This window comes from Acidimicrobiales bacterium (assembly GCA_035546775.1).
In the GTDB taxonomy this organism is placed as follows: Bacteria; Actinomycetota; Acidimicrobiia; order Acidimicrobiales; family JACCXE01; genus JACCXE01.
Genome location: DASZWD010000046.1, coordinates 1 through 54,450, shown reverse-complemented (window position 1 = coordinate 54,450; position 54,450 = coordinate 1). Strand labels below are relative to the sequence as shown.

The 54,450-nt window shown below is 68.3% G+C and carries 57 protein-coding genes; 27 read left to right on the top strand and 30 right to left on the bottom strand.

Going from position 1 to position 54,450, the window contains the following annotated elements; genetic code table 11:
* The 5 genes from VHC63_11355 to VHC63_11335 form a co-directional block, all read left to right on the top strand.
* The coding region (locus tag VHC63_11355; GenBank protein ID HVV37191.1) for a GspE/PulE family protein at positions 1-1,447 on the top strand (1,447 nt) is incomplete at its 5' end.
* Positions 1,448-1,496: 49 nt separating this feature from the next.
* On the top strand, positions 1,497-2,705 hold the full coding sequence (locus VHC63_11350) for a type II secretion system F family protein (GenBank protein HVV37190.1): 1,209 nt from the start codon (positions 1,497-1,499) through the stop codon (positions 2,703-2,705).
* Entirely contained in the window at positions 2,702-3,784 is a 1,083-nt protein-coding gene (locus VHC63_11345; GenBank protein HVV37189.1) for a type II secretion system protein, read from the top strand. Before VHC63_11350 ends, VHC63_11345 begins: the two co-directional genes overlap by 4 nt.
* Complete coding sequence (locus tag VHC63_11340; protein HVV37188.1) at positions 3,781-4,953, top strand: prepilin-type N-terminal cleavage/methylation domain-containing protein; 1,173 nt, start codon at positions 3,781-3,783, stop codon at positions 4,951-4,953. The genes VHC63_11345 and VHC63_11340 overlap by 4 nt, the downstream gene beginning before the upstream one ends.
* Positions 4,953-7,511, top strand: a complete 2,559-nt coding sequence (locus VHC63_11335; protein ID HVV37187.1) for a hypothetical protein — start codon at positions 4,953-4,955, stop codon at positions 7,509-7,511. Before VHC63_11340 ends, VHC63_11335 begins: the two co-directional genes overlap by 1 nt.
* Here VHC63_11335 and VHC63_11330 read toward each other — a convergent pair.
* Complete coding sequence (locus VHC63_11330; GenBank protein HVV37186.1) at positions 7,501-7,794, bottom strand: prepilin peptidase; 294 nt, start codon at positions 7,792-7,794, stop codon at positions 7,501-7,503. The genes VHC63_11335 and VHC63_11330 overlap by 11 nt on opposite strands.
* A 35-nt stretch (positions 7,795-7,829) precedes the next feature.
* On the opposite strand from VHC63_11330, the gene VHC63_11325 reads away from it, so the two are divergent.
* On the top strand, positions 7,830-8,945 hold the full coding sequence (locus VHC63_11325) for a type IV pilus twitching motility protein PilT (GenBank protein ID HVV37185.1): 1,116 nt from the start codon (positions 7,830-7,832) through the stop codon (positions 8,943-8,945).
* Positions 8,946-9,006: 61 nt separating this feature from the next.
* Here VHC63_11325 and VHC63_11320 read toward each other — a convergent pair whose 3' ends face one another.
* Together VHC63_11320 and VHC63_11315 are read right to left on the bottom strand one after the other, a co-directional pair.
* Positions 9,007-9,351: a type II secretion system protein gene (locus VHC63_11320; protein HVV37184.1), complete on the bottom strand. Its 345-nt coding sequence runs from the start codon at positions 9,349-9,351 to the stop codon at positions 9,007-9,009.
* 313 nt (positions 9,352-9,664) lie between these two features.
* A complete protein-coding gene (locus VHC63_11315; protein HVV37183.1) occupies positions 9,665-10,759 on the bottom strand; it encodes a hypothetical protein in 1,095 nt (364 codons plus the stop codon).
* A gap of 143 nt (positions 10,760-10,902) precedes the next feature.
* On the opposite strand from VHC63_11315, the gene VHC63_11310 reads away from it, so the two are divergent.
* A complete protein-coding gene (locus VHC63_11310; protein ID HVV37182.1) occupies positions 10,903-12,048 on the top strand; it encodes an HNH endonuclease signature motif containing protein in 1,146 nt (381 codons plus the stop codon).
* On the opposite strand, the gene VHC63_11305 is transcribed toward VHC63_11310, so the two are convergent.
* A complete protein-coding gene (locus VHC63_11305; protein ID HVV37181.1) occupies positions 12,045-12,881 on the bottom strand; it encodes an amidohydrolase family protein in 837 nt (278 codons plus the stop codon). The genes VHC63_11310 and VHC63_11305 overlap by 4 nt on opposite strands.
* 24 nt (positions 12,882-12,905) lie before the next feature.
* Here VHC63_11305 and VHC63_11300 point away from each other — a divergent pair, with 24 nt between their 5' ends.
* Positions 12,906-14,207, top strand: coding sequence for an NAD-binding protein (locus VHC63_11300; protein HVV37180.1), 1,302 nt, complete (start codon positions 12,906-12,908; stop codon positions 14,205-14,207).
* Here VHC63_11300 and VHC63_11295 read toward each other — a convergent pair.
* Together VHC63_11295 and VHC63_11290 are read right to left on the bottom strand one after the other, a co-directional pair.
* Positions 14,191-14,685 carry a hypothetical protein gene (locus VHC63_11295; protein ID HVV37179.1) on the bottom strand — a complete coding sequence of 165 codons (495 nt, stop codon included), beginning with the start codon at positions 14,683-14,685 and terminating at the stop codon, positions 14,191-14,193. The two genes, VHC63_11300 and VHC63_11295, sit on opposite strands and share 17 nt — an antisense overlap.
* Entirely contained in the window at positions 14,682-15,326 is a 645-nt protein-coding gene (locus tag VHC63_11290) for a nitroreductase family protein (protein ID HVV37178.1), read from the bottom strand. Before VHC63_11290 ends, VHC63_11295 begins: the two co-directional genes overlap by 4 nt.
* 106 nt (positions 15,327-15,432) lie before the next feature.
* On the opposite strand from VHC63_11290, the gene VHC63_11285 reads away from it, so the two are divergent.
* Together VHC63_11285 and VHC63_11280 are read left to right on the top strand one after the other, a co-directional pair.
* Positions 15,433-16,392: a GlxA family transcriptional regulator gene (locus tag VHC63_11285; GenBank protein ID HVV37177.1), complete on the top strand. Its 960-nt coding sequence runs from the start codon at positions 15,433-15,435 to the stop codon at positions 16,390-16,392.
* The gene (locus tag VHC63_11280) at positions 16,389-17,039 is read left to right on the top strand and encodes a DJ-1/PfpI family protein (GenBank protein ID HVV37176.1); all 651 of its coding nucleotides are present in this window, start codon (positions 16,389-16,391) and stop codon (positions 17,037-17,039) included. Before VHC63_11285 ends, VHC63_11280 begins: the two co-directional genes overlap by 4 nt.
* Here VHC63_11280 and VHC63_11275 read toward each other — a convergent pair.
* Genes VHC63_11275 through VHC63_11265 form a run of 3 tightly spaced genes read right to left on the bottom strand, consistent with a single transcriptional unit; the run spans position 17,036 to position 19,121 of the window.
* Positions 17,036-17,425 (bottom strand): ATP-binding protein, encoded by a 390-nt coding sequence (locus VHC63_11275; protein ID HVV37175.1) that lies wholly within the window; start codon positions 17,423-17,425, stop codon positions 17,036-17,038. The two genes, VHC63_11280 and VHC63_11275, sit on opposite strands and share 4 nt — an antisense overlap.
* A gap of 38 nt (positions 17,426-17,463) precedes the next feature.
* Positions 17,464-18,363, bottom strand: coding sequence for an LLM class flavin-dependent oxidoreductase (locus VHC63_11270; protein HVV37174.1), 900 nt, complete (start codon positions 18,361-18,363; stop codon positions 17,464-17,466).
* Entirely contained in the window at positions 18,360-19,121 is a 762-nt protein-coding gene (locus VHC63_11265) for a sulfite exporter TauE/SafE family protein (GenBank protein HVV37173.1), read from the bottom strand. The genes VHC63_11270 and VHC63_11265 overlap by 4 nt, the downstream gene beginning before the upstream one ends.
* Before the next feature lie 17 nt (positions 19,122-19,138).
* Between VHC63_11265 and VHC63_11260 the strand changes: the two genes are divergently transcribed.
* On the top strand, positions 19,139-20,356 hold the full coding sequence (locus VHC63_11260; GenBank protein ID HVV37172.1) for a cytochrome P450: 1,218 nt from the start codon (positions 19,139-19,141) through the stop codon (positions 20,354-20,356).
* On the opposite strand, the gene VHC63_11255 is transcribed toward VHC63_11260, so the two are convergent.
* On the bottom strand, positions 20,337-21,629 hold the full coding sequence (locus VHC63_11255) for a cyclopropane-fatty-acyl-phospholipid synthase family protein (GenBank protein ID HVV37171.1): 1,293 nt from the start codon (positions 21,627-21,629) through the stop codon (positions 20,337-20,339). The two genes, VHC63_11260 and VHC63_11255, sit on opposite strands and share 20 nt — an antisense overlap.
* A gap of 48 nt (positions 21,630-21,677) precedes the next feature.
* Here VHC63_11255 and VHC63_11250 point away from each other — a divergent pair, with 48 nt between their 5' ends.
* Positions 21,678-22,493 (top strand): alpha/beta fold hydrolase, encoded by an 816-nt coding sequence (locus VHC63_11250; GenBank protein ID HVV37170.1) that lies wholly within the window; start codon positions 21,678-21,680, stop codon positions 22,491-22,493.
* Here the strand turns inward: VHC63_11250 and VHC63_11245 are convergent, their stop codons facing one another.
* Positions 22,494-22,694: a CsbD family protein gene (locus tag VHC63_11245; protein ID HVV37169.1), complete on the bottom strand. Its 201-nt coding sequence runs from the start codon at positions 22,692-22,694 to the stop codon at positions 22,494-22,496. It abuts the gene before it with no gap.
* A 37-nt stretch (positions 22,695-22,731) separates the two neighbouring features.
* Positions 22,732-23,562, bottom strand: coding sequence for an Ig-like domain-containing protein (locus tag VHC63_11240; protein ID HVV37168.1), 831 nt, complete (start codon positions 23,560-23,562; stop codon positions 22,732-22,734).
* A 61-nt stretch (positions 23,563-23,623) separates the two neighbouring features.
* On the opposite strand from VHC63_11240, the gene VHC63_11235 reads away from it, so the two are divergent.
* Entirely contained in the window at positions 23,624-25,009 is a 1,386-nt protein-coding gene (locus VHC63_11235; protein HVV37167.1) for a hypothetical protein, read from the top strand.
* Positions 25,010-25,022: 13 nt separating this feature from the next.
* On the opposite strand, the gene VHC63_11230 is transcribed toward VHC63_11235, so the two are convergent.
* From VHC63_11230 to VHC63_11200, 7 genes are all read right to left on the bottom strand, one after another.
* Positions 25,023-25,379 carry a hypothetical protein gene (locus VHC63_11230; GenBank protein ID HVV37166.1) on the bottom strand — a complete coding sequence of 119 codons (357 nt, stop codon included), beginning with the start codon at positions 25,377-25,379 and terminating at the stop codon, positions 25,023-25,025.
* 76 nt (positions 25,380-25,455) lie between these two features.
* Complete coding sequence (locus tag VHC63_11225; GenBank protein HVV37165.1) at positions 25,456-26,370, bottom strand: NAD-dependent epimerase/dehydratase family protein; 915 nt, start codon at positions 26,368-26,370, stop codon at positions 25,456-25,458.
* Positions 26,367-27,479, bottom strand: a complete 1,113-nt coding sequence (locus VHC63_11220; GenBank protein ID HVV37164.1) for a glycosyltransferase family 4 protein — start codon at positions 27,477-27,479, stop codon at positions 26,367-26,369. Before VHC63_11220 ends, VHC63_11225 begins: the two co-directional genes overlap by 4 nt.
* On the bottom strand, positions 27,461-28,372 hold the full coding sequence (locus VHC63_11215; GenBank protein HVV37163.1) for a sulfotransferase domain-containing protein: 912 nt from the start codon (positions 28,370-28,372) through the stop codon (positions 27,461-27,463). The genes VHC63_11220 and VHC63_11215 overlap by 19 nt, the downstream gene beginning before the upstream one ends.
* Complete coding sequence (locus VHC63_11210) at positions 28,369-29,499, bottom strand: glycosyltransferase (protein ID HVV37162.1); 1,131 nt, start codon at positions 29,497-29,499, stop codon at positions 28,369-28,371. Before VHC63_11210 ends, VHC63_11215 begins: the two co-directional genes overlap by 4 nt.
* A gap of 10 nt (positions 29,500-29,509) precedes the next feature.
* A complete protein-coding gene (locus VHC63_11205) occupies positions 29,510-30,583 on the bottom strand; it encodes a glycosyltransferase (protein HVV37161.1) in 1,074 nt (357 codons plus the stop codon).
* Positions 30,580-31,515 carry a hypothetical protein gene (locus tag VHC63_11200; protein HVV37160.1) on the bottom strand — a complete coding sequence of 312 codons (936 nt, stop codon included), beginning with the start codon at positions 31,513-31,515 and terminating at the stop codon, positions 30,580-30,582. Before VHC63_11200 ends, VHC63_11205 begins: the two co-directional genes overlap by 4 nt.
* A 106-nt stretch (positions 31,516-31,621) precedes the next feature.
* Between VHC63_11200 and VHC63_11195 the strand changes: the two genes are divergently transcribed.
* The 3 genes from VHC63_11195 to VHC63_11185 all read left to right on the top strand — a co-directional run bounded on the left by VHC63_11195 (position 31,622) and on the right by VHC63_11185 (position 33,890).
* Positions 31,622-32,377 carry a sugar transferase gene (locus tag VHC63_11195; protein HVV37159.1) on the top strand — a complete coding sequence of 252 codons (756 nt, stop codon included), beginning with the start codon at positions 31,622-31,624 and terminating at the stop codon, positions 32,375-32,377.
* 110 nt (positions 32,378-32,487) lie between these two features.
* A complete protein-coding gene (locus VHC63_11190; GenBank protein ID HVV37158.1) occupies positions 32,488-33,180 on the top strand; it encodes a sulfotransferase in 693 nt (230 codons plus the stop codon).
* A complete protein-coding gene (locus VHC63_11185) occupies positions 33,177-33,890 on the top strand; it encodes a methyltransferase domain-containing protein (GenBank protein HVV37157.1) in 714 nt (237 codons plus the stop codon). The genes VHC63_11190 and VHC63_11185 overlap by 4 nt, the downstream gene beginning before the upstream one ends.
* Here VHC63_11185 and VHC63_11180 read toward each other — a convergent pair.
* The gene (locus VHC63_11180) at positions 33,887-35,467 is read right to left on the bottom strand and encodes a hypothetical protein (protein ID HVV37156.1); all 1,581 of its coding nucleotides are present in this window, start codon (positions 35,465-35,467) and stop codon (positions 33,887-33,889) included. The two genes, VHC63_11185 and VHC63_11180, sit on opposite strands and share 4 nt — an antisense overlap.
* Before the next feature lie 112 nt (positions 35,468-35,579).
* Positions 35,580-36,443: a sulfotransferase gene (locus VHC63_11175; GenBank protein ID HVV37155.1), complete on the bottom strand. Its 864-nt coding sequence runs from the start codon at positions 36,441-36,443 to the stop codon at positions 35,580-35,582.
* A gap of 14 nt (positions 36,444-36,457) precedes the next feature.
* Here VHC63_11175 and VHC63_11170 point away from each other — a divergent pair, with 14 nt between their 5' ends.
* The 3 genes from VHC63_11170 to VHC63_11160 are packed head-to-tail and all read left to right on the top strand — an operon-like array spanning position 36,458 to position 39,364.
* Positions 36,458-37,360: a sulfotransferase gene (locus VHC63_11170; GenBank protein HVV37154.1), complete on the top strand. Its 903-nt coding sequence runs from the start codon at positions 36,458-36,460 to the stop codon at positions 37,358-37,360.
* Positions 37,357-38,100: a sulfotransferase gene (locus tag VHC63_11165; GenBank protein ID HVV37153.1), complete on the top strand. Its 744-nt coding sequence runs from the start codon at positions 37,357-37,359 to the stop codon at positions 38,098-38,100. Before VHC63_11170 ends, VHC63_11165 begins: the two co-directional genes overlap by 4 nt.
* 46 nt (positions 38,101-38,146) lie before the next feature.
* Complete coding sequence (locus tag VHC63_11160; GenBank protein ID HVV37152.1) at positions 38,147-39,364, top strand: O-antigen ligase family protein; 1,218 nt, start codon at positions 38,147-38,149, stop codon at positions 39,362-39,364.
* Here the strand turns inward: VHC63_11160 and VHC63_11155 are convergent.
* Positions 39,303-41,156 (bottom strand): polysaccharide biosynthesis tyrosine autokinase, encoded by a 1,854-nt coding sequence (locus tag VHC63_11155; GenBank protein HVV37151.1) that lies wholly within the window; start codon positions 41,154-41,156, stop codon positions 39,303-39,305. The two genes, VHC63_11160 and VHC63_11155, sit on opposite strands and share 62 nt — an antisense overlap.
* Positions 41,157-41,200: 44 nt before the next feature.
* Positions 41,201-42,148, bottom strand: coding sequence for an NAD-dependent epimerase/dehydratase family protein (locus VHC63_11150; protein HVV37150.1), 948 nt, complete (start codon positions 42,146-42,148; stop codon positions 41,201-41,203).
* Positions 42,149-42,220: 72 nt separating this feature from the next.
* On the opposite strand from VHC63_11150, the gene VHC63_11145 reads away from it, so the two are divergent.
* A complete protein-coding gene (locus tag VHC63_11145) occupies positions 42,221-42,553 on the top strand; it encodes an STAS domain-containing protein (protein HVV37149.1) in 333 nt (110 codons plus the stop codon).
* Here the strand turns inward: VHC63_11145 and VHC63_11140 are convergent.
* Positions 42,523-44,052: a SpoIIE family protein phosphatase gene (locus tag VHC63_11140; GenBank protein ID HVV37148.1), complete on the bottom strand. Its 1,530-nt coding sequence runs from the start codon at positions 44,050-44,052 to the stop codon at positions 42,523-42,525. The genes VHC63_11145 and VHC63_11140 overlap by 31 nt on opposite strands.
* 73 nt (positions 44,053-44,125) lie before the next feature.
* Between VHC63_11140 and VHC63_11135 the strand changes: the two genes are divergently transcribed.
* The 3 genes from VHC63_11135 (at position 44,126) to VHC63_11125 (ending at position 45,984) form a co-directional block, all read left to right on the top strand.
* Positions 44,126-44,521 carry a hypothetical protein gene (locus VHC63_11135; GenBank protein HVV37147.1) on the top strand — a complete coding sequence of 132 codons (396 nt, stop codon included), beginning with the start codon at positions 44,126-44,128 and terminating at the stop codon, positions 44,519-44,521.
* Positions 44,518-45,252, top strand: a complete 735-nt coding sequence (locus VHC63_11130; GenBank protein HVV37146.1) for a SigB/SigF/SigG family RNA polymerase sigma factor — start codon at positions 44,518-44,520, stop codon at positions 45,250-45,252. Before VHC63_11135 ends, VHC63_11130 begins: the two co-directional genes overlap by 4 nt.
* Before the next feature lie 201 nt (positions 45,253-45,453).
* The gene (locus VHC63_11125) at positions 45,454-45,984 is read left to right on the top strand and encodes a GAF domain-containing protein (GenBank protein ID HVV37145.1); all 531 of its coding nucleotides are present in this window, start codon (positions 45,454-45,456) and stop codon (positions 45,982-45,984) included.
* Here VHC63_11125 and VHC63_11120 read toward each other — a convergent pair.
* Positions 45,981-46,961, bottom strand: coding sequence for an LLM class F420-dependent oxidoreductase (locus VHC63_11120; protein ID HVV37144.1), 981 nt, complete (start codon positions 46,959-46,961; stop codon positions 45,981-45,983). The two genes, VHC63_11125 and VHC63_11120, sit on opposite strands and share 4 nt — an antisense overlap.
* A gap of 17 nt (positions 46,962-46,978) precedes the next feature.
* Here VHC63_11120 and VHC63_11115 point away from each other — a divergent pair, with 17 nt between their 5' ends.
* On the top strand, positions 46,979-47,797 hold the full coding sequence (locus VHC63_11115; GenBank protein HVV37143.1) for a maleylpyruvate isomerase family mycothiol-dependent enzyme: 819 nt from the start codon (positions 46,979-46,981) through the stop codon (positions 47,795-47,797).
* 104 nt (positions 47,798-47,901) lie between these two features.
* Here VHC63_11115 and VHC63_11110 read toward each other — a convergent pair whose 3' ends face one another.
* The 3 genes from VHC63_11110 to VHC63_11100 form a co-directional block, all read right to left on the bottom strand.
* Entirely contained in the window at positions 47,902-48,870 is a 969-nt protein-coding gene (locus VHC63_11110) for a phosphotransferase family protein (protein ID HVV37142.1), read from the bottom strand.
* Positions 48,863-49,609, bottom strand: a complete 747-nt coding sequence (locus tag VHC63_11105; GenBank protein HVV37141.1) for an SDR family oxidoreductase — start codon at positions 49,607-49,609, stop codon at positions 48,863-48,865. The genes VHC63_11110 and VHC63_11105 overlap by 8 nt, the downstream gene beginning before the upstream one ends.
* A 213-nt stretch (positions 49,610-49,822) precedes the next feature.
* Positions 49,823-49,948: a hypothetical protein gene (locus VHC63_11100; protein ID HVV37140.1), complete on the bottom strand. Its 126-nt coding sequence runs from the start codon at positions 49,946-49,948 to the stop codon at positions 49,823-49,825.
* Between the two features lie 77 nt (positions 49,949-50,025).
* Here VHC63_11100 and VHC63_11095 point away from each other — a divergent pair, with 77 nt between their 5' ends.
* Together VHC63_11095 and VHC63_11090 are read left to right on the top strand one after the other, a co-directional pair.
* The gene (locus VHC63_11095; GenBank protein HVV37139.1) at positions 50,026-50,571 is read left to right on the top strand and encodes a hypothetical protein; all 546 of its coding nucleotides are present in this window, start codon (positions 50,026-50,028) and stop codon (positions 50,569-50,571) included.
* Positions 50,572-50,582: 11 nt separating this feature from the next.
* Positions 50,583-51,497, top strand: a complete 915-nt coding sequence (locus VHC63_11090; GenBank protein HVV37138.1) for an LLM class F420-dependent oxidoreductase — start codon at positions 50,583-50,585, stop codon at positions 51,495-51,497.
* Here the strand turns inward: VHC63_11090 and VHC63_11085 are convergent.
* A complete protein-coding gene (locus VHC63_11085) occupies positions 51,494-52,543 on the bottom strand; it encodes a hypothetical protein (GenBank protein ID HVV37137.1) in 1,050 nt (349 codons plus the stop codon). The two genes, VHC63_11090 and VHC63_11085, sit on opposite strands and share 4 nt — an antisense overlap.
* Positions 52,540-53,313, bottom strand: a complete 774-nt coding sequence (locus VHC63_11080; protein ID HVV37136.1) for a DUF3445 domain-containing protein — start codon at positions 53,311-53,313, stop codon at positions 52,540-52,542. The genes VHC63_11085 and VHC63_11080 overlap by 4 nt, the downstream gene beginning before the upstream one ends.
* A 47-nt stretch (positions 53,314-53,360) precedes the next feature.
* On the opposite strand from VHC63_11080, the gene VHC63_11075 reads away from it, so the two are divergent.
* Positions 53,361-54,449 carry a sigma-70 family RNA polymerase sigma factor gene (locus VHC63_11075; GenBank protein HVV37135.1) on the top strand — a complete coding sequence of 363 codons (1,089 nt, stop codon included), beginning with the start codon at positions 53,361-53,363 and terminating at the stop codon, positions 54,447-54,449.
* Position 54,450 lies beyond the last annotated feature (1 nt).

Here is a 54,450-nt window from a genome sequence, read left to right as displayed (position 1 = left end):
GGAGGCCACCGCGCGCGAGCTGGTCGCGATCCCGCTGCACCGCGCCGAGGACACCACGGTCATCGTGGCCGCCGCCGACCCGTCGCCCGAGACCGCCACCAAGCTGAAGGCGGCGATGAAGACGGCGGTGACGCTCCACATCGCCCCCTCGTCCGACATCGAGCGCGCCATCAACAACGCCTACCGCGCGCTCGACTCCGTCGGCCGTCTCGTCGAAGCGTTCGAGGCGGCTGAGTCCTCACGCCGCTCGACGGTCACCACCGCCGACGTCATGCCGGACGACGCGCCGGTCGTGCGCATCGTCAACATGCTCATCAGCCAGGCGGTACGCGACCGCACCTCCGACATCCACATCGAACCGCAGGACGACACGCTGCGCGTCCGTTACCGCATCGACGGCGCCCTCGCCGACGCGGTGTCGCTGCCCGAAGCACTCGGGCCGGCGATCATCAGCCGCATCAAGATCATGGCCGGGCTCAATATCGTCGAGCGCCGGCGCCCGCAGGACGGTCAGATCAACCAGGAGATCGACGGCCGGATGCTCGACATCCGCGTCAACACGATGCCGACGATCTGGGGCGAAAAAGCCGTCATGCGAATCCTCGACCGCAAGCGCACGCTCCACACGCTCAACGACCTCGGCATGCCGCCCGAGATCCACGCCCGCTACGCCAAGCAGGTGCGATCCCCCGTCGGCATGCTCGTGTGCGCCGGGCCGACCGGTTCGGGCAAGACCACCACGCTGTACGCCACGCTCAACGAGATCAACAGCCCGACGGCAAACATCACGACACTCGAAGATCCCGTCGAGTTCGTCTTCCCGTCGATCAATCAAGTGCAGATCAACGAGCAAGCCGGCATGACCTTCGCCGGTGGCCTGCGCGCCATCCTGCGCCAGGACCCCGACATCATCCTTGTGGGTGAGATTCGCGACGTCGAGACGGCGCGCCTGGGCGTGCAAGCGGCACTCACCGGACACTTCGTGCTTTCCACCATCCACGCCAACGACAGCGCGTCGGCTTTGCACCGCTTCGTCGACATGGGCATCGAGCGGTTCCTGATTGCGTCATCGCTGTCGATGGTCGTGTCTCAGCGTCTATTGCGTCGCACGTGCCCGCACTGCCGTGTCGCGCGGCCGTTGTCGGTCGACGAGGAGGCATTCTTCCTTGAGTACGCGCGTGACTTTGCCGGAAAGACGACGTTCTTCTACGGGGAGGGCTGCAACTTCTGCTCCGGCACCGGCTACCTCGACCGGGTGGGGATCTATGAACTCCTCACGATGACCGATGACATGCGGCGCCTCGTCGTGGAGAACGCACCGCACGAGGAGCTGAAGAAAATGGCGGTTTTCCAAGGAATGAGCACGTTGCTCGACGAAGGTCTAAGGCTCGTCAATCAGGACGTCACCACGGTGGCCGAGGTCATGCGAACGGTCTATACGACCTAAAATTTGCGATAATTCCGTGGGCGGTTAGAGGGGACAGCTGGGGCGGTACATGGCGACGACTTTCAGATATGCCGCGGTGGGAGCCGACGGCAAGGAAGTAACCGGCTCGATCAAGGGCACGTCGGTTCACGGCGTCGCGTCCATGCTCGTGGACAAGGGTCTTGAGATTCGGTCCGTCCGTAAGAAGGCGAACCCCCTCAAGTTCGAAATCACCGCCGTCAAGGCGAACCGCGCCGACGTCATGCACTTCTCGCGGCAGCTCTCGGCGTTCATCAAAGCCGGCGTGCCCGTGGCCGACGCCATCGAAATGCTGCACGCCGAGATGAAGGACAAGGTCCTCAAAGGCGTGCTCATGGACATGGTGGAGTCGCTGCGCCGCGGCGAGAATCTTTCCAACGCGATCGCGCCCCACTCCGAGGCCTTCCCTCCGTTCTACGTGAGCGTGCTCAAGTCCGTCGAGGTCACGGGCCAGCTCGACGTTGTCCTCGACCAGCTATCGCAGTACCTGGAGCGCGACCTCGAAGCGCGCCGCAAGATCAAGGCCGCGCTCGCCTATCCGGTGATGGTGCTGTGCATGTCAGTCGGCGTCGTCGGCATCCTCGCCGGCTTCGTGCTGCCCCGCTTCAAGGGATTCTTCAAGGAATTCGACGCCAAGCTCCCGCTGCCGACCCGCCTGTTGCTTGGCTTCACCGACATCACCACCAACTACTGGTGGGTGTTCGCCGCGTTCGCCGTCGTCGTCACAGCCTTGTTCCTCACGGTCGGGCGCACCTACGGAGGCAAGCGGGCGAAGCACAAGGCGATGCTGCGCATGCCGCTGGTCGGTCCGGTGGTGCAGTACGCCGTCGTCGAACGGTTCTGCCGTGTGCTCTCCTCGATGGTGAATGCCGGCGTACCGCTGCCGGAATCGCTGCGGCTCGCCGCCGAGGGAGCCAACAACGTGCCGTTTACCGAGGCGATCATGCGGGCCCGCCACGAGATGCTCGAAGGCCGCGGCCTCGCCGAACCAATCGGCGAAACCAAGATGTTTCCCGCTGCCGTTACGCAAATGCTGTCGGTGGGCGAGAACACCGGCACACTCGACAGCCAGCTCGAGTCGATGGCGGTGTATTACGAACGCGAGCTGGAGTACAAGCTCAAGAACCTCACCACGATGTTCGAGCCGATGGCGATTCTCTTCGTCGCCGGCATCGTCGGGTTCGTCGCCGTCGCTCTCGTGTCCGCGATGTACGGCGTGTTCAACCAGGTCAAGACGTGACCGCTCGGCGGCGCTCGCGCGACAGCGGCTTCACCCTGATCGAGGTTCTGGTCACAGTTGCCATTGTCGGTATCGCGTTCGTCGTCTTCGTGGCCGGTATGGGGATCGCCATCACGAGTGCCGACCTCCATCGGCAACTGGCGACCGGTCAAGCGAGCATCCGCAACTTCGCCGAAGCCGTAAAGGCGGCACCGTACGTGGATTGCGCGTCTACGACGAGCTACGCCGGCGTTTACAGCCCGACGCCTGCCGACCGCTTGTCCGCCGCCAGCTCGTTTACCAACGCGACGGCACACGTTGCGCCCGACGCTGGTGACACGGCACCGGCCGGCGCACTGTTGACGTTCTTCGCTTTGGCGCGCGGCAGCTCGTTCAGCACGCCGAGCGCGATGGGCGAACGTTGGGACCTGGCATCGGGCGCGGCGAGCGCGACCGACCGCGTCACCGCCGCGCTCGACGATCAGCAGTGGTCCGGCGGCGCCACCGGGACCCGCGCGGCGACGTCGGAAAGCGCCGGCGACTCCGTGGCCCAAACCGTCGTGCTCCCAGCTGCTGGGTCGCTCGTGTTGCGAGGAATGTCGACGGCGACTGTCACGCCGCCGCCGCCGACCACGACCACGAGCGCCAGCACGACCACCACCACCGTTGTTCCGACGATCACCTTGGCGAAGCCGCCGGGCACCGTTGCGGGCGACGAGATGGTCGCGCAGATCGCCGTCCGCGGCGGCAACGCCGCTTCGATCACCGCACCCACTGGGTGGATCCTGGTCAACGCCAAGACGAATGGGGCATCGGTGCTCTCGGCGATCTTCCAGCGCACCGCGGCGTCCTCCGACGCTGCGTCATATACGTGGGCCCTCGACTCGCCCCGCGACGCGGCGGGTGGCATCGTCGCGTACGGCGGCGTCGCCGCCAGTTCGTACACCGCCACGATCTCGTCGGTGTTGTACTGGACGGGTACGTCGTTCGACGCGTCGTGCCCATCGCCCGACACCGGACTCCAACGCGTGTCGCTTCGCATTGCTTCGAGTGACGGCAACGATGTCGAGACTGTCGACTTGGTGAAGCGCCGGCCATGACTGGACGGAACGAGCGCGGCTACACCCTCATCGAGACGTTGGTCGCGATGGTGATCGCGAGCACTCTCCTCGCGGGCATGTTGTCGGCGCTATTCGTCGGGCTGCGCACCATGGACAACACCAACAAGAAGATCGCGGGTTCGAACGACACCGAGCTCGTCGCCGGCTACTTCACGACGGACATCGCCAGCGCCGAGTCGATCTCGACGAGCGGCACGACCAGTCATCGTGCACCGAGCGTCGCTCCGTCGAGCAACAACAACGTGCTCGTGAGTTTCTGGACGCTCAACACCGGAACGTCACTCACCGTCCCCGACAGCATGGCGGAGATCTGGGACGGCGCGTCCACGGGCCCTTTGTCGAGCGGGCGCGTCACCGTCGGAGTCGGTGACGAGCTGCTGACCTCCACCGGCGCGACGGGAGACCGAGTCGCCGACTCCGCGGCGGGGGCCAGCTCGCTTACGCACAGCGTGACGTTGGCGCCGGCCGCGCTGCAGTCGATTGCTCGCCGCGGCTCGGCGAGCGCGAGCACGTCGGGTGCGGCGAGCCTGACGATCGGACGGCCGGCAGCGACGCAAAGCGGCGACGTGCTGCTGGCGCAGGTCGGCGTGCGCGGCGGCTCGACGGTGACGATGTCGACGCCATCGGGTTGGACGCTGCTCGAGCGTCGTTCGGCCGGAAGCGCGATCCAGTCGGCAGTCTTCAGCCACACCGCGGCGAGCGGCGACCCTGCCAGTTGGACGTGGGCGTTCGGCGCCAGCCAGGAGTCCGCCGGCGGCATCGTCGACTATTCGGGTGTCGGCACCGTGAGCCAGCACGCCAGCGGCGTCAATCCGTGCGGCGGCCTCCCGTCAGCGCTGCTCCTCAACTGGACCGACCGCGGCACCCCAAACGTGGCTCACGAAGTCAGTTACTCGATCAGTTCCACCGGCGGCGAGACCGTCTTGCTCCGCCAACACTGCACCGGCACCAACCGGACGCCGACCGACACGCAGAGCCTGGCGCGCGCTCTGGCGGCGACCACGGCGGCCTCGGCCACCTGCGAGCCCGCGGCCTGCGGCCCCACCACCGCGCCCGTCACCGTGACGTTGACGCTCACCGAACCACCCGATCTTCACTCCACCGTTCAGCGGACCTACCAGCTCCGCGGCACCACGAGGACGAACTAATGAACCGCATCAAGCGCAACGAGCGCGGTAGCGCATTACTCATCGCTCTCATCTTTCTTGCCGTCTTCTCCCTCTGGCTCACCGCCACGCTGACCTCGACGCAGAGCAGCCTGCACATCAGCCAGACCAAGCGCGTCGAGCCGGGACACCTCTATGGCGCCGACGGTGCCGTCGAGCAGGCGATCCAGACGGTTCGCTTCGATCCAGCCAAGGGCGTCGAGGGTGACACCACGTGCGGGACCACCGCGTCGCTCAACGGCCGCACCTACTACGTGCAGTGCCAACCGCAGCCGGGCAGCGGCAAGAGCGCCGTCGGCGGGAGCAGCCCACCGCTCGGAATCCTGGCGCTGTCGACCGGCCAGGGCGGCGAGGTCGGTTATCGCCAACGCAAGAACGGCTCGGTACGTGTCGACGGCGGCATGTTCTCGCGGTGGGGTGTCGACTTCCAGAACGGCTCGACGTGCCCGGGTACCAACTGCCAGCAGCTCAACCTGTGCCCCAACAACGAGAAGACAGTGAGCGACGCCATCTTCGTGGGCGGCGGGCAGAACAACAACACGCCCACCAAGACGGTGACATCGTTCTCGGCGAACTGGGTCAACGAGACCGGCACGCCCGCTGACACCGACAACGACGGCTCGAACGAGACCGACGTGGGGGTGCCGATACGCGGCAGCGGCATACCCTCGGGGTCGACCATTTCGAATGTCGTAACCGCAGCGAACGTCACGATTTCGGCCAATACGACGGTCGTCGGGCTCAACCGGTCGGTGGCGTTCCGAGAGAACTATCCGGCCCTCAACAGCCAGTGCCACCCGTCGGCTTCGGCGCACGGCGACGCGCGCGTCGTCGGCATGGACTGCCCGCGGGATCGCATCACCGCCGGGAGCTTCCACTGCAACGTGTCGGCGCTCGACCCGCTGAACCCCAGCGATCCCCTTTACCCGCCCGATGCCACCACGTTCACGCCGCAGTCCGTCTACGGCTCCGGCGCGGGCCAGGCCACCGCGATCACTATCTCGGGGACCATGGAGGGCAACAACCTCGGCTCGAACGCCATTCACGCGGGCGACTGGATCGCCGGCGGCTACCACCTGCAGGGCCAGGCTGGCACGCCCTACACGTTCGCCAACGCCAAGGTGACGATTCCGGTGAGTTGCACGGATGGCGACAGCGTGGTGGGCAACATCGTGGTGCCCCTCGCGGCAGGTCCGTGGACGCCGACGTCGACGGGCTGGTATCCGTGGCTCGCGGGCACGAACCCGTCGAACGAGCCGGTCGTGCCGTACGAGGGGTCGGTGCAGGCGCCCGACCTGTGCAACGGCAACGCGATGTACGACACCAGCACCGGCGCCACCTTCACCGCCGATCTGTCGTCGACGGGTTCGACGAGCGGCGTCTCGATCCAGTTCCACTACCGCGACCCGAATGCCAAGGGGAAGGGCAATCACAACTGCGCCGACTCGCACGACAGCGGCTCGATGCAGGCCGACGTGTGCGGCGCGTCAGTGAGCAGCACCTACGCCTCGAGCCCGACGGCCTGCCCGACCAGCAAGATCGTGACGTTCAGCCCCGGTCGCTACACCGATGCCGCTGGCCTGTCGTCGCTCATCAATTCCTGCGACGGCAAGCTGTTCTACTTCCAGCCCGGCACATACGATTTCGACTTCACCGGTCAGTCGACACCGGTCCTGAAGATGAACAACGGCAACTCGACCGTGGTTGGCGGCAACGCGACGTGGGACTCGCGCGGCGTGTTCACCGCATCGATGAGCAAGGGCTCGACGTCGATCACCACGCCCACTTCGACGTTCAGCGCCGCCGATGTCGGCAAGTACGTCAACAGCAGCGGTACGGCACTCGCGTTCGGCACCAAGATCACCGCGGTGGCGGACTCGACGCACGCGACGCTGTCGGCGGCACCGGACTCCAAGATCACCAACGGCAACTTCACCATCGGCAGCCAGGACTCGATGTGCGACAAGCGTTCGACTGTCGATCATCCCGGCACGGAGTTCATCTTCAGCGGCCCGAGCCAACTCCAGGTCAGTGGGAGCCGCTTCGAGATCTGCTCGCCCGTTTCCGGCAACCGCCAGCAGATCGCCATCTACGGAGTCGAGACACCCAACGGACAGCTCGTGGCGCAGAACGGCTGCGTTTCGGCAACGCCATATCCCGGTAGCGGCTGCGCGTTCATCGACGTCGACGGCGTGATGATCGTCCACGGCACGGTCTACGCCCCCCTGGCCGCCGTCGACATGACGAACAAACAGGTGAACTTCCAAGTGGTCAGCCGCGGGATCATCGCCCGCACGATCGATCTCGAGGTGTTCCCCAACGCTCAGTTCACCGACCCGATCATCTATTCACCCGACTACGGCAACGTCGTAGGCGCAGATCGCGAGATGCTGTTCGTCGCTTGCCCGGACAAGCCGTGTACGTCGGGCGGCGTGCCGGCGCTGCGGTCGATGGTGCGCGTGGTCGATCACGACACCGACAACAACATCAGCCCGGGATACAAGGCAAAGGTCGAGTCCTGGACGATCCTCACACACTGAGCGCGAGCGCGGCGGCGGCCACAAATACGAGCGCCGTCGCGGCCTCGATCAGCGGGTAGCGCGCTGAGATCGGTGCGCGGCACGCCCGGCAGCGTCCGCGTAGAAGCAACCACGACACGACCGGGATGTTGTCGCGCCACGCGATCGCCGTCCCGCATTCGGGGCAACGCGACGGCGGATCGCTGAGCGACTCGTGCCGCGGCAACCGGTAGACCGCGACGTTGAGGAAGGAGCCGAAGGCGAGGCCGAACAGCGCGGCGAACACGAGGACGACGGCGGTCACGGTGTGAGGCTATCGACGCCGCATAACCTCGACGCGTGGCCAAAGCGCAAGTAGAAGCCGTCGCAAGACTTCTCGACGTCATGTGGGAAGAGAAGGGTTCGGACTTGCTCATCACTGCGGCTTCCCCACCGCTGATGCGCGTCGACGGCTCTCTGCGTCCGCTGCCGGGCGAGCCGGTGTACTCCGCGGAGATCACGCAGCAACTCGTGATGGGCATCATGGACATGGAGTTGAAGGCACGGTTCAAGAAGGCCAAGCAGCTGGACTTCTCGTTCAGCTACCGCGATCGCGCGCGCGTGCGCGTGAACGCCTTCCGCCAGAAGGGCACACTGGCGATGGCCCTGCGCGTCATCCCGAACAAGGTGCCGACCTTCGACGAGCTCGGCCTGCCCCCGATTGTCGAAGAGTGGGCGATGCTGCCGCAGGGATTCGTGCTCGTCATCGGCGCCACCGGCTCGGGTAAGTCGACCACCCTCGCTTCCATGATCGGCCACATCAACCGCAACCGGCCGTGCCACATCATCACGATCGAAGACCCGATCGAGTACATCCACACGCACGCGGTGGCGGCAGTGGAGCAACGCGAGATCGGCGAAGACACCGAGAGCTTTCCCCTGGCCTTGCGCGCCGTCCTGCGCGAAGACCCCGACGTCGTGCTTGTCGGCGAAATGCGCGACCTCGAGTCAATCCAGAACGCGCTCACCATCGCTGAGACCGGCCACTTGGTGTTCGCCACGTTGCACGCCAACGACACCGCGCAGGCGGTCGACCGCATCGTCGACGTGTTCCCCGGTGAAGAGCAGCAGCAGATTCGATTGCAGCTCGCCAACACGCTCGTCGGCATGCTGTACCAGACGCTTGTGCCGCGCATCGGCGGCGGGCGCGTGGCCGCCATCGAAATTCTCGTAGGCACGAACGCCGTCAAGAACTTGATCCGTGAAGGCAAAAGCCGCCAGATCCGAAACACGGTTGCCACCGGTCAGCGCGACGGCATGCAGACGCTCGAGGCCCGGCTCGACGAGCTCGTGCGAGACGGTGTGATCACGTTCGACGACGCGGTGGCCCGCAGCATGCACCCGCACGAGATAACGAACCCAAACGCCAAGCCCGCCGGCGAACCCGTGCCAACCAAGCGCGGTCTGCGTCGATAGACGCGAAGAAGGACCCGGCCGAAGCCGGGCCCTTCTTCAGTGAACCTTGGTTAGTGCTGAACTACGCGCACTTCCCGGCCTTCGGGCCAGTCGTTGCAGCGGAGATGGTGTAAGCGGTAGCCGCTGGCGACGTGCCCGTCAGGGTGATGTCGTGATAGTCCGACTCCGCGTCAAGCAGGCCGGCGCTGACGAGATCGGCCTCGCTGCGGTAGCCGCCGTCCTTGGCGAACGACGCCTCTTCGCTGGTGGCCAGCGTGCGCTTGTCGATCTTGCACGCGCTGTCCTGACCCTTGTCGCTCAGGCCGCTCACGGCGAAGACGACGACGGCGGCCAGGATGCCGAGGATAACGATGACGACGAGGAGCTCGATGAGCGTGAAGCCACGCTCATTCCGCATCCGCTTCATGTCCTTGATCAAGGTATTGCCCCTCTGTGTGGTTTGGATTTGGGTTTGTATGGATGTGCAACTAACTCGGGCCGACGCCATTGTCAGTCCAAGTCTCCGACCCGAAAGTTTTCCCTCAGCTTCCCCAAGCAAGGTGTTGCACGAGCGCGGTTAGGCGTGCTTCAAATTCGTGCTGCCCCGCACTTGCGATGGAAGAGTACGGACGGACTAGTCAGTCGTCAACAAAGGCATAGTGAAGGTTTGGTGTCACGGCCGGTCAAAATGCTTGACCAAACCCGAGAAAGTGTCCGGTTACTACAAAGTAATACGCCGATCAGCGGATGACGGAGCCAGTGGACACCGCTTCGAACACCGAACCCGGGATGCGCTTGAGGTCGCCGAGGGCGTCGTCGTTCCAACGGTCGTCGTGTTCGCCTGACACGTACCAGTTCGAGCCGTTGTCGGCGACGATCATTCCGTAGCGCTTCAACGCCGCGCAGATCACTTGGACGTCCGCGCTGTAGGCCGCGCACGAGTACGACGCCTTCATGCGTAACCGCAAACCCATCGGCGGCAGGTTGGCGTCAGTCGACGAGCTGGCGTAGTGCGTCGCGGGGTGAATGAAGCCGCGCTGCGTATGGGCGACGGTGAATCGCAGTGCGTGCTTGATGACGCCGGCGCGCACTTCGTCGTAGCGGACGAGGCCGGCGTAGATGGGAAGTCCGGCGGCGTCGGCGGAGGTCCAGTAGTCGGGACGCAGCGCGTTGGAACGCAGGTCGAACTTGGCGCCCGAGCCGGCGTGCCAGCTGCCGTCGGCGTTCTTGTGCGAGTCCCACATCTCGTAGAGCGCGCAGTGCGCGTCGTCCACGACGATCACGTGGCGGTCGCCGCTCGACGCGTCGCCGCCCTCGACCGGCGCGTTCGGTGGAATGGGGTAGGGACCCGGATCGCTCTCGTCGGCGTAGTCGAAGCTGACGGGGACGAGCGGCTGGCCGGCGCCGACGTGCACGTCGGGGATGCCGATGGGCGCGCCGTTCCACGACGTGCCGAAATCGGGGTGCAGGTTGGTCGACGCTCCGATCGAGGCGATGTAGTTCGCCGAGTTCGGGTCGACGGGGTAGTTCGAGATGTCGGTGTTCCACGCGCTGTCTGCGGGGAAGACGGTGCAGGCGCCGGTCGACGGGCGGGTCGTGGTGGTCGTCGCCGGCTTGCTCGTGGTGGTGGTGGTGCGACGGGTAGTGATCGTCGTCGTCGTCGGCTTGCTCGTGGTGGTGGTGGTGCGACGGGTAGTGGTCGTGGTGCGCTTGCGCACGCGGGCGGCGACCGACGTGAAGGTGCGGGGCTGCTTGTGCGGCTGTACCACGATGAACGTGCCGACGACGGCCAGCGCCACCGCGAGGACGAGCAACCGCCGCTTCACCGTCACCATCGGCCTATCGGCCTAGCACGGTGTCGGCTGAAGGGCCCACGCCGCGTCCAATTTCGGTGTTACACCCCCTCTGTACGATGCCGTGTATCGCAGTTCGTTCGGGGACTGCCTAGGTCGTCCGATTCCTGCTCAAGGAGTCGCGCGTGAACGAGTTTCTCGTTTCCGGGTTGCGCAAGCTGGTGGAGAAGACCGCCGACGAATTCGATCCGGCGCTGCTGTCTCCGCTGGCTGCGACGCGCGCCATCGAGGAGTGGGCGGCGATCGAGAAACTGGCGTGCGCCCAGAAGTTACTCACGGCGGCGCGCGCCGAGGACGTGGGTCTCGATGCCGAGGGAATCGTTGCCGACTCGTCGGGCGTGCCCACGGGAGCGGCGCGCAAGCAGACGAAGGCAGCGCGCCAGGCGAAGGGCAAGACGCGCGACGCCTTCGACCGCGGCAAGCTCTCCCCCACGCAGGCGGGTGCGATCGCCGACGCGGTGGCGGCGAATCCCGACGCCGAGGATTCGTTGCTCGAGCTCGCCGCGCGGGCGTCGACGACCGAGTTGCTGAACGAGTGTGAGCGGGTGAGGCGCGAGGCGAGCGACGATTCGTCGTTGGCGGCGCGCCAGCGCGCCGCGCGATTCATGCGCACGTGGAAAGACCGGCTCGGCATGACCCGCGGCTCGTTCGCGCTCGAGCCGCTTCTCGGCGCCAAGCTCGTCGCCGAACTCGAGGCGCGGGCGCAGCGACTCTTCCGCGAGCAGGCGCGGGGCGGAGGCACACCCGACACGTTGGAGCACCGCCTGGCCGACGCGCTCGCCGGGATGATCGGCGACCTCGGTGGGCGCAGGCGCGGGCCGCGCACGGTGGTGCGGCTCATCGCGACCAAGGAAGCCGTCGAGCGCGGCTATTTGCTGCCGGACGAGAAGTGCGAGACGGCCGAAGGGGACCACGTACCGCTGTCGGTGCTCGACGAGGCGCTCCAGGAGAAGGACACGCTCGTGCAAGAGGTGATCGACGCCTCGAAGATCATCACCTACAAGAAGTACATCCCGAAGCGAATACGCGACGCGCTCGAGAGCATCGGCGTGTGTTGCTCGGTGCCGGGGTGCGGGCGGACGAAACGGCTTCAGATCGATCACACCCACGAGCGGCGTGACGGCGGGCCGACGACGCTGGCGAATCTTGGCTGGCTGTGCCCGTACCACCACCGGCTGAAAACGGCGCGCCTCTACGACCTCTGGCACGACGAGCAGGGATGGCACTGGGAGTCGCGACGCGCTCGCGCGCCCGATGCGGTGGTCGGCTAGTGCCGCGCCAGCACGCGCGCCGCCGAGGCGCCGAGGAACTCCGACATCGCTTCGTCGGAGAGCGGCAGGGCGCGGGCGGCGTCGAGCGCCTTCTTGGTCGGCAGGACGGGGTGGTCGGAGGCAAACCACACGCGGCCACGGCCCCGCGACGAGTTCATGAACGACACCAGCGCCGGGTCCATGTAGGTGGCGAGGTAGGCGCTGGTCATCAGAAAGAGGTTCGGCCACTTGAGCATGTACTGCATCACGAGCGACTCGTACGGATGTCCCATGTGGGCGCCGACGACGGCGAGGTTGGGGAAGTCGATGAGGATGTCCTCGAGCAGTTGCGGGTGCTGGCAGGCCGAGCGCACTTGCGGGCCGGGGACGCCGATGTTGATCGACACCGGCAGGCCGGCCTCTTCGCACGCGGCGTACACGGGGTAGTAGAGGCGGTGATTGAGGTCGTACTGCTCGACGAGCGGGGTCACGCGGATCATGACGACGCGGTCGTGCTGGGCCAGCTCGCGCACGCGCGCGGCGTTGGCGGTGGGCGTGGCGGCTTTGTCGACCGTGGCGCTTACGAGGAAGCGGCCGGGGTGGGCGTCGGCGACGGCGAGGAAGTCCTCGGCGGCGAACATGCCTTTGCGGTGGGCGGCATCGGGGGCGCGCAGGCCGCTGGTGAGCACGCCGGTGTCGACACCTGCGTCGTCCATGGCGGCCACGAGGCCGTCGACCTCGCTGCCCTTGGAGAGATCACCGAAGAGGTTGGCGGCGCCGGCGTTCTCCTTCTGGGCCGCCCATTGCGCGGCGAACCGCGCAGGAAACAGGTTGACCCAGGCGTCCACGATCACGGAGCGCAACCTAGTTTGAGGGTCGTGCGAGCGGTCGTGATCGGGGCGGGCATCGGCGGGTTGACGGCGTCGATCGCGTTGGCTCGGGCGGGGTACGAGGTGGTGGTCGTCGAGCGCGACGACACGCCGATGCCGAGCGACGTCGAGGGGGCGTTCGCGTGGGACCGGCGCGGGGCGCCGCAGGTGCGCCACACCCACGGCTTTCCGGCGCTCATCCGGGCGACGCTGCGCGACCACTTCCCCGACGTACTCACAGCGTTGCTCGACGCGGGGGTGCGCGAGGTGAGCGTGCTGCCAGCGGCCGTCACGCCCGACGTGGCCGACTACGAACGCCACAAGGAAGACCTGCAGGTGCTGGCGACGCGGCGCACGACGCTCGAGTTCGTGCTGCGGCGCTGCGCACTGGGCGAGCGCGGCGTGGAGTTCGTGACGGGCGCAGCCGTCGAGGGCTTGGCGGTGGGCGACGGCGCGGTGCGTGGGATTCGCTTGCACAGCGACGTGATCGAGGGCGACGTTGTCGTGGCGGCGAGCGGGCGGCGGTGCGCCGCGCCGGCGTGGTTCGCCGAGCACGGGCTGCACGTGGAAGAGGAAGAGCATCCGACGGGCACGATCTACCTGTCGCGGTTCTACCGCTCCGACGAAGCGCCGATGGGATACGTCGGGGGGCGGCGGGCCGGGCTCGGCTTCGTCGTCGCCGGGGCCGACAACGGCGCCTACTCGGCCACGCTCGCGGTGCCCGCCGACGATGCGGAGTTGCGGGCGCACCTGCTCGACGAGGACCACTTCGAAGCGGTTCTGCCGCTGTTCAAGGAGATGCGGCCGGTCGTCGAACGGCAGGGCGAGCCACTCACCGGCGTGCAGACGATGGGCGGTCTCATAAACCGCATCCGCCGCTACCCGCGGCTCGACGGCTTCTTCGCCATCGGCGACTCGCACACGTGCACCAACCCGCTGTACGGCCGCGGGTCGTCGCTGGCGGTGTTGCAGGCGGTGCTGGTGCGCGACGCGCTGGAAGGGGGTGAGGACTACGAGGCGGCGAGCCAGCGGCGCGTCGAGCCGTGGTACGAGATGTCGTTGCTCACCGACAAGCCCGAGGCCGCGAACCTGAGCGGGTTCGATTTGCAGTCGATGCGGCGGGCGACGGTGTCGGACGACCCCGAAGTGGCCGTGCAGATGACGCGCATGATGAGCCTGCTCACAACGCCGACGGAGTTGTTCAGCGATCCGGCGTTGGTGGCGCGGCTACAAGCAGCCGGTGAGCCGAAGCCAAAGCCGCCGCCAGCGAAGGTGCTGACACGAGACGACTTCCTCAGGGCAGGCGCGTGACGGTGCCGAGGTGGCCGAGGACGGTGCGGTACGTGTCGTCGTTGTCGCGGGAGATGAAGTCGTGGACGCGCTTTTCGAACAGCCGCCGTAGGAGGGGATTCTTCACTTCGTAGACCTCGACGAAGGTAAGGCGGGTGGTGTTGTCGTCGACGGCCTCGAGGGTGTGCCAGCCCGACGTCCGCGACCACAGCGGCTTGCCGACGGCTTCGTAGCGGGCGTACTCGTTCTTGCGCGCCTCGACCACGACTTCGAACGACTCGGCGACGCCGCCTGAGAGCAACCACTTCGGCACCGGAAAGGTGGCGGTGCGCACGAGACCGGCGCCGTCGTCGTCGCCGTCCTTGAGGATCGTGATGGTGCCGTTGGGGTGTTCGAAGGTGCGCGGCACGGTGGCGCCCTCCGGCGTCTTGGGGTGGAACATGCGCCACACCTTGTAGTGGGGAGCGGTGACCTCGAAGGTCACCTCGTGGCGGATCATTCGCCCCAGGTGTCGAAGTAGGTGATGTCTTCGGCGGGCGGGCGCTTCGCCGGCTTGAAGTCCGTGCCGACGGTGTAGGCGACGGGGAACAGCGCCACCTGGGTCATGTTCTCCGGAATGCCGAGGAGGGCGGCGACGTCGGCCTCCTTGAACAGGTGCAGCGTGGTCCACACCGAGCCGAGGCCGCGCGACCGCAGCGCCAGGAGGAACGACCACGCCGCGGGCATGATCGATCCGTACGCCGACGCGGCGGCGCCGTTCGAACTCAGGTTCACCGGCCCTTCGATGCAGGGGATCACGTGTACGGGCACCCGGGGGAGGATGTCGGTGAGCAGCAGCGCGCTCTCGTACACCCGCCGCGTCTGCTCGTCGTTGTCGGCGTTGCCCGCCGCCATCGACAGGTACACCTTGCCCACGGCGTTGTACGCCTCGGCGATGGCAGCGCGCTTGGCGGGGTCGGTGACGACCATCCAGCGCCAGCCCTGCATGTTGCTGCCCGTGGGCGCCTGCTGCGCCAGCCGGATGCAGTCGAGGATGACGCCGCGCTCGACCGGCCGCTCGAGGTCGAGTCGCTTGCGTACGCTGCGCGTCGTCGAGAGCAGCCGGTCCGTTTCGTTCAGGTCAAAAGGCGCATCGGACACGCCCGGACGCTAGGCGTGCTGACGATCAGGTGACGAACTCCGGGTTGGCTGAAATCGTGGGGTAATTCGCCTTGCCGCCAACCGGGGCAGGGCGCACGATAGGGCCATGGCCCCGAGACGCATCGTCGTCGTCGTGTTCGACGGCATCCAAAGCCTCGACGTCACCGGTCCCGTCGAGGTGTTCTCCACCGCCAACCGGGAGACCGGCGCCGACCACTACCGCTTCGAGGTGGTTTCGTCGTCGGGCCGCGACGTGGTCGCTAGCAGCGGCCTGCGCTTCGGCGTCGACAACACCATCAGCGCGGCGCGCGGCGCGATCGACACCCTGGTCGTCGTAGGCGGCGGCGGCACCACCGACGCGCTGCGCGACACGAAGCTGATCGAGGATGTGCGCCGCTTGGCCCGACGCAGCCGCCGGGTCACGAGCGTGTGCACCGGCGCGTTCCTGCTCGCCGAGGCCGGAGTGCTCGACGGCCGGCGCGCGACCACCCACTGGCAGTCCTGCGACCTGCTGGCGCGGCGCTACCCGCGGGTCACCGTCGACCCCGACCCGATCTTCGTGCGCGACGGCAACGTCGTGACCTCGGCCGGCGTCACCGCCGGGATGGACATGGCACTGGCGCTCGTCGAGGACGACCTTGGCCGCGACGCGTCGCTGGCGGTCGCCCGGCGGCTCGTCGTATTCCTGCGCCGCCCGGGTTCCCAGTCGCAGTTCTCGGCCCAGCTCGCCGGGCAGCTGGCCCAGCGCGACCCGCTGCGCGACGCGCAGCACTTCATCGCCGAGCATCCCGACGCCGACTTGTCGGTGGCGGCGCTGGCGCGCCGGGTCGGCATGAGCGAGCGCAACTTCGCCCGTTGCTTTCGTGACGAGGTCGGCATGACGCCGGCGCGCTATGTGGAGCAGGCGCGCATCGAAACGGCGCGCCGGCTGCTCGAGGAAACGGACGAGGGCGTCGACGCCATCGCCCGCGCCGCCGGTTTCGGCACCGCCGAGACGATGCGGCGCGCCTTCGTGCGGATCGTGCGCACCAACCCCAACGACTACCGAAAGAGGTTCGCCGCATGAGTACGCAGATCGCCATCGTCGCCTTCGAAAACATGGCGGCCCTCGACGCCGTCGGCCCGTTCGAAGTGCTCGCCCACTTGCCGAACGCGTCGACGCACTGGGTCGGCCTGCATACCGGCGTGGTGCGCACCGAGGAGGGCGCGGGCGTCGGCATCAACGTCGACGCCCGGCTCGAAGACGTGCCGCATCCCGACATCGTCGTGGTGCCCGGCGGTCGCGGCGAGCAGCAGTTGCGCGACGACCAACGCTTTCGCCAGTGGTTGCTCAGCGCCCACGAGACCACGACGTGGACGACGTCGGTGTGCACCGGCTCGCTGCTGCTGGGCGCCGCGGGTCTGCTGGCGGGCAAGCGCGCCACGAGCCACTGGCTGGCGCTCGACACGCTCGAGACGTTCGGTGCCGAGCCCACGCTCGAGCGCGTCGTCGTCGACGGCAAGATCATCACCGCCGCCGGCGTGTCGTCGGGCATCGACATGGCACTCACGTTGGCCGCGCTGCTCCAGGGCGACTTCGTGGCCCAGACGATTCAGCTCGGCATCGAATACGACCCGCAGCCGCCCTTCGACGCCGGTTCGCCGACCAAGGCCCCGGCGGCGGCCGTCGACCTGCTGCGCTCGCAGAGCCGCTTCCTGCTGACGGGCGCCTAGCGCGCCAGCGAACAGCGCACCGTCGTGCGGTTCTGTGCGCGCTCGACGGCGAACTCGTCGACCAAGGAGCGCACGATGTTCAGGCCTCGCCCGCGCTCGGCGTCGTCATCGGCTCCCCAAGTCCCGAAGGCGGCGCTGAACCCTGGGCCGCGATCTTCGACCTCGATGATGAGATGGCGATCGCTGTTGCGGATGCGCAGGGTCAATTCGTCGTGCGCGTTCTGCACCGCTTCGATGGCGTTGGTGCACAACTCGGACACGACGAGGAGCAGCGTGTGGCGCAGGCGCTCGTCGGTCGTCCCGGCGAGAAACGCACTGGCCGCACGTCGCAGCGCTCCCACCTGTTGGAAGCGTGCCGGCACCGCGAGTTCGAGCTCCGTGTCCATCATCTCCCGTCATCGCCCGAGGTGTTCCTACCCACATTTCAGGCCTGAAGCGGGAGAACCTCCGCCGCCAGTGCTTCGAGTTCCTCGGTCCACGACGCTGGATCGCCCGCAGGTACGACGACGAGCTTCGAAAAACCACGTTCGACGAAGGCCTCGAGCTGGCGGCGTAAGGCGGCGTGGCCGGCGGGTATCACCGACGTCGGGTCGAGGTCGGGCCGGCGCCGGTTGACCACCGCGGCGAGCAGCGGCGGCACTTCGGCGCCCGGCACGTATATGACGAGGGCGCCGAAGTGCTCGGGATCGATGGCGCGCCCCGCCTTGTCCGCCGCCTCCTCGACGACGGGACGCCCCGCCTGGGCGTCGTCGGGGGTGCAGAAGCTGGGCAGCCAGCCGTCACCGAGCCGGCCGACGCGGCGCAGCTCCGAGGGCGCCTGGCCGCCGAGCCACACGTCGGGCGGTGACTGCACCGGCTTGGGACCGATGGCGAGTCCGGCGTAGTGGAAGTGCTCGCCGTCGTGGTCGACCGCAGCTTCGCTCCAGAAGCGGCGGATCAGCGGCAGCGCTTCGTCGAACCAGCTGGCGCGCTGGTCTCGGGCGATGCCGAAGGCCTGCTGCTCGTTCGGGTCGGCGACGCCGAGGCCGAAGGCCGGCAGCGCCCGACCGTTCGACAGCCGGTCGAGGCTGGCCCACTCCTTGGCCACCAGCGCCGGGTTGCGTCCCGACAGCACCTGCACACTGGTACCCAGCTTGAGCTTCTTGGTGCGGCCGGCGGCGACGGCCAAGCCGATCATCGGGTCGGGCGCGTGACCCGTCGCCCGCTCCGACAGCCACAGCGAGTCGAAGCGCAGCCGCTCGAGGTCGTCGACCATGGCGCCGAAGCGTTCGCCGTCGAGGGCCCCGCTGAGCGAACCCATCCCGATGCCGATGCGGATTTTCATGCGAGCAACAGCTTGACACCCACCCCGAGACCGAGCACCACGATGAAGCCGCGCAGCAAGGGCACGGGGACGCGCTTGCCGACCATGGCGCCGAGGCGCGCCCCGACTACCGAGCCACCGGCGATGAGCGCGACGACGAGCCACGACACGTGACCCGAGAAGAGGAAGATCACCGCCGCGACGCCGTTCACGGTGAGCGCCAGCACGTTCTTCAGCGCGTTGGTGCGCGCCAACTCGTCGGGCAGCAGCACGCCGAGGGTGGCGAGCAGGATGATGCCTTGGGCGGCGCCGAAGTAGCCGCCGTAGATGCCGGCGAGAAAACAGAACACCGCGGCGAGGTTCTCGCTGTGATGCGTCGTGCCGCGGGCGGCGCGCGCCGCGGCCACCCGCGCCGTCACCCACGGTTGGAACAGCATCAGCAGCGCGGCGCCGATGACGAGTATGGGCACGACGTTGTCGAATACCTTCGAGGGCAGGGTGAGCAGCAGCACGGCGCCGGTGATGCTCCCGAGCGCGGAACCGATGCCGACGCGGCGGGTGCGGTGCGCCTGGCCTCGCAGTTCGTCCTTGTAGGCGTAGGCCCCGCTGATCGACCCGGGCACGAGACCGATGTTGTTGGAGACGTTGGCCGTCACCCGCGAGAAGCCGACGCCCAACAGCGTCGGGAACGTGATCAGGCTGCCGGATCCGGCGATGGCGTTGACGGCCCCGGCGCCCATACCGGCGGCGACCACCGCCAGCGCTTCGAGGCCCGTCACGGCGTTAGTTTGACCGGATGGTGACGCGCATCGACGAACTGGAACTTCCTGAAGTCGACTTGATGGGGTCGGTGGGCGAAGAGGCGCAGGCAAAGCTGGCCACGGCGCGCGCCCAGCACTGGCTGGCGAAGAACGTGTTCCTCGACACCTTCGGCTACTCCGTCACCCATTACGAGGACGTCGTCGCGATCCTGCGCGACCGCCGCTGGCACTCGGCCGTCGCCACCATGACCGACGCCATGCCCGAGATGAACCGGCCGCGCGAGCAGTCGATTCTGACGATGGAAGGCCCGAACCACTCGCGCCTGCGCCGCCTCGCCGCGCCGGCCTTCACCCCGAAGTCGGCCGACCGCCTGCGGCCCTTCATGCGCGACGTCATCAACGGGCTCGTCGACAAGGTGGCGGCGGCGGGACGCTGCGAGCTGATCGAGGACGTGTGCGAGCCGTATCCGATCCCGATCATCTGCGAGCTGCTCGGCGCGCCGAAGCAGGACTGGAAGCTGTTCTCCGACTGGGCCACCGACATCTTCCGCATCTTCAACGGCGAGTGGGAGAAGGACGGCCCACTCATCCAGGCCGCCAGCGAAGCGCTCGACTCCTACGTCACCGACCTCATCGCCCAGCGCCGCTCGACGCCAGGCGACGACCTGCTGTCGGACTTCATCGCGGCGGAAGAAGACGGCGATCGCATGTCGACGAGCGAGCTCGTGATGATGACCGATGCCGTGTTGATGGCGGGCACCGACACCACCCGCAACCAGCTGGCGTGCTCGGTGGCGTTGTTCACCCGTCACCCGGACCAGTGGGCGCTGCTGGCCGAGCGGCCCGAGCTCGCCACCGGCGCGGTCGAAGAGACCATGCGCATGCTCGGCGCCGTGCGCGGCACGGCCCGCGTCGCGTCCGAAGACATCGAGTACCGCGGCGTGCTGTTCCCGGCCGGCACGCTCGTCGGCACGAGCCTGGGCAGCGCCAACCACGACGAGGACGTGTTCCCCGACCCGTTCCGCTTCGACATCACGCGGGTCAACGAGAAGCCGCAGATGACCTTCGGCTCGGGCATCCATTTCTGCATGGGCGCCAACCTGGCGCGCGCCGAGTTGCAGGAAGCCCTCACGATCCTGTCGCGGCGCATGCCGAACCTGGCGACCTACGACGAGATCGAATGGAAGGCCGCCAACATCGGCATCTGGGGGCCGGCCAAGCTGCCGCTGACGTTTACGCCTTCGGCCCAGTAGACGACGCGGACCAAACGTCGCGGGTGCGCGGCATGCCGCTGTTGCCGTCAGCATCGGGCACGACGCCGAGCACTTGGTGCAGGCCGAGCCCGCCGTCCTCGAAGCCGACGGCCGAAGCCGCCATGTAGAGCCGCCACACGCGGGCGCGCGTCTCGCCGACGAGTTCGACGGCGCGGCTCCAGCTCGCTTCGAGATTGGCGACCCAGGCGCGCAGCGTGAGGGCGTAGTGCTCTCGCAGCGACTCGACGTCGCGCACTTCGAACCCCGCCGCCTCCATGGCGAGCACGACGCGGCCGACGTCGATCAGCTCGCCGTCGGGGAACACGTAGCGGCCCACGAAACTGTTGCGGCTGATGCGCGAGCCGCCGATCGAGGAGATGGCGTGGTTGAGCAGCCGCCCGTGATCGCCCAGCAGGGCGCGCAGCCCCGCGAAGTAGTCGGCCATGCGCTCGGCTCCGACGTGTTCGAACATGCCCACCGACGAGATGACGTCGAATTCGCCGCGCACGTCGCGGTAGTCCTGGAGGCGGATCTCGATGCTTTCGCTCAGCCCCGCCGCCTCGACGCGGCGCCGGGCGTACGCCGCCTGCTCCTCGCTGATGGTGACGCCGACGACGTGGGCGTCGTAGGTCTGCGCCGCGTGCAGCGCCAGCGAACCCCAGCCGCAGCCGACGTCGAGCATCCGGGCACCGCGACGCTCAGGCAGGCCGAGCTTGCGGCAGATCACGTCGTGCTTGGACGCCTGCGCCTCGACGAGGTTCATGTCGGGTTCGGTCCAGCGGGCGCACGAGTACGTCATCGAAGGGCCGAGCACGAGTTCGTAGAACTCGTTGCCGACGTCGTAGTGGTGGCTGATGGCGGACCGGTCGCGCCGCTTGCTGTGACGCCGGCCCCGCGGGCGCGCCTCTTCGGGCGGGGGCGACGGCGGGAGTCCGAGCGCACCGACGCGCGCCGCGGCAGCGACTCCGGTCGGGATCGTCCCCAGCGTCGACTGGAGGTGCAGACCGGCCGGTTTCAGCACGTCGATAAGGGTGAAGATGTCGCCGTCGACGTCGAGCTCTCCGGCGACGTAAGCGCGGCCCGGGCCAAGCTCGTTCGGCGCCCAGATGATGCGCCGCAGGGCGTTCGGCGTGATCACGCGAATCGTGCCCTTGGCGTCGGTCGAGCCGAGGGCGGAACCGTCCCAGAACTCGAGACGCACCGGCGGGTTCCCGATGAGTTTCCGGATCAGGGGTTGGAGCGACGTTGCGACGCCGCCCGACTGCGGAGCCATATCCCCAGGTTTGTTCCCCCGCCATAGAGTCGTCAACCAAAATGGGGTGTGCTTCCCGACGGCCGGCGCCTCGAGTTACCCAAACGCGGCGCCACCTGGGTGCACGATCTGCCGGGACCCCGCGCCGATGCACCCGCCGTCGTGTTGCTCCACGGCCTCGGCGCCACCGGCTTGCTCAACTGGTTCCCGTCCTTCGACGCACTGGCGCGCACGCACCGGGTGATCGCCGTCGATCACCGCGGCCACGGTCGGGGCATCAAACCGCGGGTCCGCTTCCGGCTCGAAGACTGCGCCGACGACGTCGCGTCGGTGATCCATCAGCTGGGCGTGGGTCCGGCCGTCGTCGCCGGCTACTCGATGGGCGGTCCGATCACGCAGCTGACGTGGAAGCGCCATCCCGACGTGGTGGCCGGCGTGGTGCTGTGCGCCACGAGTTACCGCTTCGGTCCCGCCGACATGCGCTTCGCGCCCATGGGCGACGCGCTCGGTCTGGGACTGCGCTTCACGCCGCGTCTCGTGCGCCAGCAAATGGTGCGCGGCGCCATGAACTTCAATCCACGCAACCGGCCGCGCCCCGACTGGGTCGTCGACGAACTCAACCGGCACGACCCCGCAGCCATCGTGGAGGCGACGATGGCCATCCGCCGGTTCGACTCGACGAATTGGATCGGCGAGATCGACGTGCCGGCGGCATCGGTCATCACGTTGTACGACCGCCTCGTTCCGCCGCGTCGCCAGGCGAAGCTCGCCCAGCTGACGCGGGCGGAAGTGTTCGAGGTGCAGGGCGGTCACGACGTCTGTGTGATGCGCCCCGACCGCTTCGTACCGGCGCTGGTGCGCGCGGTACGCGCGGTCACTGCGTGACTACTTGTCGCGGGACAGCTGGTGGATCTTGTCCTTCAGTGCGTCCACCTTGTCTTCGGCCATGTCCTTGCCCTTGTCGACGAATTCCTTCGCCTTTCCGGCGGCACGGTCGGTCTTGCCTTCGTTCTTCAGACGGTCGTTGTCGGTGAGGTCGCCAGCGGCTTCCTTCACCCGGCCCTTGATTTGGTCGGCGTTTTGCATACCTAGGCAGTACCCGACCTGAGGCGCGAAATTCCGGTTATCGCGGCGTCGTGGTGGTAGTGCCGTAGCGGCCGACGTAGTCCTGACAACCGGCTTTGTCACCGGTCTGGCACGGGTTGGAGCCCGGTGGCGCCGTCGTGGTCGGGTGACTCGGCGGCGCGGTCGTCGGCGGCGGGGCGCTGTTGTTCGAGTCGCCGACCACGACGCGGCCGCCGCTGTTCGTCGGAGTGCCGTTGGCGACCGTCGTCGACGGATGCGTCCCCTTGAGCGTCGTCGGCGTCGTGCCTGACGCGCTGAACTCGGCGGCGGTGACGTCCGCTCCGGTCGCCACCGTCGTGGCCGTTGTCGCCGTCGTCGCCGCCGACTTGGCGAGCTTCTCGCAGCGCGGCTCGACGATGTCGCCGTTGCGGTCGGTGAGGCGCGCCGACTCGAGACCGAGGGGCAAGGCGTTCGCGGTGGTGACGGCCACGGTCACCGTGGCGATGCTTACGTCGCCCGAGGGGTCACGGTCGCGGTACTTAACGATGGCGTCGGTGCCTGACACCGCAGTGGCCGCCGGCGTGTATTCGAGCAAGGGATGGCTACCACCGGAGTCGACATCGGCCTCACCCGACGACACACTCATCACTTCGAATTGCAGACGATCGCCGTCGACGTCGGAGTCGTTGGCCAACACGTCGACCGTCACCGGTTGCCCCGGACGGGTGAAGGCGGCGTCGTTGCGGGCGACGGGCGGGCAGTTGCTCTTGCCGGCGGACAGGAGCCGGCCGCCGTCGCCACGCGACACAAAGGCCATCGCAGCCACTACAACGCCGACGAGGCCGAGCAGCAGCGGCACGTAAACCGCCGGCCGCCGCAGGTTGAACATCCGTGCAACGTTACCGGGGGCCGACGGTTCGCCCGAAAGTAGCCATGCAATACTCGCCGCCATGCGACGGCGCGGCGTCCTTGCGCTGGTGCTCGTGACCATCGCCGTGATCGCCGGTGGTGTCGTCTATGCCACACGCGACGACACGTCGAGCAACAACGGCAGCGCCACGTCGACCACACGCGACAGCACGACGGACTCGACGATTCCCGCCGACCCGGCGGCGCGGCAGGGGACGACCGTCGCTCCGGATCCGCACGCCACGGCGGTACGCGCCGCGGGCGCCAACGACGAGACGAGCGCGTTCGAAGCCGCGATGGACGACGCGCTCCACAGCGCGTATCGCCGACCAGGTGGGCCCGACGGCGACCCGCAGGCCGTCGTGTACGTGCCCCCCGGCGTCCATCGCATTCTGCGCGTCGCGTTCCGCGACAACATCCGGCTCGAGGTCGACGCCGGCGCCGTGCTGCAACAGGCAGGCGGGCGCAACGCGAAGGGCGGCAACTCGAAGTACCTCATCGTGTGGGACGGTGCGAGCGCGCAGCGGCCGTTGCGCAACGTGTCGATCGTCGGTGTCGGCCAACACGACGGCGGCGTCAAACAACAAGCCGAACCCGTCGAGGCCGGATGGTCGATCGCCAACGCCTTCACGATGGACCTCGACCCGCGCGCCACCGACGCTGACGACAAGGTGTCGGGCATCGAGTTGCTCAACGTTGACGGCTTCCTCGTCGAGAATCTCTTCTCGATTCAGAACGCCGACGAATCGACTCCGACCTGGCCGACGAGCGCCAAGGCCGTGCTCGTGCTGCGGCCGCGTGACGACTCACCGGTGGAGGCGCCCTTCGCCCAGCCGCGCAACGGCGCCATCGTGCACCACTACAACGTGAACAGCCCGCGCGGCTACGGACCGAACCAGGTCGGCGGCGCGACGTCCGTGCGCTTTTCGGGCGTGTACTCGCGCGGCGGCACGGCACTGCGCCTGGAGAGTGACGCGACGAAGAACAAGACCTTCGGTGGCGAGATTCGCGACCTCACGGCGGACACCATCGTCGGTGTGGACTGCAACCGCGCCGTGTCGTTCGCGCCGCACGCACAGCGCAACACCGGGGTGCACGTATCGGGTGTACTGGCGCGGGGGTGCAGCCAGGGCGTCATCGAGTCCGACGACGAGAAGCTCGGCGCGGCCAAGCGCGGAGGCTTTTTCGACAGCACGATCAGCGACGTGACAGTGGTGGCAGGCCCGCAGGCGCAGAACCCGGCCAAGCAGGGCGGCGGTTCGAAGGGGGCGTGGGTGGCGGGTCCCTCGCAGCAGGCCTTCGCCCGTGACGAGTCGGCGCAGTGGAGCGTGGCCTACACGCGCGTGCGCTGCACCGGGGCCTTTACGCGCACATCGGACCGCCTCATGCTCGACGGGAGCATGCGCGGTCCGATGTGCGAGTCCTAGGACTCAGAGACGATCAGGCGGTGACGACCGTGGTCTTCGGGTTGACGCCGTAGGTGTCGGTGTTGTTCTCGCAGTCGGCGATGCGAATGCGGTAGTGGTCGCCACCGGAGTCGGGGAAGTTGAACCCCTTCTTCGTGACGTTGTCGGAGCACGCCAGGTCGATCGACTTGACCAGTGCGCCGGTGGCTGGATCGATGACCCGGATGTAGTTGAGGCCGTCGGGATCGGTGGCCGTGCAACGGTTGTTGTCACCGAAGTTGTTGCAGTTGATGGTTGAGTTGCCCGCGGCGGCACTCGCCGAACCGCCGCTCAGTGCGATCGGCGTCGCAATGGCAGCGGCGGCCGCGACCGCCAGGAGGAGTTTCTTCATGGGCCCAGGTCCTTGCGTTGAAGGGTTGATGCTGCGTCGCACTGTACCGACAATCCCCTCCCGCAACCAGAGAAAATCACGCTAAAAGTGACGCAAGACCATCACGCAGTGTGACTTCCGGCGTCCACCCGAGGACTTCTGTGATACGTCGTGTGTCGACGCGCAGCGTGTCGCGATCGAACCTCCGGAATCGCCGTTCGTCCTCGACCACCGAGCGCGTGTCGCCGATGAGTTCCTGCAACAACGCGACGAGCTGACGGATCGTCGTGTTGTGTCCGGTGCCGATGTTGAACACGCTGAAGCGCCCGGTGTCGGTGAAGGTGGCGGTGCGGATCGCCCGCGCCACGTCGGACACGTGCACGAAGTCCCGTTCGGCACCGAGGTAGCCCATGTGTATTTCCGGCGTCGCGTGCGAACGGATGGCGGCGATTGCGTCGGGCACGACATGGGGGTTGGTCTCGCCTGGGCCGTACACGTTGGCAAAGCGCAGACACGTCGCCGAGAGGTGATCCGAAATTGCACTGGCGCACTCGAGGATCTCCTCGGAGAGCCGCTTCGACAGCCCGTAGATGTTGCGCGGACCGAGCACGTCGTCCTCGTGGTGCGTGTCGTCGTTGACCTGGTACACGTCGGCCGTCGAAGACATCACGAGTCGCCGGCACGCGGTGCCACTCAGGACCCGCGACAACCTCTCGGCCGAACCGACATTCGTCTGGAACGTATCGCCCGGGTGCTCGAGGCAGTACGGGATGTACGAGATCGCCGCGAGGTGAATGGCGTAGTCCGGGTCGTAGGCGGTCACGACCGCGTGCAGCGCTGAATCGTCAGGGTCCGCGAGGTCGATGCGGGTGACGGCGACCGCATCGGGCAACGATCCCTCGCGCGCCGTGAAGTAGTTGTCGAGCGCGAGCACGTCGTGGCCTTCACCGACGAGCTGTCGGCATACCTCCGAGCCGATGAAGCCGGCGCCTCCGGCGACAAGAACTCTCATCGTGAGGGCAGCGACGCTGCCATCTCCTCGAAACGGACTACGAGCGCGGACCAGTCGAGGCTGGCGCCGCCGGCGGCAGCGCGCTGCGAATACGCCGGCCAGTCTTCGAGCACGGTGCGCACCGCGTCCGCGATCGCGCTCGGAGTCGGATCGGCTACTTCACCGATGCCGTACTCGCGCACGACCGCCGCGGTGCCGTTGCCCGAGTCGTTCGTGGTGACGACCGGGAGCGAGGAGGCCATGGCTTCGGACACGACGTTCGGAAAGCCTTCGCGCATGCTTGGAAGCACGAGCACCGCCGCGGCCGCGAGCAGCCGCACTTTCTCGGCTTCGTCGACGTAACCCATGACCTGTACCGCAGCACGCGTCGCCGCATCGAGCGACGCGACGGCGCGGTCGACGTCGGTCCGCGCCGGTCCGTCACCCGCGATCGTCAGCGTGCCGGTGAAACCGTTGGCGCGCAGTTTGGCGAACGCTTCCACCAGTAGCGGCACGCGCTTGTGTTCGAAGAGGCGACCGACGTAGAGGACGCCGCCGCGGACGACGTCCGCTCGAAACTGGCGCGTGTCGACGCCCGTCGGGAGCGCGTCGACGGATTGACCCGACGCGGCAGCTATGCCTTCGGCCACCTCACGGCTCACCGCCATGTTGCGCGCCGATCGCCGTGGCAGGCGGCGCTCGAAGGCGCCGTAGAGCCTGCCGCCGCGCACCTCGCACCAGTCGGTGATGGCGCGCTCGCGCACCGAGGCGGGCGCGACGGCAAGATGGCCGAAGGGCCACTGGTTGAACAGGTACACGTCATAGGCGCCTGCCGAGGCGGTGCGCCGCGCCCACCGTGCGTAGCGAGCAATGGCCCACACGCTGCGGGGCATCTTGGGGATGAGTGAACGGCGGTAGCGCGGCGCCGTCGGATAGCGCCGAACCCGTACGCCGTGCTCGACCGACTCGGCCGGCACAGCCACGTCATGGCGGATGCAGAACACGTCGACGGCGTGACCGCGCGCGACGAGCGCCTTGGCCAATTCGCTCATGCGCACTTCCATGCCGCCAACGTGCGGCGGATACAACTCGGTGTACACCGCGACTCGCATCACGCGGCCTCGAGCCACGCCGGAACGTCGGTGTAGCCCGCCGCGACGAGCGTGGTCCGCAGCGCGTGATTCGCCGGCGCGTACAGCGCCGCGAGCCGTGCTCGCGTCGGCTCGTCGATCGCGTCGTCGCGGTCACCGCCGCGGTTCACGCGGGTGTACGCGTCGACCAGGACCTGCTTCGCCCTGGGATATCGCCGCGTCACGGTGTCACTCCAACGGGCGACCGCGTGAGCTACGCGCTGTACCGGCTCAGACCGCACCGTGATCGTGGAGTTGTGGGCGGCGAAGTCGAAGCCTGCGGCGGCACTTCGGTCGAGCTCGAGCCAGTCGAGAAGGTCGCCCACAACCTTGGCCGCGTCAGACGCCAGCCGTTCGAAGAAGACGAAGTACAAGCGGTCGCCGAGGCGGTCGATGAGCGCCGGCAGGTGCTCGGCGTAGAAGCCAGTCGACAGGGTGCGGTAGTACCGATTGGTCGCCGTGAACTCCGTGCCGGCGGCCCGCAATTCTTCGCAGCGGTCGAGGTACTCGGCGGCGCTGAGATCGCGCGGCAAAAGCACCTTGCTCTTCATGTAGGTGAAGTCCGACCAGAACCGCGCCACGGGATCGCGCAAGCTGATGATGTAGCGAGGGTGGTCGAGGATCGCCTCGGTCGCATCGAGCAACCGCTTGCCGCCGTACCAGTAGTTGGGCGTTGCTTCGAGCACGTAGCGCTCGTCCCCACACTGCCGGAAGTAACGCTCGTAGTCACGCCGCGGTGCCAACTCGTGATCGGGATACAGCAGCTTCGAGAAGTATTCGGTCTCCTTGAGAGACGCCCCGCACACTTCGTCGTGTTGCACGAGATACGAGAACAACGACGTGGTACCCGCCTTCGTCACGCCGGCGATGAGCAGGTTGGGAAGGCGCGTCACTTGGCGTAGGAGTCGATGAGGGTGAGCCACTGATCGCCGGCGCCGTCGAATGACCAGTCGCGCGCGATCTTGGCGCGGCCACGCTCCCCCCGCGCCATTCGTTCGTCGGCGGGCAACTCGACGACGGCGTTCATCGCCGCGCTGAGCGCGGCGGCGTCCCTGGGTGGAACCATCACGCCTGTGGCGGGGTCGTCGACGAGTTCCGCGACACCGCCGACACGCGTCGACACCACCGGCAGCGCCGCGGCCATCGCCTCCATCACCACGTTCGGCAGGCCCTCCCATGCCGATGCGAGCACGAACGCGTCGGCGGAGGCCATCAGTAACGGCAGATCCTCACGAATGCCGAGAAAGGTGACCGAGTCGGTTATCCCAAGGCGCGCCGCGTGGTCGACCATGTCGTCGTGCAAGACCCCGTCGCCAGCGATCAGCAGGCGGCTGCGATCGTGCGCGGCGCGGTGCTTGGCGAAGCCGTCGAGCAGGTTGGGGACGTCCTTCTGCGGGACCAGCCGACCCGCCGCGAGCCACACGAACTCGTCACCCGTGACGCCCAAGCCGGCGCGCGTGGCGTCGCGCTGTCGGCGCGCCTCGTCGAACACCGACACGTCGAGGCCATTGGGCACAACGACGAGCCGGTCGCGGGGCGCGACCTTGCGGCGTACCAGACTCTCGGCGGCGAGCGCCGAGTTGGTGGTGGTGATCGTCGCCAGGGGATCGGTGAACCGCATGACGAGCTCGCGCGCGCGACCGCCGAAGAACTCGCTGCGGATCGACGAGATGACCACGGGCACACCGGCGAGCTTGGCGGCCACGCGGGCCACGACATTGGCCTGGTAGAGGAAGCTGACGACGACGTCCGGCTTGTATTCCTTGAGGGCGCGCCGGGCCTGTACGACGAACGCGGCGCTGCGGACGCGCCCGCCACGTAATTCGACGATGGGCACACCGAGTTCGGCCATCTCCTTCTCGTACGCCTCCGTCGGCAGCAGCGAGACCAGCCGCACTTCGTCACCGCGGGCAACCAGGCGCGCCGCGAGGCGCACCAGTTGCGCTTCCGCGCCACCGACCATCAAGTGGTTGGTGAAGAGCGCGACGCGCCGCGGTCTACTCCTCGCGGATAACGGCATCGCGTCCAGGTTAGGTGGCCAGCAACTCCAGGTACCGAGTCGTCACCGTCGCGCGGTCGTAGCGGGCCAGCGCCTCGGAGGCCTCGACCGGCGACTCGGTGACGCACGCGGCGATCGCCTCCGCCAGGGCCGCCGGATCACCGACCGGCACAAGGTGGCCCCAGCGGCCACCGTCGAGGATCTCGCGGGGCCCTGACGGGCAGTCGGTGGCTACGACGTGGGGCGACAACGCCAGCGCCTCGATGAGCACGGTCGGCAAGCCCTCCCACCGCGACGACAGCACGAACACGTCGGCCGCCGCGAACACCGGAAAGGGATTGTCCACGAAACCGGCGAAGCACACGCGGGCGGCAACGCCGAGTTCGGCGGCCAACGCCCCCAGGGCGACCCGGTCTTCACCGTCGCCGAGCAGCACGAGTCGAGCCGTCGGCAGCGCGGCCAGCGCCCGTAGGAGGTTGGGGAAGTCCTTCTGTTCGATCAGCCGCCCGACGCCCAGCAGCTTCGCGCCGTCGCCGTCGGGCCAGACCACGTCGGTCGGCGCCGCCGCCGCGGCGCGCAACCGGGCGACGTCGACGGGGTTGTAGATGACTGCGATCCGATTGCGCGCGAGCCCGATGGTGCGCGCCAAATCGTCAGCCACACCATCGGACACCGCAACGACGCGGTCGGCGAAGCGGAAGCCAACCCGCAACAACGCTGGCATGGCCCGGGCGCGACGGGTGTCCTTGCGCGGCGCCGACGATGAGAGCTGATTGTGCTGCGTCACCATCACGATCGCACCGGTACGCGCGACGCGAGTAGCAGCAATCGTTACGAGGTTGACGTGGTTCAGACACGACACGACGGCGTCGGGCCGCGCCCGGCGCAGGTAGCCGACCAATGGCGCCACGGCGCTGACGGCGCGCCTCGCGCCGAGGTCGACGACGGTCGCTCCGGGGGGAACGAGCCTCCGCAGGGGGCCCTCGCCCCGCACCGCGACCACGTCGACCTCGACCCCTCTTTCGACCATGCCAGCGGCGAGGTCGAGCATGACGCGCTGCGCGCCGGCGCCGTCGAGGTCGGGAACGACGAGCGCGACCTTCACGACGCGTCGCGGCGGTAGCCGTAGCGTCGCAACAACGGACCCGTCAGCAGCGTCACGATGCGGTGCGCGCGCCGCGGCATACGCGTCGTCCACTCCTCATCGGCGCTGACTCGCAGCGGCTGGTCGTCGAAGCGGAGCGGATTGCCGGAAATGTCGTGCACGACGTCGGCGGCGCGCAGCGAGTCGACGGGTACGTCGACACCGGCTTGGAGCCACTGCGTGATCTCGGCGAGCACGCGCTCGGGTTCGGCGACGAAGTCCTCGTAGCGCACGCGGTAGTAGCGCCGCACGTGACGCTCGAGCCACTCGAACAACAGGTGATATCCCGTCCACAAGACACCGCTGCGGGCCGGCGAGCGCGTCGCCATGTGGGCGACGTGTGAATGCACCTCCGGTCGCAACTTCGGACGCGTCCACGAGAACGCGACGGCGCGGCTGTCGCGGATGAGGTGGAGGAGCGAAAGGTCGACACCGCCGGCCGCGTGGAGCACGAAGGCGTACGACGGGTCCTTGGACGAGTCGACGATCACCGATTCGCCGGAAACCTCTGCAATCGCGGCGTACAGCCGCCCGAGGTACCCCGTGTATTCGGCGAACCGGCGGCGGAACCCGGGGGTGCGCAGGCGCGGCCACACCAACATGGGGATATAGCGGTTGCGGTCGACGCCGTGCGCGAGTGCTTTGAGATGGGCGGTGACCGCGTCAACATCCCCGGGTGGCAACGACTTTTGCAGTATTTCCTTCCAAAAGAGGCATTTTCGAAACGGCAGGCCACACCCGCACAAGTGATCCTCGATCACGCCGCGCTGCAGCACGTAGCGCAGTTCCCCCACCGCGACAACGCCGGGCACACCGGTCAGCAACCGCGCCAGCAACGTCGAACCGCTGCGGCCGGTACCGCCGATGTACACGACCGACGGACGGGCACTCACGCCCGCGGACGGTAACCGGCGCGGGGAAGTCGCAGCGACCCGTCCGATTTCGTCATACTTGTCATGGCTCGCGAGGGGCGAGCGTTTGGGACGGAGGATTCACGCAGTGCGAGCGACGCGCACCCGCGAACCCATAGCAACGGAGGCCGAGCGGCTGGACGACAGCCCGGCGGCCTTGTTCGACCTGCTTCACGACGAGGCGTACGTCGTCGAGCTCGCCCCCGGCTTCGAGTTGATGCTCGCCTTGCCGCGCTTCCGGTCCAAGGTCAAGCGCGCCATCGATCTGGTACTCGGCTCGGTCGCTGTCGTGTTCGCCGCGCCGATCGTCGCCCTCGTCGCCCTCGCCATCAAGCTCGACTCACCCGGTCCCGTGTTCTTCCGCCAGGATCGCGTCGGCCGCGGTGGTCGTCACTTCAAGGTCTTCAAGTTCCGCACGATGGAGGCCGGCGCGTCCGAGCGCCTCGCCGCCGACCCGACGCTCGCCAAGATCTACGAACACAACCACTTCAAGATCCCGGCACACGTCGACAAGCGCGTGACGCGTCTCGGCCGCTTCCTGCGCCGCACCAGCCTCGACGAACTGCCGCAGCTGTTCAACGTGCTGCGCGGTGAGATGAGCCTCGTCGGCCCGCGTCCGGTCGTGCCTGACGAAGTCCTCAAGTACGGCCCGCTGCAGCCGGCCTACATGGCGGTGCGCCCCGGCATCACCGGCGAGTGGCAGGTCCGCGGGCGCAGCGAGATCGGCTACCCGACGCGCGCCGTGATCGACTTCATCTACGTGCACCGGTGGGGCCTGATTCACGACTTCCTGATCCTGGTGCGCACGGTGCCTGCCGTCCTCACGCGGCGCGGGGCCTACTGATCGCACCGCGTGCGCCCGGCGCGCGCCGTCGCGCCGCCGAGTTCTACTTCCACCTGCGGTCGCGGCCCCCGCTCTTCTCCGCGCGTCGACCGGCCCGCCCTCCCGATTTCGTGGGCATCGGCGCGCAGCGCTCCGGCACCTCGTGGTGGCATTCGTTGCTCGAGGCGCATCCAGGTGTGCACGCGCTTGGATGGCCGTTCAAGGAACTGCATTTCTTCGACCGGTTCGCCAGCGACTCCTTCACCGACGACGACGTGCAGGCGTACCACGAGTACTTCAGGGCGCCACCGGGTCGCATCGCCGGTGAATGGACACCGCGCTACATGTACGACCCCACTACGCCGCCGTTGCTGCACCGCGCCGCGCCGCAGGCCCGTCTGCTCGTGCTGTTGCGCGATCCGGTGGCGCGGCTGCGTTCGGGCTACGCCCACGCGGTTGCTCGCGGCGTCGCTCCCGAACCGGCATGGGTCGACGCGCTGGCACGCGGCCTCTACGCGCAGCAGCTCGAGACCGTGCTGGCGTCGTATCCCCGCGCTCAGCTCCTCGTGCTGCAGTTCGAACGCTGCGTGGCCGCGCCGGCCGACGAGTTGGCCCGCACCTATGCGTTTCTCGGCCTGCGGCCCTTCACTCCGCGCAACCTCGCCCGGCCGGTCAACCGGGGCGGGGCCGCCCCGCCGCTGCCGCCCGAGCGCGACGCACAGATTCGGGCGGCGTACGCGCCCGACGTGCGCTCCCTGTCCGCCAGCTTCGACGACATCGATCTTTCGTTGTGGCCTGACACCGCTAGGTTGCTCGGCGCATGACGGCGACGGAGTACGGCGTGCGCCAGGACTTCCCCGGGATCAAGCGGGCCGCGGCGTTCTTCGGCGACCTGATCGATCGTGAGGGTGCGCGTTCGGTCCTCGAGATCGGCGCCGGCGCCAACCCCACGCTGTCGCCCGATGACGGGATGCGCTACGTCCTCAACGACGTCGACGAAGTTGAGCTGGCGAAGGCGGGGCCGGGGTACGCCACGCTGCTCGGTGACGTGTCGGCGCCGGGGTGGCAGGCGGGCGAGCAGTTCGACTTCATCTTCAGTCGCATGGTCAACGAGCACGTCGCCGACGGCGCCACGTACTACGGCAACATCTTCCGCGCGCTGCGACCCGGCGGACTGACCGTGCACTGCTTCTCGACGCTCTACGCCTTCCCCTTCGTCGTCAACCGGTTGCTTCCCGAAAGCGTGTCGCACGTCGTGCTCGACAAGACCAAGCCGCGCGACGAAGAACACCACGGCAAGTTCAAGGCGTACTACTCGTGGAGCCGTGGGCCCACGCCGCGAAATATCGCCAACTTCGAGCGACTGGGCTTCGTCGTCGAGCGATACAACGGCTACTTCGGGCACGGGTATTACGGGCTGCGGGCGCCGTGGTTGCAGTCACTCGAACGCGCGAAATCGCGCTTCTTGGCCAAGCATCCGAACCCGTATCTCACGGCGTACGCGATGGTGCAGTTGCGCCGTCCCGCGGACTAGGTCTCGGCCACCCACATCTGTGCGTTGCCGGCGGCAACGGTGAGGTCGTTCTGGAGCGCGGCGTCGGCCGCCGTCAACGCGTACGGGTACGGGGCGTCGTTGTTCCAGTTGTCGCCGGCGGTGCGTGTTTGGCCACCGCCGATAGCGCCATAGGGCGAAGCGGCGGCGGCGTACGTCACGCCGGTGAACACCTGCTCGGCGTGCAGTTGCATGTTCAGATCCGCCAGCGCACCTGCCGGACTCCAGTTGCCGACCGACTTGACCAGCGGATCGGGCAACGACGGGTTCGCCTTGACCGGATACAGCCGCATCGGGTTGAGCCGCGGAGCGGTGATTCGCCACGGCGACGCGAGGTACCCCGCGTTCACCAGCGCGGGTGAGAGCAGGTGCTCCTCGTTGAGCGCGTACGGCAGGTACACGTTGTTCTGACACAACAACTCACCGTCGGGACCAATCTCGGTCGCCCCGCCGCCGTACTTCGGATTCGTGGCGTTCACCTTCGAACTCGCCTGGTAGTTCGTCACGTACGACTGGGCGTCCGGGTGGTGCTTGGCGTCCGGGGGAATGGTGACGAGCGGCGGGTATCCCCAACGCTCGATGAAGTTGTTGTAGAAGTGCGAGCGCGAGCGGTGCACCTTGATGTTGCGCTGTACCGATCCGCGAATGCGGTTGTGGTGGAAGGTCGTTTGGATTGCGTCCGGCGACGCTCCGTCCTGCGGATCGAGACCACACATCGCGCCCTTGCCGTTCTCGGCCGAGTTGTCCTGGCCGAGGGTGCGGGCGTTGTACGCGTACACCCACGCGTCGACGTCGGGCTGCGGGCCAAAGCTGCACCAGTCGACGGTGACGCGCGACGCGTTCGGGCCTGTCTTGCCCATGCCGATGATGCTGTCGCCGGTTTGGCCGAACGTCACGTGGTGCAACCAGATGAGGTCGAAGCCGACAGGCGCGCCCTTGGTCGGCGAACCGTCGATGCTGAACGCGTGGCTCACCGAATACTTCGCGTCAATCGGCGTGACGGCGCGGTTCACGTACGCCCAGATGTGGTTGACGGTGCCAAGGCCTTTGATGCTCAGGTCGTAGCTCCCGTTGATCGTGACGTTTACGCCCCGCCCGTCGACGGTCTTATTGGCCGCAGGCTTCAGTTTCGACAGCAGCGTGATCGTCACATCCGGACCGAGCGATTTGTCGAACACGATCCACAGCGGAGTCGGGCGCGTGAGGCCGTAGCGCAGGGTTCCGGGCGCCGTCGAGTCCGCGGTGCTCGTGACGACATAGGTCGACCCGGAGTCACCGCCGGTCACCGCTTGGGCAAAGCCGTTGCGCTGTGCCAGCAGGAGGTCGCGATCGGCGCGTGATCCGTCGCCCACGCCCTGCGGATACTGACCGCGACCGGTCGGGCCCTGCGCCCGCCAGGTGCGCCCGCTGTAGGTGACGCGCGCGCCCGACGCGTACGCCTGCGTCGGGTCCCACGGCGCGGGGGCATCTGCCGCCCAGGCGCGCCGCGCCGGCACCTGCGTCGCGACGCCCGCGATGACAAGACCAGAGATGAAACGGCGACGGGAGATGGGCGGCACTGCGGTTGCACCTATCGGGAACTTGGGCTGAAAACCTTACGGCTCGGCCTCGTTTTCACAAAGGACCGCGGCACTAGTCTGGGCGCATGCGCGCCCGCTCTCCGAAGGCCGGCTACACCCTCGCGCCAGGCAGCCAGCCGGTGAGGTCTCGCTGAAGGATCGCTTGCAACCGCGCCACATCTTCCGCGTACAGGGCGCGCAATCGGGCTTCGGTGGCCTCGGGGATGGCGTCTCCGGCGCGCTGGTTCGCGCGCCACACCCACTCGAGCGGCCTCAGCGCGCCGCGCGGCACGCGCTCGAGGATGGCGCGGCGACGCGCGTGGTCGGGAAACAGGCGATGGAGGAACTGGCTACGCGGCAAGCGCGCGGCGTTGTGTGCGCGCCCGTCGATCTTCGCCGGCTCGGCCGGTGTCGCGCCGACGTGGCGCAGGATGCTGCCGACGGTTGCGACCGGATCGGCCGACAGATCGTCGAACAACCACACGCCCACGCGCTCGGCACCGAAGGCACGCCGCAGTTCCTCGACACGGTCCGCGTAAAAGCCCATGTCGACGACGCGATCGCCGGCGACGAGCGCATCCTCCGGACCGCGCCGCTCGTAGCCCTTACGGATGCGGTGCTGATACGCCGACCACGCACGGCCGACGGGATCGCGCAGGACGAGCAGTATCCCGGCGGCGGGCACGAACTGACGAATGCGGTCGACGGCGACATGACTGCGAAAGCACGACGGCGAGAAGTCGATCGGCACCCGATCAGCGGCCGGCGCGAACAGGGCCTCGTACTGCTCAACGGAGGTGACCGGGAAGCGCAGCCATGGGTAGCGCTGGAGCGCCTCTTCGGCTCCCGGATAGGAGAGGAAGTTGATCTCCTTCACGTCGCTGACGTACACGCCGGACTGCGCGGCGAGGTAGTGGTACAGCGACGTGGTGCCGGCCTTGGGCACGCCGGCGACGACAAAGCGCGGCAGCGTCATGCGGCGAGTGTGCCATGAACGTGAAGGTCCTCTACATCCTGGGCACGCAGCGAGGCGGCACGACCATCGCGGGACGCGTCGCCGGCGCGCTGCCCGGCTTCGCGTACGGCGGTGAAATGCATCGCTTGTGGGAACGCGGAGTCGGGACAGAGGTGCGCTGCGGCTGCGGGCAACGTCTCGCCGCGTGCCCCGTGTGGTCACGCGCGATGCCGGCAGCGCTCGCCGGGACGGACGCCGCGCTGGCGCGGGCGTGGCAACGCGCCGCCGCGCCCGACCGTGCTTCGGCTGGCAAGCTGGCGCGGTTGCTGTCCGGGCGCCGCGGCGACGCCGACGCGAAGTACGCCGCGCTGACGGGACGGGTGTATGCAGCCTTCGCCGACGCGACCAACGCGCGCGTCGTCGTCGATGCCTCGAAACTGCCGACCGACGCTTACGTGGCGGCGAAGTCGGGTGTCGACGCGTACGTTCTGCATGTGGTGCGCGACCCCCGCGGGATCGCGTACTCCCTGGCGCGGCGCGCCGACGCCGAAGCGCACGCCCACCCGCGGCAAGTGATGCTCGCCAGCGCGCTCTGGGCCGGGCGCAACGCCACTGCTGTGGCCCTGCGCCACGTCGTCGGCGCCGACCGCTTCCTGACGCTGCGCTATGAGGACCTGGCCGCGGATCCGTCGGGCACGATGGCCCGCGTGGCCTGCTTCGTCGGCGAGGACGCCGTCCTTCCCGTCGGCACCGACGGCACCGTCCTGCTACCCACCGCGCACACGCCGACGGGCGAAGGCCGCTTCGTCGCACGACCCGTGGCCCTCAGCGAAGACCGTGCGTGGGTCGCAGCGCTGGGCGCCGCCGACTTCCGACTCACCACGGCCCTGACCGCGCCCATGCGGTGGCGCTACGGGTATCGCGCCGCGCGGCCATGACCGACCACCAATACGTCTTCATCGGCGGGCTGCACCGCAGCGGCACGAGCCTGCTGTTCCAGGTCTTGCGCGACCACCCCGAGGTGAGTGGGTTTCGCGCGACTGGCGTGCGCGAGGACGAGGGTCAGCACCTCCAGTCGACGTACGCGCCGGCCAAGGCGTTCGGTGGCGCCGGCAAGTTCGCCCGGAAGCCGCAAGCGCATCTCGTCGAGGTCGACGACGACACTGCGGCGCGCCACCGCGGCGAGCTCATGGCGGCGTGGAGCCCGCACTGGGACCTCGCACGACGCGTGCTCGTCGAGAAGTCGCCTCCCAACCTCGTGCACATGCGCTACCTGCAGTCGGTGTTCCCCGGAGCGCGCTTCATCGTCATCCTCCGCCACCCCGTAACGACCTCGCTGGCCACGAAGAAGTGGCGACGCACGCAAACGCTCTGGTCGCTCATCCGGCATTGGGTGGTCGCCCACGACCTAGCGCTAGAGGACGCGCAACACCTCGACCACTTCCTACTCGTGAAGTACGAAGACCTCGTGAGCGACCCGACCACAACGCTGGACACCGTGCAGCGCTTCATCGGCGTGGAGCCGGTCGCGACCCTCGCCGACGGCGCCATCGACGCGTCGGTCTCCGACAAGTACACGGCCCGGTGGCACGCCCTCAACGGCCTGTACACACGCGCCCTCGTACGCCGGTTCGGCGACGACGCCCGACGGTACGGTTATGACCTCGACGCGCCGTAGGACTCCCGCACCGGTTCGCGGAGCATCGCTCGGTACAGTCGTAGCCATGCCCGTCCGCGGTGGCACCAACGCCGCTCTCGAGCGCATGGCGTTCATCGGCGCGATGACGTTCGTCGTGTCTGTGCCGCTCGAGGGCCTCCTGCATCTCGGCATCCTCGGTTCCTTCGCCAAGGGCGGCGGCGTCATCCTCGTCGCCAGCGCCTTCTTCGCCCTGATCGGCGGCGGCCTGCGCGTACGGCGCACCGACGCATCCATCCTGCTGTTCGGCGCCTTCGTCGGCTGGGCGGTGCTGTCGTACTTCTGGAGTGCCGACAAGGGGCTCACTCTTGGCCGGATGGTCACCAACATCCAGCTGCTACTGGCGACGGTCGTGCTGTGGCAGCAAATCACGACGCAGGCGCGGATCAAGGTCGCGCTCCAGACCTTCATCGGTGGTGTGTTCTTCGGCTCGGTGTACTCGCTCGTCGCCCGTCACCCTCACGACGCGACGGGCGTCGCCCGCTACTCCGTCGGCGGCCCCAACTCTTTCGGCATCGAAGTCGTCTTCGCCATGCTCGCGGCCTACTGGCTGCTCGGCCAACCCGACACCACCAAGTGGTGGAAGCGTTTCTACGTCGTGTTCTTCGTCGTCGGCACGGTCGAAGTCTTCTCGACGGCCTCGCGCACCGCGCTGCTCGTTCTCGGCATGGCGACGATCGTCGCGCTGGCCGACAAGCGGCTCATCAAGCCGCGCAACGTCCTCATTGCGGTCGTTCTGGTTGCGGCCGCCGGCTTCGCCATCCTGCACGTCGTGTCGTCACGCCAGCTGGACCGCCTCGGCACTGTGGGCGCGGCCGCCGAGAGCGGGGCCAACGGCCGCACAACCCAGTGGCACCTCGCGCTCGAGGTGTTCGTCTCGCACCCGGTTGAAGGGCTCGGCGCCGCCGTGTTCCGCGACTACTCCGAAGCCCAGATCGGCATCTCGCGCGTCGCTCACAACTCGTTCCTCGGCGTCGCCGCGGATACCGGAGTGGTGGGGCTCGTGTTGTTCGTGTCGATGTTCCTCTACGCGGCGCGCAATCTGCGATTTCTCCCACCCACTACACGGCGCTTGTGGTTCGGCTTGGCGGCTGTATGGCTCTGCGGGGCGTCGACGCTGACCTGGGAGAACCAGAAGTTCAGCTTCTTCGTCCTCGTGCTGCTGGCGGCGCAGAGCGCGCTCGTCAGCGCTCAGGCGCCGGCGGGGGCTGCCCTTCCCGAGGCTGCGTGGGCGCGGCGAGGCTGACGACGTCGGGATTGCCGAAGTCGGTGACGTTCGTCGGAATGCCGCTGTCGGCGCCGTAGACGACCGGTTCGGGTTCTGCTTGCGGTGTCGGGGCCGCGGGCCGCGGCGGCGGAGGCGGAGGCGGAAGCGTTGGGAAGTCGATCTTGGCCTGCTGGCCCTTGCGCTTGGAGCCTGCCCGCTGCTCCTTCGGCGAGTCGCTGTACGAGTAGTAGTACTTGTCGTCGTGACGCTCGGGCTCGGCGTCGACGAGAACCGCGCCGATAATGCGCGCCGTCGACTGGCGGAAACGGTCAAGGGCGGCGCGGAACGACGCGAACTGCGTGAAGTTGGCGCGGCCGACGAGCAGTACGCCGTCGGCGGCGCGCGCCAGGTGCAGCGCGTCGGCAACGGGCAACACCGGCGGGCCGTCGATGATCACGTACTGGTAGTGCTTCTTCAGCTCGGCGATCACGCTCAGCGCCGATGGGTTCAACAGCAGCTCGGCTGGGTTCTGGGGCGTCGGGCCGTTGGTGAGGATGTCGAGCGGAGCACCGTCGATGGGCTTGCGCTGCATCGCCCGCGCCAGTTCGAAGCCCTTCTTGCGCAGCTGCGACAGGCCCGTCTGGTTCGACAACTCGAACACGTCGTGCACGCGGCCGTGGCGCAGGTCGGCGTCGACCAGAGCGACGCGCACGCCGGCGGTGGCGAAGCTCACCGCGAGGTTCGACGCGACCGTCGTCTTGCCTTCCGACCCGCGGGCCGAGGACACGAGCAGGCAGAACGGCGTCTGGTTGGCGGTGGCGAACATCAGCTCGGCGCGCAGGATGCGGTACGACTCGAGCACGCGCGGCGGCCCGCCGATGTGCGCCAGCTCGTTGGCGGCGCGGCCGGTGCTCGACCGGTACGACGGGATCGACGTCGTGACGATCCCGGGACCGAGCATTGACGCCAGCTCGTCGGACGTGGCGATGTGGTCACCGAGGCGGTAGCGGAACACGGCGATGCCGAGGCCCAGGAATAGTCCGACGAGACCCCCGACCGCGGCGTCGCGGTTGGGCAGCGGCGAGTTGGGCGCGGAAGGCAGTCGCGGCGGCTTGATGATCTCGATATCGCTCTGGCGGGCGCTGCGTTCGATGTCGAGGGCGTCGGCGTCGCTCAGCAACTTCGTCCGCTGGTCGGTCAGCGACGTGCGCTGGTCGTCGAGGTTGCGCGCTTCTTGGGACTCGGGCACCACCACCGGCCGGCCACCGATGGTCACGACACGGCTCTGCCCGGCGGCCGCGATTTGCGTGTCGAGTTGGGCAATCTGCGTGTCGAGCTGGGCCGCCTGCTTGCGCAGCGCCGTGGCCTGGTCGCCGTAGCGCTGGGCGATCGACGCGCGCTGCTGCTCGACGTAGGTGTTCGTGTAGACGCGCGCCGCGATTTGCGCGAATGCTTTGTTCTTGCTCGACACCGCGATCTGGATGGCGTCGGCGTTGGTGACGGCCTTTACGCTGTGCGACTCGACCTTCTTGGCGTCGTCGCCGAGCGCCGATTGGAACTCCGCGACCACGTCGGCTGACGTGGCGTACAGCACCTGGATGTCGACTTCCCGCGCCGGGTCAACTTTCTGATTGCTGCTCGACGCCGACAAATCGTCTTTCGGGTTGTACACCCGCACCAGCGACGACGACTGGAAGACGCTGGGCTTGCTCGACGACCACACGTACGTCAGCACGCTCACGATCACGACCGCCAGCAAGACGATCCACGAGTTCGCCAACAGGATCCGGATGTACCGCCGGACGTCGACGAACTGGTTCGACTGTTCCACGGCGCCAAAGTACTCGGGAGCCCCGGAATTCACGGGTCGCGGACTCACGAAGTGGGGTTGCTCATCTGCCACGACGCCTGCTGTTCGATGCCCGTCTCGAGTGAGATCTCCGGCTTCCAGTCGAGCACCGTGGCGGCGCGGCTGATGTCCGCGCCTGTCTTGGGCACGTCGCCGGGTGACGCCGGCAGTCGGTTGACGTTGACCTTCCGGCCCACGACCCGCTCGACGATGGCGATGGCGTCCTTGACGGTGTAGCCACCTCCGCCGCCGATGTTCACGACGGTGCCGGGCGCCACGTCGGCCTGCGCCGCGAGCAGGTTGGCGCGCACGACGTCGCCCACGTAGGTGAAGTCGCGCACTGCGGTGCCGTCGCCGAACAGCGTGAACGGTTCGCCCGATCGGGCGCAGCTGATGAGGCGTGACATCGCCATGTCGGGCCGTTGGCGCGGGCCGTAGACGGTGAAATAGCGCAGCGACGTCGTCGGCATCTGCCAGTTGGCGGCATAGAGCGAGCACAGGTTCTCGGCGGCGAGCTTGGTGACGCCGTAGGGACTGTGCGGGTGCGTGGCGTCGTGCTCACGGGTCGGGAACGAAGCGGGCGTGCCGTAGATGGACGAGCTGCTGGCGAACACGAAGCGGCGCAGGTCCGTGCCGCGGCACGCCTCGAGCAGGTGTTGGGTGGCGCGGATGTTGTCCTCGACGTAGACGGCGAACTCCGAACCCCACGAGCTGCGCACGCCGGGCTGCGCCGCGAGGTGGAACACGACGTCGCGGTCACGCACCACCTTGGGCAGGTCCATAAAGCACAGATCGGACTCGACGAACGTGAAGCGCTCGTTGGCGCACAGGGCCCGCACGTTGGCGAGCTTGCGGTCGCGGTCGTAGTACGACGACAACCGGTCCACGCCGAGGACCTCGTCGCCGTTGGCGACGAGCGCCTCTGCCAGGTGCGATCCGATGAAACCGGCGCAACCGGTGACCAGCGCCTTCATTCCCGCCACGCTACAGAAGCGGCGTGTCTGGACCGGCTTCGTTGGGGTATGAGAGGGCCTATGGTGCAGGACATGCCATCAGAGGCAATCGAAAACCCCCTGTCGGTCACCACGGCGACTGAAGGTGGCCAGACGGTCGTCGGCGTCTCCGGCGAGGTCGACGCGGCGTCGGCTGACACGCTGCGCAACGCCATCTTCGAAGTCATCGACGGCGACGACCCGCGGGTCACCGTCGACATGGGCGAGGTGTCGTTCATGGACTCGTCGGGGCTGCGGGTGCTGATCGCCGGTTACAAGGCGGCCGAGCAGGCGGGCGGCGCGCTGACGGTGCGCAACCCGTCCGACGTGGTGCAGCGCCTGCTCGAAATCACCGGTCAGCTCGACCGGTTCGTTCCCGGTAAGTAGCGCTGCACGATCGTCAGCGTGAGGTCGTCTTTGGCGCGCCCGCTACTGAAGCTCTCGACCTCGCTCAGGCACTGCTTGACGATCGACTCGGTGTTGTCGCCGTAGGCACTGCGCAGGAGCGACCGCAGCTTGGCGAGCCCGAACTCGTTGCCCTCTTCATCGCGCGCCTCGACGAGGCCGTCGGTGTAACACACCAGCATCTGGCCCGGCCCGATGATCGCCTCGCGCGTGGTCCACGACCCGGGGAACGGGCCGATGAGGGGGCCGGTCGGCGGTAGGTCGACCACGTTGACGCTGTCGCACACGAGCGCCTCGGGATGCCCGGCGTTCACGAAGCGCACGAGGCCCGTGCCGAAGTCGATACGGGCGACAAAGGCGGTGACGAACATGTCCTCGTCGAGGTCGGTGAGCTGCGCGCTCACCCACTTCACGGCGTCGCTCGGGTCGTCGTAGCTGCGCACCGCGGCGCGCAGCAGCTCCTTCGCCCGCAGGGCGACGACAGCGGAGCCCGCCCCGTGGCCGGCGACGTCGACCACGACCAATGTCATCTGGTCGCGCCCGACGACGTCGACCGTGTAGCAGTCGCCGGCGACGATGCCCGTCGCCGGGACCAGCTGCGCCGCCACCGACCAGCCCGCGGGCAAGTTGTCGGGCGACGTCTCGAGCTGGGCGCGTACCGACATGAGCACGGCCGCGTTCTGCGCCAGGCCCTCGCGCGTACGCGTCGCCAGGTCGAGCTCGTCGAGGAGACGGCCCCGCAGCGCGGTGACGTCGTCGGCGAGCCGTACCAGTTCCTTGGCACCGCGCCGGGGCAGGGCAACCGTGCGCTCAGCGGTGTCGCGCACCGCCAGCGACAGCCGCCGCAGCGGCCGCGCAATCCACCAGCGCGTCAGCACGCTTAGCAATCCGAACGCGGCGAAAAGACCCAGCACCGACGCGATGGCGAAGCGCGTGACGCGAGTGCGCGCCGCGTTCTCGGCGTGAGCCGCGGCGTCGTCCGCCGACGCCAGGTCGGCGCGCAGCGTGCTCACGCGCGTCGCCACCGTCTGGTACGTCGGAACAGCGTTGCCACTGCGGTACGCGTCGATCACCTGTTGCGCGGCCCCCTGCTGTTCGAGCGTGATCAGTGGCAAGACAGCGTCACTGCGCCAGGTCCGGACCGCGGTGGTGACGGCGGTGACGTCGTTCAGCAACGGCGTGTCCATGAGGAAGCCCTGGAGACGGCCCATGGCGTCGCCGGCGTGGATGCGCCCGGCGTTGTAGTCCTGCAGGGCCTTCGTGTCGGTGCCGCCGCTCAGGAAGTACGCGCGGATCTGTGCGGCCTGGGCGACGTAGTTGTCCTCGAGCGCGGCAGCGGTGACCTTGGCCGACGCCAGGGCGGTGTGGTGGCGGCGGGCGTCGTTGGCGCGCAGCACGAGGTTGGCGCCGAGCGAGGCGACGGCGACGACCACGACGACCATGGCGGCGCAGAGCATGAACAACCGCGCCCGCAACGACATCCGCACACGTTACGCGTTGCCCGCTTTGGTTGATCCTCGCCCGCCGTGGGTACACCGATCTACGTTGCGGAGCATGGCTGATACAAACCTGAGCGCGGTCGAAGTCACACTGACGGTCCTGGCGACCAACGACCACATCAGCTTTGCGCGCCTTCAGACGACGGCGGTCGCCGGCAAGATCGGCTTGGACTACGACGCCATCGAAGACGTGCGGATCGCGGTATCGGAACTGTGCGGCACGGTGATCGCATGCGCGGCGGAGGGGTCGAGCTTGCGGCTCGAGATCCGCGGAGGCGCCGACGGGCTCGAAGTGCGAGGGAGCGCGCCGATGGCGACGGGCGCGCAGCTCCAAGCCGACGAACTCAGCGATCAGGTGCTGGCAGTCGTCACCGACGATTACAGCTACGGCGTCGACAACGGGGAAGCGTCCTTCCGCATGGTTCGGTCGGCGCGCCCGGTACATGCATGACAGAGCCCGAAGAGGAGGCGGCGCTCTTCGAAGAGTTCGCCCGTACCCGTAGCCAGGCGGCGCGCAATCGCATCGTCGAGCGCTACGCCGGCCTGGCCGCCGCGTTGGCGCGTCGCTTCGACCGTCGCGGTGAACCGCTCGAAGACCTCATCCAGGTGGCGAATTTGGCGCTGGTGGGTGCCGTCGAGCGATTCGATCCCGAACAGGGCGCCGCGTTCTCGAGTTTCGCCACGCCAACGGTGCTGGGCGAGCTCAAGCGCCACTTCCGCGACAAGACCTGGTCGGTCAAGGTCCCGCGGGGACTCAAGGAGCTGCACCTGCGCATCGGCCCGGCGGTCGCCGACCTGCACGCGGCGCTCGGCCGCGGCCCGACGGTGCCCGAACTCGCCGAGCACCTCGGGGTCTCGGACGAAGAAGTGATCGAGGCGATGGAAGCCGGCGCGGCGTATCGACCGGGTTCCCTGGCCACGCCCGACTCGTCGACCGGCGAAGCCCGCGACGATCGGGCGCTGTCGGAGAACGAGCCCGGCTACAACGACGTCGAGGCCCGGATGACGGTGCGTGCCCTCATGGCGCAGCTGCCCGAGCGTGAGCGCAACATCGTGTATTTGCGCTACTTCGAGGGGCTTACGCAGTCCGAGATCGCGGATCGCATCGGCGTCAGCCAGGTCCACGTATCGCGCTTGTTGCGTGAGGCGCTCGCCCGGCTCGCAGCCGCGCCAAAGCCCTGATCCGAGCCGCACCCGGTCAGGGAAAGGGGAACGCCCGGAAAGCTCGAGGCGGGTGCGGGGCGGGGCGGTCCGTGAGACCCACCCCGAGCTTTTCCGGTGTTCGGGAGTTCGGTTACCCCCGTTTTCGCGACGCCTAAACCGAATATCCCGAAAATTTCCGAGTTTCTGGCACACGGCGGCGGGGTACCTCCGCTCATGGCCGTGACCGACGACGCCTTATGTCTGCGGGATGGGGATCCCCACGCTGCAATTCGCGATGCCGCGACCCTCGAAGAAGCCGTCTCGTACGCCGGCCTTGAGTTGTCCCGTGGCCGTCCTGACCTGCTGGTTTACGCCTTCTACAGCCCCGCGGAGGGCGAGCAGTTCCGGCCGCTCGGCAAGCTGTTCGGCGAGGACGCCATCAACCACGGCGAGCTCGCCGGCACCCTGTTCCGCCTCGGCGGCAAGGGCACGGTCTTCACCGAGGCCGTTTTGCGGCTTGGCCGGCCGGTTTGGACCTCCACGATCCCGCGGTTCGGCTGGCACGGCCTGGCCTCGTCGTTCCGGACCCACGGCGTCCGCTCCGGCGGTGGCTTTCCCGTCCGCATCGGCGACCGGATGGCGGCCGTGCTCGAGGTGATGTCCTTCGAGCGCTTGCAGTGCGACCTCGCCAGCGAGGCTCTAGCGGGGGAACTGGCCGACGCCATCGCCGACCGGTTCCGCCTGCACGTCTTGCCGAGCCAGCGGGCTTAGCGGCCCAGCACCTTCGACGCCGTCTTGCCCAGCTGCTCGACGGCGGCCGGGTCGTGGCCGTTGCCCGGCAACGAACACGTGATGCCCTGCGCACCCAGGGCGACCACGCTGGCCAGCTTCTCCCCCACCTGATCCTCGTCGCCCCACACGACGACGTTGAGGAATGCGTTGCGGCTGTCCTCGTCCATCGACTCGATGTCGAGGCCGCGACTGCGGAGGAACTCGACGACCTGCTTGTAGGCGTCGTCGAGGTTGGCGGCGATGAGCACGTTCAAGTGCTGGCTGAGGGTGATCTCAGTGCGGTCGCGGCCGAGCCGCGCGCAGTGCTCGGCGAGCACGTCGAGCTTGCGCGGCAGCTGGTCGGCGGGCGACGTGAGGTTCGACTCATCCGCGTACTGGGCGACCATGCGCAGGGTCTTCTTCTCGCCCGAGCCGCCGATCATCACGGGGATGCGGCTGACGGGTGGTGGCTCGTTGATGGCGTCCTTCACCCGGTAGCGCTGACCGTCGAGCGAGGGCCGCTCACCCCGCAGCATCGGCAGGATGATGTTGAGCGCTTCTTCGAGCTTCTCGAAGCGATCGCTGAAGCTGCCGAACTCGATGCCGAAGCTGTTGTGCTCGAGTTCGAACCAGCCGGCGCCGATGCCGAGCATCGCCCGACCGTTGGACACGATGTCGAGGGCGGTCACGATCTTGGCGAGGATCGCGGGGTTGCGGTACGTGTTGCCCGTGACGAGCGCGCTGAGCCGCACCGTCTTGGTCTCGCGGGCGAGCGCACCGAGGGTCGTGTAGCACTCGAGCATGTAGTTGTCGGGCGGCCCGAGCATCGGTAGCTGGAAGAAGTGGTCCATCAGGAAGACGGTGTCGAAGCCCGACGCGTCGGCCGCCTTGGCCTGCGCCGCGACGGCGTCGAACAAGCCGTCGGGGCCGATCCCCGGATAGTTGAAATTCGGGATCTGGTAGCCGAGTCGGGTCATTGCGGCATCATCGCGCGATGCAGATCTCGCCGGTTTATGACGATGTGCCCGTACTGACCTTCGAAGGGCTGGGGTCACCGGCCGCGGCGGTGCGGCGGCAGCGCGAACGTTTACTGGCGCTCCTCGGGACGCTCTCGGCCCCGCAATGGGACACGCCGAGCCGATGCGACAAGTGGTCGGTCAAGGACGTCGTGGCGCACCTCGTGGGTGTGGACCGGTTCTGGGAGATCTCGGTGGCGGCTGCGATGCGCGGCGAGCCCACGACGTTCCTCGCGAACTTCGATCCGGCAGCGACGCCCGAGCAGATGGTCGACGGCTTGCGGACGCTGTCGCCCGACGAGGTGCTCGCGCAGTTCGAGGCGAAAACGTCGGCGTTCCTCGCGACGCTCGACACCGTCACCGACTGGTCGCAGCTCTCGGAGGCGCCACCCGGGCACATCCCGCTGCACGCGACTGCACTCCATGCGCTGTGGGACGCCTGGATCCACGAGCGCGACATCATGCTGCCCCTCGCGCTGACGCCGGTTGTCGACGACGAGGAGGTGCGCCTCGCCCTGCGCTACGCCGCCGCGCTGTCGCCCGCGATCTCCGTCGCCGCGCGCGCGGGGCGACGCGGCACGCTCGCTGTGCAAGCGAAAGACCCGGCGTGCGCCTTCACGGTCCACGTCGAGGACACGGTGGTCGTGCGCGACGGCCTCGTCGGCGGCCCGACGCTGCGCGGCGACGCCGTCGAACTCGTCGAAGGGCTGTCGCACCGCGGGCCGCTGCCGTCGCCGCTGGCGGCCGACGACATGTGGCTCCTCGCCGGTCTCGCCGACGTCTTCGACGTCGCCTAGCCGAGTCTCCTGCCAGGTTTTGGCGGCCATTTCGTGTCGTAGACCGCAAATGGCCGCCAGAAACTGGCGGCAGAGTTGCGGTAGCGGCAATGGCCGCGAGCCGGCTACTGCCCGTAGTGCCAGTGGACCTGCTGGGTGCGGGCTTCTTCGAGGAGGGTGGGAAAGGCGTCGATCATGCGTGACGACGTCGGCGTGGCGGTGCCGTCGCGGGGGACGCGCTTGAGGATCAGCGCCGTGGCGGCGGCTTCCTTGTAGCGGGCGAGGGCGTCGAACCACGCGAGATCGGGCAGGTCGGCGCCGTAGCGGGCGACGACTTCGTCACGGCTCGGCATGCCGGTGGGTTCGGTCGACGAAGCGGCGGGATGGCGCGCCTCGTCGGTGAAGTAGCAGAACCACGCGAGGTCGACGCGGGGATCGCCGACCGACCAGATCTCCCAGTCGATGACGGCGCTGAGGCGGTCACCGTCGCACAGCGTGTTGCCGAGGCGGTAGTCGCCGTGGTTGACGACGGGCGGCAGCGGCGATGGCATCGTCGCGTGGAGCGCGGCCGCCGCCTCCTCGTAGTTGCCCTGCCACTCCGCGGGGACCGTCGTGAAGGCACGTGTCCAGCGGTCGATCTCGTCGGCGAGGGTGACGACGGGTTCGGCACCGAGGCCGAGTTCGGCGGGGTCGAGCTGGTGCAGAGCGGCGAGCACGTCGATGGCGTCGAGGGCGCGGGCGCGCACCCGCGCGTGATTCGCCGGGTCGCGCCCCGCGTCGAGAATCGGCTCGACGCACTCGCCGGCCACGAATCCCATGCCGAAGAACGGCGGGTCGCCGTCGTCCTCGAACAACACCGGCGGCACGCGCACGTGGTCGCGCCCGAGGAGGGCGCGCAGCAGGCGCGCCTGGCGGAGCACGTCGCGGTTACGCACGGGAGGGAGCCCCGGCGGCGCCACCTTCAACACCACGGGTTCGTCGTCAGTCGTGACGATGAAGGTCAGGCTCGACGACCCACCGGTCAGCGGTTCGATCGCCCGGACCTTCACGTGGCGTTCGCTGCGCTCGCGCAGCTCGTCGATCACCTCAGGCATACAGCCCGCCGTCGACGCGCAGCAGGGCGCCGTTGGTGAAGCTCGACGCTGGGCTGGCGAGGTACAGGGCCGTCGTGACGATCTCCTCGGGCCGACCGGGACGGCCGAGTGGGTTCGGGGCGTGCTCCCGCGCCTCGGGCGGCCACGCGTCGGCGATGTCGGTGAGAAACGGTCCGGCCGAAATGGTGTTGGCCCGCACCTTCGGCCCGTAGGCACGGGCCAGCACCTCGGTCAGAACGTTCAGCGCCGCCTTTGACCCGGCGTAGGGACCGAACAGCGGGCTCGGATGCAGCGCGCCGGACGACGACACGTTGATGATCGACCCGCCGTCGCCCTCGGCCATGCGCTGGCCGACCAAGGCGCCAAGGCGGAACGGGCCCTTGAAGTTCACGTCGACGATCTTGTCGAAGAGGTCTTCGGTCGTCTCGACCAGTGAAGGCGCCAGCGGCGACATGCCGGCGTTGTTGACGAGGATGTCGACGTGGCCGAACTCCGCATAGGCGGCGGCGACCAGCGCGTCGATCTGATCCCAGTGGCCGACGTGGCAGCCGAAGGCCAAGGCGCGGCGCCCGAGGTCGCGCACCTGTTGCGCTGCCGCCTCGCAGTTGTCGGTCTTGCGGCTCGTGATGACGACGTCAGCGCCGTGCTCGGCGAAAGCCCGCACCATTTGCAGCCCGAGCCCGCGCGAGCCGCCGGTCACGAGCGCCACCTTGCCGGTGAGGTCGAAGAGGTCCTTCACGGGCGGCGAGCGTAGCGAGCGCCCCAAAGAGACCGGGCGGCGCCACGCGCGTCGAGTTCTAGCTCGTCGGTTCGAGGACGACCACGGGGCCCCGGGCGACACGTGCCACGGCGTCGTGGGTCTCGGTGCCGACTTCGATGGTGACCTATGGATTCGCCGCGAGGTTGTGGAACCACGCCGGGTTTTCGGGGGCACCGCCCTTCGACGCGAAGATCACGCAGCTGTCGCCGTCGGGTGCAACAGCAGCAGCGGGGTGTTCTCGGACGGGCCGCCGACCTTGCCGGCGTTGCTACGGAATTCGTCGATGATCTTCGCGTTCCACTCTTCGCGTTCACTCATACTGCTGTAGAACCCGTTGCGAGGGGGCATCCATTCCTGGCTTCACCTACATCGATCTGCTGGCGCTGAGCGAATACGTGGCTGCCGCCTGGGAGCGCGGCGTCGACCGCGACTGGAGTGCCCGCGCCGGCACCGTGGAGTGGTCGTGCACCAAAACGGCCGAGCACGCGTACGACGCGGTGCTCGCCGTTGGCTTCTTCCTGGCATCGCGCCGCCAAGACCGGTATCCCGACATGGGCGGCGTCATCGACACCGGCAAGACACCGTGGCCCTCGCAGCTGATCGAAGCGATGACGATCGCGGGTCGCATGGTCGCCGGCGTCGTCGCCACCACGCCCGAGGACGCGACGGCGATCATCTGGCGCCGTCCCGAGCCGACGGTCGCGCCGGCGTCGGAGTTCGCGCCCCGCGCCGGTCTCGAGATGATCCTGCACGGCCACGACGTCGCCGCCGGACTCGGCATCAAGTACGAGCCACCCGAGGGTCTTGTGATCCGCCTGCGCGACCACACCCGCGGCTGGCCCCATTGGTCATCGCCCGGGTGGCATCCCGTGGCCCGCACCGGCGACCCCTGGGCCGATCTGCTCGCTGCGTCGGGTCGCGCCCGGTTCGTCGCGTACTAGACACGCACGCCATGAAGCTGCGCATCTTCACCGAGCCCCAGCAAGGCGCGTCGTACGACGACCTGCGGCGCGTCGCCGTCGCCGCCGACGACCTCGGCTTCGACGCGTTCTTCCGGTCCGATCACTACATGAAGATGGGCGCGGCTGACGGCCTGCCCGGACCGTCCGACGCGTGGGTGACCCTCGGCGGCCTGGCGCGCGACACGACGCGGGTCAAACTCGGCACGCTGGTGACCCCGATCACGTTCCGGCATCCGGGCCCGCTCGCCATCTCGGTCGCCAACGTCGCCGACATGAGCGCAGGCCGGGCCGAGCTCGGCATCGGCGCCGGCTGGTACGGCGACGAGCACGCCGCCTACGCCATCCCGTTCCCGGACCTCGGCGAGCGCTTCGAGCGCCTCGAGGAGCAACTGGCAATCATCACCGGCCTCTGGGACACGCCGGCGGGCGAGAGTTTCTCGTTCAGCGGCAAGCACTATTCCGTCGTCGATTCGCCGGCGCTGCCCAAACCCGTCGTGCGGCCCCGCATCGTGATCGGCGGCTTCGGCGCCAAGCGCACGCCGCGCCTCGCCGCCACCTACGCCGACGAATTCAACATCGGCTTCATCGGACCTGACATCGCCACAATCGCCTACGCCCGCGTGCGCGACGCGTGCGCGGCCCGGGGCACGTCGGTCGAGTACTCGATTGCGCTCGCCATCGCGGTCGGGCGCTCCGACGAGGAGGTCGCGGCGCGTGCCGCCAAGGTCGGGCAACCCGTCGAGCACATGAAGCAGAACGCGTTGGCAGGCAGCGTCGCCGAAGTCGTCGACCGCATCGGTGCCTACGGCGCCATCGGCGCCACCACGACGTACTTGCAGTTACACGACTTCACCGACGTCGATCAGCTCGAGCTGATCGCGTCCGAAGTGATGCCCCAGCTCTAGCTGCCGTCGGGGTAGCCGCCACGGTGGCTGACGACGGGGTGGCCCGCCAAACGACGCGGCACCTTCACCCTCGAGCGCCAGTTGTCGGGATACGGCTCGGTCCAGTCCCACGCGTCGGCGACGACGCGCGCGAGCTCATGGCGCAGGTGCTCCCACGACGGTCCGTGCTGCTTGGCCCAGGCGGTTTCGACATCCGCGCGTAGCCGCCTCGCTTCGGCGCACACGGCGGCACCTTCCTCCGTCAACGCAATCGTCTTCGGCTTACCGCCGACGTCGACGAGGCCCTCTTCGGCCAGTTGCTTCATCGCCGAGCTCCACTCCTTGGTGGCGATCCCCGTCCGCTCGTACAGGTGGCGCGTCGGGACCGGTTCATCCCCGAGCGGCTCCAGCAACCCGGCGAAGGTGGCCAGCGACAGCGGCGTCTTCGCCTCGAAGTCGTAGGTCATGGCGGTGAGTAACTGGGCCAGCAGCCCGAGCAGGTTCAGCTCGATCGGCGGCCGGCTGACGGGTTGCAGCAGCTGTGGCTGCCGGCGGCCCCACTCGACGGTGGGCACGTACTCCGGCAACGGCCGCTCGACGTCGGCGACGATCGGGATGAGCGCCGCCTGCAACGCGTCGAGCCCGCGCGCCGACCACCGCGCCGCCAGATCGTCGAGGACCGCCACCCACGTGTCGCGCGCCCGCGCGCCCATCGCGGTGGCGCGCACCACCGCGTCGCTGTCGGCCTTCCTGGGACTCGGCCCCGCGATGTCAGGGGTGTAGGTGACGTAGCCCCAGCGCCGCATGCCGTGCCACGCCGGGTGCACCGGCGGCGGGTACCCGGCGCGGGTGGCGAGCTCGCCCATCGCGATCCCGGCGTCGCCCACGAAGCGCAGGAAGTTGGCGTAGGTGGCGTAGGACGCCAGCCACACGCCGCCGCCGGGCGTGGCGCCGTGGTTCGACGTGAAGTGCGGAACGCGATGCTCGAACTCGTTGTCGGTCTCGATGGTGAGGGCGACGAGCACCCGCGACAGCAGCGACGTGATCGGTGCGTCCTCAGCTGTCATCGGGATGCAAGCCAAGCACGCGCGGCGGTCGCCCCGTGACCGCCCTTGTAGGCGACGAGGTCAGGCGACCAGCCGTCGATCACCGTGGCGAGCCGGCGCGCCACGTCGGGCCGCGTGCCCAGCGCCGCGAGCGGCACCTGCTGGGTCCGGATCGTGAAGAGGACGGAGGCGGACGTCGACAGGCGCAAGAGCACTTGGCGTTCACTGCGCAGGTAGAGGTCGTCGGGCACGCGCGCGTTGGGACGGGGCGGCCCCTCGCTGGGCAGGAAGTAGGTCGGGTCGTCGTGGATGCTCCAGTTGCGCCGCCATACGGCGCGCCCGGGCGCCAGGCGCGTCAGGAAACTGTCGACGCGCTCGGCGAGACGGTCGCGGTAGTGCGGCACCGGCCCGTGGACGTCGGCGAGGGAGCGGCCCAACTTGTCGGCGAGGCGCCAGTACGACGGGAAGCACAGCGACGCGGCGTCGAGGTGCGGGGCGCCGTCGCGCAGCACGAGCAGACACAGGTCTTCTTGTACCCGCCGGCCGGCGGCGTCGAGCGGGTGCAGCCCGTCGTCGTCGTCGTCGGTGCCCGTGAGGGCCAGCACTTCACGCGACGCGGCGCGCACGGCCGGCGTGTCGAGCGCGGCGAACACCTCTTCATGGCGTTCGGTGGTCAGTCGCTGCTTTTCGGCGACGTCGCGGGCGTAATCGGCGTCGCGCAGGAAGAGCGGACCGTCGAGCACGCGGGTGCCCATGGCGATGGTGTCACCGAGCTCGTTCAGCCAGTCCACGCGAACATTGTGCGAACTTCGGACGCCCTGCGGGCAATATCGCTGTTGTGGGCACCGATGCGGACACCATCGCCGCGTCGCTGGTGACGCCCGAAGCGTTCGGAGCGGTGTTCGACCGGCACGCCACAACCGTCTATCGCTACCTCGTGCGCCGCATCGGCCCTTCCGACGCCGACGACCTGACCGGTGAGGTATTCCGCATCGCCTTCGAACGCCGCGCTTCGTTCGACATGGACCGCGCCGATGCCCGACCCTGGCTCTACGGCATCGCCACGAACCTGATCGCCCGGCGCAATCGCAACGCGGTGCGGCGCGACCGCGCCGTGGCTCGCCTGGGTGTCGACGACGAGAACGACCTCGCCGAGCGCGTGACCGACACCCTGTACGCCGCGGCGGTGCTGCCTGACGTGCGCGCCGCCATCGAAGCGCTGCCCGACGGCGAACGCGACACGCTCGTGCTCTCTGCCTGGGAAGGGTTGAGCTACGACGACATCGCGGCGGCGCTGGCCGTCCCGGTCGGCACCGTGCGCTCGCGCCTCAACCGGGCACGCGGAAGATTGCGCGAACTCGCGTCCGTCCGCGGCGAACTCCTTACGCACGCCAACGTTTTCACCCGACAGAAGGAGCGACTCATGACCACGATCGTGGGCACCAACACCATGCCGACCGCAGAAGTCCCGCGCATGTACCCGCGGCTCGCCTACCGCGACGAGCACGCCGCCCTCGAGTGGCTCACGCGGGTGTTCGGCTTCCAGGAGCGACGCGAGGCACGCATCGGCGGCACGACGCCCGACGATCACATGCTCGCCTGGCTGCAGTTCGGCAGCGGGCTCGTGATGATCGGTCACTCCAACGAGGACATCCACCACATCGTGAGCCCGCTGGAAGCGGGCGGTGCGTCGGTGATGATCAACGTCGACGTCGACGACATCGACGCCCACTACGCCAACGCCGTCTCCCAGGGCGCGACGATCACGATGGAGTTGGAGGACGCCTGGTACGGGTCGCGCCGCTACGAGGCGAGCGATCTCGAAGGCCACCGCTGGCACTTCGACGAGCCGCACGACCGGATCCGCGCCCGCGGCGGCAACGTGCCCGACGAGCTGCCGCCCAACGGGTACGTGCCGGTCAACTAGT

What these genes read in the sequence shown, in the direction of transcription:
- VHC63_11350 (HVV37190.1), top strand. Translation starts at nt 1,497, where the DNA reads ATGGCGACGACTTTCAGATATGCCGCGGTGGGAGCCGACGGCAAGGAA.
- VHC63_11340 (HVV37188.1), top strand. Translation starts at nt 3,781, where the DNA reads ATGACTGGACGGAACGAGCGCGGCTACACCCTCATCGAGACGTTGGTC.
- VHC63_11335 (HVV37187.1), top strand. Translation starts at nt 4,953, where the DNA reads ATGAACCGCATCAAGCGCAACGAGCGCGGTAGCGCATTACTCATCGCT.
- VHC63_11320 (HVV37184.1), bottom strand. Translation starts at nt 9,351, where the DNA reads ATGAAGCGGATGCGGAATGAGCGTGGCTTCACGCTCATCGAGCTCCTC.
- VHC63_11315 (HVV37183.1), bottom strand. Translation starts at nt 10,759, where the DNA reads ATGGTGACGGTGAAGCGGCGGTTGCTCGTCCTCGCGGTGGCGCTGGCC.
- VHC63_11295 (HVV37179.1), bottom strand. Translation starts at nt 14,685, where the DNA reads ATGATCCGCCACGAGGTGACCTTCGAGGTCACCGCTCCCCACTACAAG.
- VHC63_11285 (HVV37177.1), top strand. Translation starts at nt 15,433, where the DNA reads ATGGCCCCGAGACGCATCGTCGTCGTCGTGTTCGACGGCATCCAAAGC.
- VHC63_11280 (HVV37176.1), top strand. Translation starts at nt 16,389, where the DNA reads ATGAGTACGCAGATCGCCATCGTCGCCTTCGAAAACATGGCGGCCCTC.
- VHC63_11275 (HVV37175.1), bottom strand. Translation starts at nt 17,425, where the DNA reads ATGGACACGGAGCTCGAACTCGCGGTGCCGGCACGCTTCCAACAGGTG.
- VHC63_11270 (HVV37174.1), bottom strand. Translation starts at nt 18,363, where the DNA reads ATGAAAATCCGCATCGGCATCGGGATGGGTTCGCTCAGCGGGGCCCTC.
- VHC63_11260 (HVV37172.1), top strand. Translation starts at nt 19,139, where the DNA reads ATGGTGACGCGCATCGACGAACTGGAACTTCCTGAAGTCGACTTGATG.
- VHC63_11255 (HVV37171.1), bottom strand. Translation starts at nt 21,629, where the DNA reads ATGGCTCCGCAGTCGGGCGGCGTCGCAACGTCGCTCCAACCCCTGATC.
- VHC63_11245 (HVV37169.1), bottom strand. Translation starts at nt 22,694, where the DNA reads ATGCAAAACGCCGACCAAATCAAGGGCCGGGTGAAGGAAGCCGCTGGC.
- VHC63_11240 (HVV37168.1), bottom strand. Translation starts at nt 23,562, where the DNA reads ATGTTCAACCTGCGGCGGCCGGCGGTTTACGTGCCGCTGCTGCTCGGC.
- VHC63_11235 (HVV37167.1), top strand. Translation starts at nt 23,624, where the DNA reads ATGCGACGGCGCGGCGTCCTTGCGCTGGTGCTCGTGACCATCGCCGTG.
- VHC63_11230 (HVV37166.1), bottom strand. Translation starts at nt 25,379, where the DNA reads ATGAAGAAACTCCTCCTGGCGGTCGCGGCCGCCGCTGCCATTGCGACG.
- VHC63_11225 (HVV37165.1), bottom strand. Translation starts at nt 26,370, where the DNA reads ATGAGAGTTCTTGTCGCCGGAGGCGCCGGCTTCATCGGCTCGGAGGTA.
- VHC63_11210 (HVV37162.1), bottom strand. Translation starts at nt 29,499, where the DNA reads ATGCCGTTATCCGCGAGGAGTAGACCGCGGCGCGTCGCGCTCTTCACC.
- VHC63_11185 (HVV37157.1), top strand. Translation starts at nt 33,177, where the DNA reads ATGACGGCGACGGAGTACGGCGTGCGCCAGGACTTCCCCGGGATCAAG.
- VHC63_11175 (HVV37155.1), bottom strand. Translation starts at nt 36,443, where the DNA reads ATGACGCTGCCGCGCTTTGTCGTCGCCGGCGTGCCCAAGGCCGGCACC.
- VHC63_11170 (HVV37154.1), top strand. Translation starts at nt 36,458, where the DNA reads ATGAACGTGAAGGTCCTCTACATCCTGGGCACGCAGCGAGGCGGCACG.
- VHC63_11165 (HVV37153.1), top strand. Translation starts at nt 37,357, where the DNA reads ATGACCGACCACCAATACGTCTTCATCGGCGGGCTGCACCGCAGCGGC.
- VHC63_11160 (HVV37152.1), top strand. Translation starts at nt 38,147, where the DNA reads ATGCCCGTCCGCGGTGGCACCAACGCCGCTCTCGAGCGCATGGCGTTC.
- VHC63_11150 (HVV37150.1), bottom strand. Translation starts at nt 42,148, where the DNA reads ATGAAGGCGCTGGTCACCGGTTGCGCCGGTTTCATCGGATCGCACCTG.
- VHC63_11145 (HVV37149.1), top strand. Translation starts at nt 42,221, where the DNA reads ATGCCATCAGAGGCAATCGAAAACCCCCTGTCGGTCACCACGGCGACT.
- VHC63_11140 (HVV37148.1), bottom strand. Translation starts at nt 44,052, where the DNA reads ATGTCGTTGCGGGCGCGGTTGTTCATGCTCTGCGCCGCCATGGTCGTC.
- VHC63_11135 (HVV37147.1), top strand. Translation starts at nt 44,126, where the DNA reads ATGGCTGATACAAACCTGAGCGCGGTCGAAGTCACACTGACGGTCCTG.
- VHC63_11130 (HVV37146.1), top strand. Translation starts at nt 44,518, where the DNA reads ATGACAGAGCCCGAAGAGGAGGCGGCGCTCTTCGAAGAGTTCGCCCGT.
- VHC63_11120 (HVV37144.1), bottom strand. Translation starts at nt 46,961, where the DNA reads ATGACCCGACTCGGCTACCAGATCCCGAATTTCAACTATCCGGGGATC.
- VHC63_11115 (HVV37143.1), top strand. Translation starts at nt 46,979, where the DNA reads ATGCAGATCTCGCCGGTTTATGACGATGTGCCCGTACTGACCTTCGAA.
- VHC63_11110 (HVV37142.1), bottom strand. Translation starts at nt 48,870, where the DNA reads ATGCCTGAGGTGATCGACGAGCTGCGCGAGCGCAGCGAACGCCACGTG.
- VHC63_11100 (HVV37140.1), bottom strand. Translation starts at nt 49,948, where the DNA reads ATGAGTGAACGCGAAGAGTGGAACGCGAAGATCATCGACGAATTCCGT.
- VHC63_11090 (HVV37138.1), top strand. Translation starts at nt 50,583, where the DNA reads ATGAAGCTGCGCATCTTCACCGAGCCCCAGCAAGGCGCGTCGTACGAC.
- VHC63_11085 (HVV37137.1), bottom strand. Translation starts at nt 52,543, where the DNA reads ATGACAGCTGAGGACGCACCGATCACGTCGCTGCTGTCGCGGGTGCTC.